The 41,007-nt window shown below is 43.6% G+C and carries 29 protein-coding genes; 10 read left to right on the forward strand and 19 right to left on the reverse strand.

Annotated elements, in window-relative coordinates; genetic code table 11:
- Nucleotides 1–1,028: 1,028 nt before the first annotated feature.
- A complete protein-coding gene (xseA, locus tag K0625_RS22870; RefSeq protein WP_220111718.1) occupies nucleotides 1,029–2,357 on the reverse strand; it encodes an exodeoxyribonuclease VII large subunit in 1,329 nt (442 codons plus the stop codon).
- A gap of 120 nt (nucleotides 2,358–2,477) precedes the next feature.
- Between xseA and guaB the strand changes: the two genes are divergently transcribed.
- From guaB to tadA, 4 genes are all read left to right on the forward strand, one after another.
- Nucleotides 2,478–3,950: an IMP dehydrogenase gene (gene guaB / locus K0625_RS22875; RefSeq protein WP_064791854.1), complete on the forward strand. Its 1,473-nt coding sequence runs from the start codon at nucleotides 2,478–2,480 to the stop codon at nucleotides 3,948–3,950.
- Between the two features lie 110 nt (nucleotides 3,951–4,060).
- Nucleotides 4,061–5,638: a glutamine-hydrolyzing GMP synthase gene (guaA, locus tag K0625_RS22880; protein WP_220111719.1), complete on the forward strand. Its 1,578-nt coding sequence runs from the start codon at nucleotides 4,061–4,063 to the stop codon at nucleotides 5,636–5,638.
- 172 nt (nucleotides 5,639–5,810) lie between these two features.
- The gene (locus K0625_RS22885) at nucleotides 5,811–7,742 is read left to right on the forward strand and encodes an acyltransferase family protein (protein ID WP_220111720.1); all 1,932 of its coding nucleotides are present in this window, start codon (nucleotides 5,811–5,813) and stop codon (nucleotides 7,740–7,742) included.
- A 118-nt stretch (nucleotides 7,743–7,860) separates the two neighbouring features.
- Nucleotides 7,861–8,370: a tRNA adenosine(34) deaminase TadA gene (gene tadA, locus K0625_RS22890; protein WP_220111721.1), complete on the forward strand. Its 510-nt coding sequence runs from the start codon at nucleotides 7,861–7,863 to the stop codon at nucleotides 8,368–8,370.
- Nucleotides 8,371–8,579: 209 nt separating this feature from the next.
- Here the strand turns inward: tadA and mltF are convergent, their stop codons facing one another.
- Complete coding sequence (gene mltF / locus K0625_RS22895) at nucleotides 8,580–10,022, reverse strand: membrane-bound lytic murein transglycosylase MltF (RefSeq protein ID WP_220111722.1); 1,443 nt, start codon at nucleotides 10,020–10,022, stop codon at nucleotides 8,580–8,582.
- A gap of 425 nt (nucleotides 10,023–10,447) precedes the next feature.
- On the opposite strand from mltF, the gene purL reads away from it, so the two are divergent.
- The 4 genes from purL to cydX all read left to right on the forward strand — a co-directional run bounded on the left by purL (nucleotide 10,448) and on the right by cydX (nucleotide 18,512).
- Nucleotides 10,448–14,329, forward strand: coding sequence for a phosphoribosylformylglycinamidine synthase (gene purL / locus K0625_RS22900; RefSeq protein ID WP_220111742.1), 3,882 nt, complete (start codon nucleotides 10,448–10,450; stop codon nucleotides 14,327–14,329).
- Nucleotides 14,330–15,668: 1,339 nt separating this feature from the next.
- On the forward strand, nucleotides 15,669–17,225 hold the full coding sequence (locus K0625_RS22905; RefSeq protein WP_012324197.1) for a cytochrome ubiquinol oxidase subunit I: 1,557 nt from the start codon (nucleotides 15,669–15,671) through the stop codon (nucleotides 17,223–17,225).
- Between the two features lie 15 nt (nucleotides 17,226–17,240).
- Nucleotides 17,241–18,380 carry a cytochrome d ubiquinol oxidase subunit II gene (gene cydB / locus K0625_RS22910; RefSeq protein ID WP_220111723.1) on the forward strand — a complete coding sequence of 380 codons (1,140 nt, stop codon included), beginning with the start codon at nucleotides 17,241–17,243 and terminating at the stop codon, nucleotides 18,378–18,380.
- Nucleotides 18,381–18,395: 15 nt separating this feature from the next.
- On the forward strand, nucleotides 18,396–18,512 hold the full coding sequence (gene cydX / locus K0625_RS22915; protein ID WP_012324199.1) for a cytochrome bd-I oxidase subunit CydX: 117 nt from the start codon (nucleotides 18,396–18,398) through the stop codon (nucleotides 18,510–18,512).
- A gap of 269 nt (nucleotides 18,513–18,781) precedes the next feature.
- On the opposite strand, the gene K0625_RS22920 is transcribed toward cydX, so the two are convergent.
- Nucleotides 18,782–20,785, reverse strand: a complete 2,004-nt coding sequence (locus K0625_RS22920) for a methyl-accepting chemotaxis protein (RefSeq protein ID WP_220111724.1) — start codon at nucleotides 20,783–20,785, stop codon at nucleotides 18,782–18,784.
- A gap of 99 nt (nucleotides 20,786–20,884) precedes the next feature.
- Here K0625_RS22920 and K0625_RS22925 point away from each other — a divergent pair, with 99 nt between their 5' ends.
- Nucleotides 20,885–21,031 carry a hypothetical protein gene (locus K0625_RS22925; RefSeq protein WP_220111725.1) on the forward strand — a complete coding sequence of 49 codons (147 nt, stop codon included), beginning with the start codon at nucleotides 20,885–20,887 and terminating at the stop codon, nucleotides 21,029–21,031.
- On the opposite strand, the gene K0625_RS22930 is transcribed toward K0625_RS22925, so the two are convergent.
- Complete coding sequence (locus K0625_RS22930) at nucleotides 21,028–24,108, reverse strand: efflux RND transporter permease subunit (RefSeq protein WP_220111726.1); 3,081 nt, start codon at nucleotides 24,106–24,108, stop codon at nucleotides 21,028–21,030. The genes K0625_RS22925 and K0625_RS22930 overlap by 4 nt on opposite strands.
- A gap of 3 nt (nucleotides 24,109–24,111) precedes the next feature.
- The gene (locus K0625_RS22935) at nucleotides 24,112–25,239 is read right to left on the reverse strand and encodes an efflux RND transporter periplasmic adaptor subunit (RefSeq protein WP_220111727.1); all 1,128 of its coding nucleotides are present in this window, start codon (nucleotides 25,237–25,239) and stop codon (nucleotides 24,112–24,114) included.
- A 147-nt stretch (nucleotides 25,240–25,386) separates the two neighbouring features.
- On the opposite strand from K0625_RS22935, the gene K0625_RS22940 reads away from it, so the two are divergent.
- Nucleotides 25,387–26,004, forward strand: coding sequence for a TetR/AcrR family transcriptional regulator (locus K0625_RS22940; RefSeq protein WP_220111728.1), 618 nt, complete (start codon nucleotides 25,387–25,389; stop codon nucleotides 26,002–26,004).
- Between the two features lie 157 nt (nucleotides 26,005–26,161).
- Here the strand turns inward: K0625_RS22940 and K0625_RS22945 are convergent, their stop codons facing one another.
- From K0625_RS22945 to K0625_RS23010, 14 genes are all read right to left on the reverse strand, one after another.
- Entirely contained in the window at nucleotides 26,162–26,731 is a 570-nt protein-coding gene (locus K0625_RS22945; protein WP_220111729.1) for a chalcone isomerase family protein, read from the reverse strand.
- Nucleotides 26,732–26,785: 54 nt separating this feature from the next.
- Nucleotides 26,786–27,265, reverse strand: a complete 480-nt coding sequence (locus tag K0625_RS22950) for a DUF2947 domain-containing protein (protein WP_064791843.1) — start codon at nucleotides 27,263–27,265, stop codon at nucleotides 26,786–26,788.
- Nucleotides 27,266–27,426: 161 nt separating this feature from the next.
- Entirely contained in the window at nucleotides 27,427–29,925 is a 2,499-nt protein-coding gene (locus K0625_RS22955) for a motility associated factor glycosyltransferase family protein (RefSeq protein WP_220111730.1), read from the reverse strand.
- A 120-nt stretch (nucleotides 29,926–30,045) separates the two neighbouring features.
- Nucleotides 30,046–30,369 carry an acyltransferase gene (locus K0625_RS24645; protein WP_232847252.1) on the reverse strand — a complete coding sequence of 108 codons (324 nt, stop codon included), beginning with the start codon at nucleotides 30,367–30,369 and terminating at the stop codon, nucleotides 30,046–30,048.
- Between the two features lie 219 nt (nucleotides 30,370–30,588).
- The gene (locus tag K0625_RS22965; RefSeq protein ID WP_220111732.1) at nucleotides 30,589–31,347 is read right to left on the reverse strand and encodes an oxidoreductase; all 759 of its coding nucleotides are present in this window, start codon (nucleotides 31,345–31,347) and stop codon (nucleotides 30,589–30,591) included.
- Nucleotides 31,341–32,039 carry an acylneuraminate cytidylyltransferase family protein gene (locus K0625_RS22970; RefSeq protein ID WP_220111733.1) on the reverse strand — a complete coding sequence of 233 codons (699 nt, stop codon included), beginning with the start codon at nucleotides 32,037–32,039 and terminating at the stop codon, nucleotides 31,341–31,343. Before K0625_RS22970 ends, K0625_RS22965 begins: the two co-directional genes overlap by 7 nt.
- Complete coding sequence (locus K0625_RS22975) at nucleotides 32,036–33,016, reverse strand: Gfo/Idh/MocA family protein (protein ID WP_220111734.1); 981 nt, start codon at nucleotides 33,014–33,016, stop codon at nucleotides 32,036–32,038. The genes K0625_RS22970 and K0625_RS22975 overlap by 4 nt, the downstream gene beginning before the upstream one ends.
- Complete coding sequence (locus tag K0625_RS22980) at nucleotides 33,013–34,071, reverse strand: nucleotidyltransferase family protein (RefSeq protein ID WP_220111735.1); 1,059 nt, start codon at nucleotides 34,069–34,071, stop codon at nucleotides 33,013–33,015. The genes K0625_RS22975 and K0625_RS22980 overlap by 4 nt, the downstream gene beginning before the upstream one ends.
- A gap of 1 nt (nucleotide 34,072) precedes the next feature.
- A complete protein-coding gene (locus K0625_RS22985) occupies nucleotides 34,073–34,711 on the reverse strand; it encodes an acetyltransferase (RefSeq protein ID WP_220111736.1) in 639 nt (212 codons plus the stop codon).
- Entirely contained in the window at nucleotides 34,704–35,777 is a 1,074-nt protein-coding gene (gene neuB, locus K0625_RS22990; RefSeq protein WP_220111737.1) for an N-acetylneuraminate synthase, read from the reverse strand. The genes K0625_RS22985 and neuB overlap by 8 nt, the downstream gene beginning before the upstream one ends.
- A gap of 1 nt (nucleotide 35,778) precedes the next feature.
- A complete protein-coding gene (gene neuC / locus K0625_RS22995) occupies nucleotides 35,779–36,942 on the reverse strand; it encodes a UDP-N-acetylglucosamine 2-epimerase (RefSeq protein WP_220111738.1) in 1,164 nt (387 codons plus the stop codon).
- Entirely contained in the window at nucleotides 36,935–38,092 is a 1,158-nt protein-coding gene (locus K0625_RS23000; RefSeq protein ID WP_220111739.1) for a LegC family aminotransferase, read from the reverse strand. The genes neuC and K0625_RS23000 overlap by 8 nt, the downstream gene beginning before the upstream one ends.
- A gap of 29 nt (nucleotides 38,093–38,121) precedes the next feature.
- Complete coding sequence (locus tag K0625_RS23005) at nucleotides 38,122–39,312, reverse strand: UDP-N-acetylglucosamine 4,6-dehydratase (RefSeq protein ID WP_220111740.1); 1,191 nt, start codon at nucleotides 39,310–39,312, stop codon at nucleotides 38,122–38,124.
- 737 nt (nucleotides 39,313–40,049) lie between these two features.
- Entirely contained in the window at nucleotides 40,050–40,880 is an 831-nt protein-coding gene (locus K0625_RS23010) for a molybdopterin-binding domain-containing protein (RefSeq protein ID WP_220111741.1), read from the reverse strand.
- Between the last annotated feature and the right edge of the window lie 127 nt (nucleotides 40,881–41,007).

Genomic DNA, 41,007 nt, shown 5'->3' on the forward strand with positions numbered 1-41,007 from the left:
TGGCACTGTAGAAGTAGGGAAAATGGCTAATCTATTGCTTCTAAAAAACAATCCCTTAGGTTCTATTGAGTCGTGGAACAGTATTGATACCGTTTTTCTGCACGGTAAACCGATATCCAGAGCAGAGTTGGTGGTGAATAAATAACTAGAGGATACGTGGGGATTAGTCAGTGTCAATTTTATTTGATTACCACACATTTCCTAATCCCCCCATTTTTTAGACCCTAAGCACAAACTCTTTTATGTCCAGAAATGAGTAATAACGACAAAGCCTAATTCGAAGAGATAAATACTCAGGTGTAGATGCGGCTGAGGGTATCGAAAACATGGAGGTTTTCGTTAAGCGGCCAGGGATGGCTTTACAGCATCCCTCAGAAGTATCTGCACATCAGCTTGCTGCAAGCAATAAACACCAATTTAGCTACGGTATTAGTTAAATCACACAAGTACCAAACCAGCCCAATGAAACCAATTCCGGAAAAGATATTTGAAACTTGCTATCAGGCAAGTCAGCAAACTTTTGTCCATTTATGGCTTAGAGTAACCGCTCTAAGCCATATGTTCACCAAGGGACTTTGTTGTTTCAATCATTAGAAGTTGAATCGAAGAGATAAACAATCGGGTGTGAATGCGGCTGTGGGCGTTGCTGGCAAGGATGCCACCGTCGAGCGTATAGGGCAGAAAATGTTCCAGACATTTTTTCTGCATTTCCTCCATCCCTGGAGGTCAGACATATTCATAGCGTCCCGCAGAAGCATTCACACATTCAGGTCGTTCCTAGGCATCCTGCCTTCACGACATTGATACATCTGACCCATAGGGATATGGGAAATGTCTTATGAATGTAGGGAACATTCAAGACCTTGCATGGCACATGCTGCAAGCAATAAACACCAACTCAGTTATGGTATCCAGCAAACCAACCAAACATTAAGCCTGCCCAATGAAACCACATGATACTTGGGAGCTTATTATCCGATAAGCAACTAAACCACATGATACTTGGAAACTTATTATCCGATAAGTGACTAAACCACTTTAGAGCGCAGCTCTCCCTCAAGTAGTCTTGTGGTTAACAAGTCGCCTGCTTTTGCATCTTTTGCATTGAGTAGCACTTTTCCTGACTCATCTTGGGTAATACTGTAGCCGCGGCTAAGTGTGGCTAAGGGGCTGACTGTTTGTAGTTGATGAGTACTGTTTTTAAGGCTTAGCTCTACATCATGTAGTTTATCCTTAATGCCCTCGTTTAAACGGGTGGCGAGGTAATCTAGACGCTTGGATTCTAGGATTAGTCTGTGCTCAGGGGATTGCTGGCTCAGCCTGTGACTTAAGTTTTGCTGCTTTAGTGCCAGTTTATGCATTCTGCTATTGAGGGCGGCGTTAAGGCGTAACTGCATCTCATCGAAGCTCTGCTCAAACTGCTCAAGTCGGCGTTTGGGATCTTGTCGCTGCAGGCGATTTTCAAGGGCTGTCGCTTTCTGAACCGTTTTAAGTTGGTAATGTTGCCAGCTTTGCTTTAAGCGAGAGAGGCCAGCTATTAACTTGTGGGCTTTATCGTCAGCATCTTTGGAAAGTAGCTCCGCACCAGCTGATGGTGTGGGAGCCCTGACATCGGCGACATAGTCACTGATGCTGGTATCCACTTCATGGCCAACGGCAGAGATGACTGGCAGGGCGCTGTTGTAGATGCAATGGGCTAAGTCTTCGCTGTTAAAGCACCATAAATCTTCTAGAGAGCCACCACCACGGGTCAGCAGTAACACATCTACCTCCTGTCTGGCATTGGCAAGTTCGATAGCGCGGCAGATAAGTTTGGCAGCGTTATCACCCTGAACTTGAGTGGGATAAACCACCACTTCAATGGAGGGGTCGCGCCTTGCTAACACATGAAGCACATCTTTAAGCGCTGCACCTGTTGCTGAAGTGATAACCCCTATTTTATTGATATTTGTCGGGAGCGGGCGTTTAGTGTCGGTGGCAAAAAGTCCTTCGGCTGCGAGCTTCATCTTTAAGGCTTCATACTGCTGAGCTAGTATACCGTCACCCGCTGGTAGCATGGACTCAATGATGAGCTGATAATCACCTCTGGGTTCATAGACACTGATTGAACCTTTGACCAGAACCTGCTGACCGTTGGCTGGTCTAAAAGTGACTGTGCGGTTTTTGCCCTTGAACATGGCGCAGCGAATTTGCGCGAAGTGATCTTTAAGTGTTAGGTACCAATGGCCGGAGCTGGGAGAGGAGAAGTTCGATATTTCGGCGTTAAGCCAGACTCTCCCCAGCTCGCCCTCAAGAAGCTGGCGCACTTCACCATTGAGCTGTGAGACGGTATAAACATTATTTTTTGGCATTTTCATAGAAAATTCACGCTTAATGGTACTTTTTTACTATTTTCCATTTACCAGACCTAATATGCAAGGTATAATCCCGCCGCAATATTTTCACCTTTATTTTCTAATCTCTTGGGGAGATGTTGCATGTTAAGATTAAAAAAAGAAGCCCTAACTTTTGATGATGTGTTGCTGGTTCCAGCTCACTCTACCGTTCTCCCTAATACCGCCGTACTCAAGACTCGTCTGACTAATACAATAGAACTGAACACTCCAATCGTGTCTGCAGCCATGGATACCGTGACTGAAGCTCGCCTAGCGATCGCCATCGCTCAGGAAGGTGGATTAGGTTTTATTCATAAGAATATGACCATTGAGCAGCAGGCCGAAGAAGTGCGTAAGGTTAAAATTTACGAAGCAGGTATTGTTCAGCAGCCAGTGACAGTAAAGCCGACAACGACACTTGATGAGCTTAAAGTTCTGACAGAGAAAAACGGTTTTGCCGGTTACCCTGTCGTCAATGATGCGAATGAGCTTGTTGGTATTATTACTGGTCGTGATGTGCGTTTTATCACTGACTGGAGCCGTACTGTCGATAAAGTGATGACCCCTAAAGATCGTTTGGTCACAGTACCTGAAGGCACTAAGCTTGATGAAGTTCAAACCTTGATGCACTCTCACCGTGTTGAGAAAGTATTAGTGGTTGATGCTAACTTCAAGCTAAAAGGTCTAATCACAGTAAAAGATTTCCAAAAAGCTGAGCGTAAGCCTAATGCATGTAAAGATGAGTTAGGTCGTCTACGTGTTGGCGCTGCTGTTGGAGCAGGCCCTGGTAACGAAGAGCGTGTTGACGCACTTGTTGCTGCTGGTGTTGATATCTTACTTATTGACTCTTCACACGGTCACTCTGAAGGCGTACTACAGCGCATCCGTGACACTCGCACTAAGTACCCAGATCTACAGATCGTTGGTGGTAACGTGGCAACAGCAGAAGGTGCATTAGCGCTAGTTGATGCTGGTGTTAACGCCGTTAAGGTGGGTATTGGCCCAGGTTCTATCTGTACTACTCGTATCGTTACTGGTGTGGGCGTACCGCAAATTACTGCTGTTTCTGATGCCGCTGAAGCGGTTAAGCATCTTAATATTCCTGTTATCGCCGATGGCGGTATCCGTTTCTCTGGCGATTTGGCAAAAGCTTTAGCCGCTGGTGCATCATGCATCATGGCGGGTTCTATGTTTGCTGGAACTGACGAAGCGCCAGGCGAAACTGAACTTTATAATGGCCGTGCTTATAAGTCATACCGCGGTATGGGCTCATTAGGTGCGATGACACAGACCCAAGGCTCTTCAGATCGTTACTTCCAAAGTGACAATGCTGCTGACAAGTTAGTGCCTGAAGGTATTGAAGGTCGCGTGGCTTATAAAGGTAAGCTTAAAGAGATCATTCACCAGCACATGGGCGGCCTTCGTTCATGCATGGGATTGACAGGTTGCGGCACGATTAAAGAGCTTAATGAGAAAGCGGAGTTTGTGAAAATCACTTCAGCTGGCATGGGCGAATCTCATGTTCACGATGTGACTATCAGCAAAGAAGCACCGAACTACAGTTCAGGTTCATAACTGATTGATGTGTAATTGCGGCGGGCTCTGTCCGCCTGCAACTTCTGTGTTATGCCAAGCCAGATGCTATCTGGCTTGATACCGGCAAATTAAATAGATAAAGGTTTCCCATGAACAACATTCATGATCATAAGATACTGATCTTAGATTTTGGCTCTCAGTACACTCAACTTATCGCTCGTCGTATCCGTGAGATCGGCGTGTATTGTGAACTTTGGGCTTGGGATGTATCCGAAGAACAGATTAAAGAGTTTGCACCAAACGGCATCATCTTAGCGGGCGGCCCAGAAAGTGTCACTGCAAAGGGTTCACCTCGCGCTCCTGAATACGTTTTCAATGCCGGTGTTCCGGTACTTGGGATCTGTTACGGCATGCAGACCATGTCTGAACAGCTTGGCGGTAAGGTTATTCAAGGTGTCGGTGAAGGCGAGTTTGGTTACGCACAAGTTGAACTTCAGACTCAATCTGAGCTGTTTAAAAGCATCGAAGATGCGATCAGTGACTCAGGTAAGCCTCTGTTAGATGTATGGATGAGTCATGGTGATAAGGTTTCTGAGATCCCAGAAGGTTTTGTAACCGTTGCTAATACAGAAACTTGCCCATATGCCGCGATGGCTAACGAAGAGAAAAAATTCTACGGTGTTCAGTTCCACCCAGAGGTGACGCATACTCGTCAGGGTAAGCGTATGCTTGAGCATTTTGCTCTGGATATCTGTCAGTGTGATGCTAACTGGAAGCCAGCGTCTATTATCGAAGATGCTATCGAAAGATTGAAGCAGCAGATCGGTGATGATGAAGTTATCTTAGGTCTTTCTGGTGGTGTTGATTCATCTGTGGTGGCTATGCTGCTTCACCGCGCAATTGGCGACAAGTTAACTTGCGTGTTTGTTGATAACGGTTTACTACGTCTTAATGAAGCGCAGCAAGTGATGGATATGTTTGGCGATCACTTTGGATTGAATATTGTCCATGTTGACGCTGAAAACCGTTTCCTTGATGCGATGGCGGGTGAAGCCGATCCTGAAGCTAAACGTAAAATTATTGGCCATGTCTTTGTTGATATTTTCGATGAAGAGTCTAAGAAATGCGTGAATGCTAAATGGTTAGCGCAGGGTACTATCTATCCAGATGTGATTGAGTCAGCGGGTAGCGCAACAGGCAAAGCCCATGTGATTAAATCACACCATAATGTTGGCGGTCTGCCAGATGATATGGAGATGGGGCTTGTTGAGCCACTTCGTGAACTGTTTAAAGATGAAGTACGTAAGATAGGTCTTGAACTAGGTCTTCCTTATGACATGCTTTACCGTCACCCTTTCCCTGGACCTGGTTTAGGTGTACGTGTTCTGGGTGAAGTGAAGAAAGAGTACTGTGATCTACTTCGTCTAGCCGATGCTATCTTTATCGAAGAGCTGCACAAAGCCGACCTTTATAACAAAGTGAGTCAAGCATTTACTGTTTTCCTACCAGTACGCTCTGTGGGGGTGATGGGTGATGGTCGTAAATATGATTGGGTTGTTTCACTGCGCGCCGTTGAGACAATTGATTTCATGACTGCACACTGGGCACATCTACCGTATGACTTCTTAGGTCGCGTATCTAATCGTATCATCAATGAGATCGACGGTATCTCACGTGTAGTTTACGATATTTCAGGTAAGCCACCTGCGACGATTGAGTGGGAATAACTCTATAAGTGAAGTATCACTGTTAGTTATTTAATCAAGGGCCAGCGTATTTGATACGTTGGCCCTTTTTTTGTTCTTTTTACGCTTTTCTAGCTTAATAAATCTTCAAAGCCTAAAACCTTTCATATACTTATACTTATCTTAAGATCAACTGATTAGGGTGGATGCGCTTTTGAAATATCGTCCAGAAATTGATGGTTTACGTGCCCTTGCTGTGGTTCCAGTGATCTTGTTCCATGCAGGTTTCCATCACTTTAGTGGTGGCTTTGTTGGTGTTGATGTCTTTTTCGTGATCAGTGGTTACCTCATCACCAGTATCATTCTGGTAGAGATGGAGCAGGGCAGGTTTAGCTTAGTTAACTTCTATGAGCGAAGAGCTAGGCGAATTTTACCAGTGCTCTTTTTTGTTATGGCGGCCTGCTTTCCTTTTGCTTGGCTCTATCTGATGCCAGTGGATATGAAGGATTTTATTCAAAGTATTTTGGCAGTCTCCACCTTTTCATCAAATATTCTGTTTTGGCTTGAGAGTGATTACTTTGATACTGCCGCCGAGCTTAAACCTCTGCTTCACACATGGAGTTTAGCGGTTGAGGAGCAGTACTATATCTTCTTCCCGCTGTTTTTGATGTTCAGTTGGAAAATGGGCAAAAGCTGGGTTGTAACGGTGCTGTTTCTGATTTTTTTAGCCAGTTTAGCCCTAGGTCATTGGGGGGCTTATAATATGCCAACGGCCTCCTTTTATCTGTTGCCAACTCGAGGTTGGGAGTTACTCCTTGGTGTCTTTGCCGCTTTTTACTTGAGTCGACACACCCCTCAGCTTCCCTATCGCTGGCTTAACAATCTGCTGAGTTTATTAGGATTTGTATTAATCTGTTTTGCGACGTTTGCTTATGATGAAACTGTGCCCTTTCCAAGTATGTATGCATTGGTTCCCACCTTAGGCACCTTGCTTATTATTGTATTTGCCCAAGAGGGAACCCTAGTCAATCGACTGCTTAGCGTTAAGCTCTTTGTCGGTATCGGTTTGATCAGCTATAGCGCTTATCTCTGGCATCAACCCATTTTTGCATTTGTGAAATATCGCAGCTTTACTGAGCCATCGACACTGTTGATGTCTGGGCTGTGTCTCGCTGTTGTGCTATTAGCCTACTTAAGCTGGCGCTTTGTGGAGAAGCCATTTAGGAACAAGACAGCTTATAGTCGCCGATCTATTTTTACCTTCGCAGGTCTAGCTACCAGTGCCTTTATTCTTGTGGGCAGCGTGCTAAATTTGAGTGATGGTTTTAAGTCTCGTGAGATCTATGCCGATTTAATGGTGGGGGGCTACCAGCCCGATAATCGCGAGTTAGGCGCTAATAGTTGGAGTCAGCTGCGGACACTCAGTGGTGATGAAAACTATGGTGTAGATAAAAACCCATTCGATAAGGGTTTATGGTTTGATGAGCACGATCCCAGAGGGCGCTTATTGTTGGTAGGCAATTCTCACTCTAAAGATATGTTCAATGTACTAACGAGCAGCGAGCAGGCGATGAAGCAGTATCAGGTGGCACGCTTTGGCACTGAAATTTACAATATTGATGATGATTTTTTTGCATCTCCAAATTATCGACTCGCAGATGTGATCATGTTCGCCTCTCAGTATAAACCTATGGATATTGAACGTTTTTCAGCCGTGATAGAGAGAGTCATGGCTGATGGGAAACGGGTGGCTTTAGTTAAGAATATCTACGAGTTCGAAGAGTTTGGGCATCGCACTTACGCTGATTTTCTATTTAATCTACTGCTGCAAAATGAAGGTCCAGAGAATATATCGCTCAGCGATATTGATAAAATCAACCAAAAGCACTTTCAGCAATTTCAACGCAGAGAGCCTGCTCAATTTAGAAAGCAGCTCAACAGAAAAATTGATGATATTGCACTCAGGTATCAAGAGATGGTCGTGCTAGATAGGATGGATTATGTGTGCGACCGAACTAAAGAGGTGTGTTATGCCATTACTGAGAACTATCAGAAACTGTTTTATGACTATGGTCACCATACATTAGCGGGAGCTAAGTTTTTTGGCGCGCGTATCGATAGGGTTAACTGGTTGATGGCTTTATAGCTAACCAGTCGAATACTTTTGTTTGTGAACAGGTATAATAGCTGCCAAAGTTAACTGAGTTTTGGTAAATCTTAATCAGTGTAACCAGATCAGTGTAAAGAGTATTTAGAGGTGCAGCTTGTCACAAACAGAACGCGATATCCATTATATGAAGATGGCGATGGATATGGCCGCAAAAGCAGAAGAGAAAGGTGAGGTGCCTGTTGGTGCCATTTTAGTGAAGAATGACGAAGTGATAAGTGCAGGGTTTAACTTCTGCATTGGCTTACACGACCCTTCCGCCCACGCTGAGATGCAATGTTTGCGTCAGGCGGGGAAGGTGATAGAGAACTATCGGCTGCTAGATACCACCTTGTATGTGACATTAGAGCCTTGTGCTATGTGCGCTGGCGCTATGGTTCACTCCCGAGTATCACGTTTAGTGTTTGGAGCAAGCGATGCTAAAACAGGTGCTGCCGGCACTGTGATTGACTTGGTGCGACACTCTGCATTTAATCATCAACTTGAGGTGACTCAGGGGGTGTTAGAGCTAGAGTGCGCAGAGCAGTTAAGTCAATTTTTTAGACGTCGCCGCAAAGAGAAAAAAGCCCTTAAGCAGCAACAGAAGCTGAGTGCTAGCCCCGAGTGATTGGCTTATGCTGATTGGTATTAGATTAACTGCGTGAAAGTGCAGTTAACCTTGAGATTAAGCGTAATTTTTTAACTAGAGGGTTGAAGAAACACAAAAAACTGCTTTTGTCTGTTCAATGTTCTTTGATGTTTTAACTTAAGTTGTGCTCTGCGTCGTGCGGATACATTGTTGATTGCTCTTTTTTTCATCGGCTACCTCTCTTAGTATTATTCTGGTTGCGCGCCTGTGATCGCTTTCTCTCCAATTCCGATCTGATCGGCAAGTTGAGACTCCTCTATCAAGGCTTGATTCTCTTCTAATAACTTATTCTGATTGTCGATCCAGACCAAGGTATCATAGTAGCGCCTGATATTATCAACATAGTGCACGGCCTCATTTCCGCGAGCATAACCGTAACGTGTCTGTTTATAATATTTTCGCTTCTGTAATAAAGGTAGCACCTCTTTCAGATCCCGCCAAGCACTTGGATTTAAACCCATCGACTCTGCTAATTTTCGGGCATCTTCAACATGGCCGTAACCAATATTGTACGAGGCTAAGGCAAACCACATACGCTGGTTATCGGGAATAGAGTCAGGTAATCGATTAAGAATGCCTCTGAGGTATTTCGCTCCCCCTTTAATGCTCTGCTCTGCGTCGAGGCGATTTTCAATACCCATCTGTTTGGCGGTTGGCAGTGTTAGCATCATCAAGCCTCTCACACCGGTCGGTGAGCGTGCATTGGGGTTCCAATGTGATTCTTGATAGGCAGTAGCGGCTAGCTTTCTCCAATCGAGATCGCCTGCGTAATATTGAAAGCGTTCCTTATATTTAGGAAGCTTGTTGTCTATGGCTCTGAGAAATGCACGGGTATCGACATAATCGAAGCGTTTGACGTGAGCAAAATATTTCTCGTCGAGGTGAGCTAAGGTGCCGTTGAGCTTTTCGCCATGCCAAAAAGTGAGCAGTTCACTCATAAGCTTGTCGCTGTTTTGTGCTGGTAGTAGCCAAACAATTGCTTGTTTCTCTTTTAGCGTCAGACCCGCTCTTAGTTCCGGCATATAACGACGACTAATCTCAAAGGTGGTTGAGTCAGCGATGGTGTAGCTGATCTCTCCTCTGGCTATCATGGCTAGCAGCTCTTCGCTGTCTTTATCCTGCTCTTGATCCCACACCAGTTCAGGGTAGATCTTCTGTAGCTGAGATAGAGTGTCAACGAATGAGGAGTCAGTGATCACTGTTATCTCATCTTTAAGCTGAGAGATATCTTTAGGTTGAGGTGTCCCTTGTTTGTAGACCAGTACCTGATTAACCCGATATAGAGGTGGGCCAAGCCTGAAGTTTTCTCTACGTGTGGGGGTGTCGGCAAGTCCTGCAGCAATCAGATCGATTTCACCACTGTTGAGGGCTTGGTAAAGATCTTTAATATTAGAGTAGGGCTTCATCGCCAGCTCTAACTCTAGATGATCAGCAAAACGGCTGGCCATCTCGTAATCAAAACCTGCTTCCCCTTGACCTGTGGTGACATAGATTTGGGAGCCATAGATGGTGCCCACTTTCAGCACGGTTTTCTCAACGGCTGGTGGTATTAATTTTGTTTCCTCCACAGCGACTCTCTGGCAGCCAGCCAGGAGTGTTAGTGTCAGTAAAGTAAGCAAAATTCTATTCATAAATACCAATTATCGCGACATTTTCGTCAAGCAAGCAGGCGATTATATCATATGTCGTGTTAAACCAAATTTTCAATCAGAATTAAGAGAGCGAAGTGGAGAGCAAGATGAGCCATCTTCTCTATTATGGTCCAATTTTTCATCGGAAAAGGTCTGTGAATTATGATTATTACACTTTTTCATAAAATAGAGCCAGCGCTTCTTAAAGTCGTTATTTTAGGTAAGTGAAAGATAGTTTGATAAATGACCAATTTTGCTCTGTTTATCTTAATTCTCTCCATTTATGAGTCGATATTCCTGTTTGTTTGTATTTGTCAGGAAACACTGTTTTCGACAAAATACTAGGAGTGATTTGTCGGGAACATTTCCCTATAATAGCGCCAGATCTGACCCTGCAATTATAATTTATAAGGTGAAATGACGTGATGGAGATCATCCGCGGAGCCCCTGCTTTATCAGCGTTTAGAGTTCAAAAACTAATGGAAGCTTTTGATAATGAATCACTTCCTGTTAGTGGCATTTACGCCGAGTATATCCATTTAGCCGATTTGTCTGAATCTCTTGATAAGAGTGAAACAGAACAACTTGCCAAACTCCTCACCTACGGTCCTGCTATTGAAGCACATGCACCAGAAGGTTCACTTCATTTTGTGACTCCACGTCCAGGGACTATCTCTCCTTGGTCATCTAAGGCTACTGATATTGCCCATAACTGTGGCCTTAACAAGGTTAACCGTTTAGAGCGTGGTGTGGCTTACTATGTGGAGTCAGATGCACTTAACAGTGAGCAACAAAAAACACTTAACAGCATCATTCACGACCGCATGGTGGAAGTGATCCTCCCAAGTTTTGATAACGCCGAGATCCTATTCGCTCATACAGAGCCAAAAGAGGTGGCGAGTGTCGATATCTTAGGTAAGGGCCGTGCTGCACTGGAAAAAGCGAATAACGATTTAGGCTTGGCATTAGCCAATGACGAGATTGATTACCTCGTTGAGAACTTCATCAAGCTTGGACGTAACCCTAATGATGTTGAGCTGATGATGTTTGCCCAAGCGAACTCAGAGCATTGCCGTCATAAAATATTTAATGCAGATTGGACAATCGATGGCGAAGTGCAGCCAAAGTCATTGTTCAAAATGATCAAAAATACCTTTGAGAAGACGCCTGATGGCGTGTTGTCTGCCTATAAAGATAATGCTGCGGTTATGGAAGGTTATGAAGCAGGCCGCTTCTTCCCTGAAGATAATGGTGTTTACGGTTATCACACCGAGCCTATGCATATCTTGATGAAAGTTGAGACCCATAACCATCCGACTGCGATCAGCCCATACCCTGGCGCTGCAACAGGTTCTGGTGGTGAGATCCGTGATGAAGGTGCAACCGGACGTGGCTCTAAGCCTAAAGCGGGCCTGACTGGCTTTAGCGTTTCAAATTTAAAAATTCCTGGATTTGTTCAACCTTGGGAAGCTGATTACGGTAAGCCTGAACGTATTGTAACGGCACTGGATATCATGACCGAAGGGCCGTTAGGCGGCGCTGCATTTAATAATGAATTTGGTCGTCCAGCTCTATTGGGGTATTTCCGTACCTATGAGCAGGAGGTTTCTAGCCATAATGGCGTAGAGGTTCGTGGTTATCATAAGCCAATCATGCTCGCAGGTGGCCTTGGAAATATCCGTGGTGAGCATGTTCAAAAAGGTGAGATCACAGTCGGTGCTAAGCTAATTGTCCTCGGTGGCCCTGCAATGAATATCGGCCTAGGTGGCGGGGCAGCCTCCTCAATGGCGTCAGGTGAGTCCAGCGAAGATCTTGACTTTGCTTCTGTGCAACGTGAAAACCCAGAGATGGAGCGCCGCTGTCAAGAGGTGATCGATCGCTGCTGGCAGATGGGTGACAGAAACCCGATACAGTTTATTCATGACGTGGGAGCGGGGGGATTATCGAACGCTTTTCCTGAGCTGGTTAACGATGGCGATCGTGGTGGCAAGTTTGAGTTAAGAAATGTGCCTTCAGATGAGCCTGGCATGAGCCCTCTTGAAATTTGGTGTAATGAGTCACAAGAGCGCTATGTGATGTCAGTTGCACCTGAAAATCTTGAGGTGTTTACCGCCATTTGTGAACGTGAGCGTGCGCCATTTTCTGTGGTAGGTGTGGCAACCGAGGAACGTCACTTATCTCTGAGCGATGAGCACTTTAACGATAAGCCTATCGATCTGCCGCTAGAGGTGTTGTTAGGTAAAGCACCTAAGATGAGCCGCGATGTTGTGACCGCTAAAGCTGTCTCTCCTGAGCTAAATCAAGAGAAGATAGAGATTAAAGAGGCTGCTCACCGAATTCTACGTCTGCCAACAGTTGCCGAGAAAACTTTCCTTATTACCATAGGTGATAGAAGTGTTACCGGCCTTGTGAACCGAGATCAGATGGTGGGTCCATGGCAGATCCCTGTTGCCGATTGTGCGGTAACGGCGTCAAGTTATGACTCATATACCGGTGAAGCTATGTCACTGGGTGAACGAACGCCATTAGCTCTTTTGGACTTTGGTGCATCGGCGCGTATGGCCGTGGCCGAATCCATTATGAACATTGCGGGGACCGATATCGGCTCGCTAAAGCGTATCAAACTCTCTGCAAACTGGATGTCAGCTGCAGGTCACCCTGGTGAAGATGCTGGTCTGTATGAAGCGGTAAAAGCGATCGGTGAAGAGTTATGTCCTGAACTGGACTTGACCATTCCCGTGGGTAAAGACTCGATGTCGATGAAGACAGCTTGGGAAGATAACGGTGTAGAGAAAGCCGTGACTTCACCTATGTCTTTGGTTATCACAGCCTTTGGTTCGGTACAGGACATTCGTAACACAGTAACGCCACAGCTTCGCACCGATAAAGGTGAGACGGAGCTATTACTGGTCGACTTAAGTGCGGGTCATAATCGCCTCGGTGGTTCATGTCTTGCTCAAGTCTACGGAGAGCTGGGTGATACTGCGCCAGATCTTGAAAATGCTAGCTTACTGCGTGGCTTCTTTGAAGTGATGCAACCGCTTGTCAATGAGCGTGCTGTTATCGCATATCATGACCGCAGTGATGGCGGTTTATTTACCACGTTAGTTGAGATGGCATTTGCCGGTCATACAGGATTGAAGATTGATCTTGCATCTGTTTCTGGTAGCGATATCGAGCGACTATATAACGAAGAGTTAGGTGGCGTGTTGCAGGTAAGCCGCGCTCAGAGCGAAGCGATTAAAGCTAAATTTATCGCTGCAGGTGTTGCTTGTCACGCTATCGGTACTTTGACAAGTGAAGACAGCATCACTATCTGTGATGGTGAACGTGAACTGTTTACTGAATCTCGCACTGCATTGAGAACGATTTGGGCTGAAACAACCCACCAGATGCAGTCACTGCGTGATAATCCTGAGTCAGCGAATGAAGAGTTTGCTTTAAAGCAAGATGCAGAAGATCTTGGTTTAACGGTCGATCTTAAGTTTGACCCAAGTGAAGATGTTGCAGCACCATATATTTTAAAAGGCGCTGCACCTAAGATGGCTATCTTGCGTGAGCAAGGTGTTAACTCTCACTTAGAGATGGCGGCTGCCTTTAATCGTGCAGGCTTTGAAAGCATTGATGTCCATATGAGTGATATTCTCAGCGGGCGAGTGACATTAGAGGGATTCCAGGGCTTAGCGGCTTGTGGTGGTTTCTCCTACGGTGATGTACTGGGCGCGGGTGAGGGCTGGGCTAAGTCTATTCTGTTTAATGCTCGTGCTCGTGAGCAGTTCAGTCAGTTCTTTGAACGTGGTGATAGCTTGTCTCTGGGTGTGTGTAATGGCTGTCAGATGTTATCGACGCTAAAAGATATTATTCCTGGTACTGAGCACTGGCCTAGATTTGTACGTAACAGCTCTGAGCGTTTTGAAGCGCGCTTTAGTTTAGTTGAAGTGCAGAAGAGTCCATCACTATTCCTACAGGGAATGGAAGGCTCACGTATGCCAATTGCTGTGTCTCATGGTGAAGGTCGTGCTGAGTTTAGCTCACCCGAAGCACTTGTTGCCGCTGAAGCATCGGCGACCATCGCATTGAGATATGTCAATGGTCGAGGTGAGATCGCAACACAATATCCTCAAAATCCAAATGGCTCGCCTAATGCGCTCTCTGGGATCACTAGCAGTGATGGCCGTGTGACTATTATGATGCCACACCCTGAGCGAGTATTTAGAACCGTTGCAAACTCTTGGCATCCTGATGAGTGGGGCGAAGATAGCCCTTGGATGAGAATGTTCAGAAACGCTCGGGTTGAGCTTGGTTAATCAATAAGGATGCCTTCATTGGCAACCTTTAACCATGATCAATGGGGCGAAGATAGCCCTTGGATGAGAATGTTCAGAAACGCTCGAGTTGAGCTTGGTTAAGAGAGTCTAAATTAACCAGCACTAAAGCTAAAAGTAAAAAAAGAGCTTCGAATTTTTCGAGGCTCTTTTTTTTGCTTTGCTTATGGAGAATAAATTACCAATTAACAATATGTTATATAACGGTTCTAGCATCAGTAGATGCTTAATCATTGATATATGAACGCTTGGACAGAATTGCGTTGATAAGTGTAAAAAGCGGAGAAAAAGTGAGATGAAATTGCAGCGATAGTATATAAGTGATGACTAAATAAGGTGGGGGAATTTAGTTTACTTGATGTAAAATAGCAAAAAGCCACCTAACTCTAAGAGATAGGTGGCCGTTTTGCGCTAACAAAACTTCAAGTAAAACTGGGTTGCTAAAAAGCTATTTTATAGCTCTCTTGCAGTATAAAGTTCAACAAAAACACGCTTGTAGTTGTTTACTAGACGATCGAATAAGTTTTTCATTTGGCTATCTCCACACAGTAATTTAGATGATGTGAGCGGAGTTTGGTTGTGCCGGGCTGCTTCACCGGATTAACGAACCGTCTCCTTAACACAGGACGAATAATATGCTTAAAGTTTGGATTGCTCAAACGAGAAAAATTGTATTTTATCATTATAAAAACTAATCCTTTGGTATGTATTTTCATGTTTTAAAATTGTTGATTATTTGTTTTTGTGTATATTTAACTGTGACTTATGGTGTTTTTGCTTGTTATTGTTGAGGTAATAAAATTGATACATGTAACACTTATATTGTATTTTTTACCATGAGGGTAGTTGTGGTTGGGGTAAATTGATTAAAAGTATGTATAACCACTATTTCTTACGTCTCCTAACATGACGTTTTTTTTGAGTCAAGGTTATTGCACGTTGAACTGTGCCCTCAAGCACAAAACCCGTTTTCTGCGGAGTGTTTGATTGATTTGAATCAATTTTGAATGGTATAAAATAGGGGCGAAAGCTAAGTGAAATCGAGTTAAGTTGCTGAATATAAGTCTCTAGCTAGTTTTTTGCTGTCTTTTCTGTGCATTTGTCACAATTTTTTATTTTTTGTGAGATCGGTCGGAAAGTGTGGGGCGAGCAGTAGGTGATAGTCTGAAAACTCGGCCAAATAAATAAAAATATGCAGTTTAGTCATAGATAGCGCCTCAAGGTGTTAAATAGGGCTAAAACTAAATTCCTAAATAGGCATTAACTATGAATGATGGGGATCTACTCATGGTTAATGGATGCACCACCTAAGGAGTCACTAATGATTTTAGAAGAGGTTGTTGAGTTATCGCGCTTTCAATTTGCGATGACGGCTATGTATCACTTCTTGTTTGTTCCCTTAACTTTGGGCTTGGCCTTTCTGCTTGCGATTATGGAATCACTCTATGTGATGACTGACAAGCAGATTTATAAAGACATGACTAAATTTTGGGGTAAGTTGTTCGGTATTAACTTTGCTCTTGGTGTGGCCACTGGTCTCGCAATGGAGTTTCAGTTCGGTACAAACTGGTCCTATTACTCTCACTATGTCGGTGATATTTTCGGGGCACCTCTTGCTATTGAAGGGTTAATGGCCTTCTTCCTTGAATCAACCTTAGTTGGTATGTTCTTCTTCGGATGGGATAGATTCAGTAAACGTCAACATCTTGCTGTGACTTGGTTAGTGGCATTGGGCTCGAATATGTCAGCCTTGTGGATCTTAGTCGCAAACGGCTGGATGCAACACCCAGTTGGCTCAGTATTCAACTACGAAACCATGCGTATGGAGATGACAAGCTTCGCTGAAGTGCTGTTCAATCCAGTTGCTCAGGTTAAGTTTGTTCACACAGTGGCATCTGGTTATGTTGCCGGCGCCATGTTTGTACTGGCTATCAGCTCTTACTACATTCTTAAGAAGCGTGACCTGCCTTTTGCTCGCCGTTCATTTGCGATTGCAGCAAGTTTTGGTATGGCATCAATTCTGTCGGTTATCGTACTGGGTGATGAATCTGGTTATAAAGTGGGTGAGGCGCAACGCGTTAAGCTTGCGGCTATTGAAGCTGAGTGGCACACAGAGCCTGCACCAGCAGCCTTTACTGCGGTAGGCTTCCCAAACCAAGAAACCATGGAAACTGATTATGCAATTAAGATCCCATATGCAATGGGGATTATTGCGACGCGCTCGCTTGATGAGCAAGTAACAGGTATTCATGATCTTATTGATGAGCATGAAGTTCGTATCCGTAATGGCATGAAAGCTTATGCTATGTTGACTGAGCTTCGTGCGGGTAATGAAACACCTGAACTGCGCGCGGCATTTGAAGAAGCTAAAGTCGATCTTGGTTATGGCCTGCTGCTTAAGCGTTATACCGATAATGTGGTTGATGCAACTGAGGAGCAGATTGTCGCTGCTGCTAAGGACTCTATTCCAAGCGTCGCGCCTATGTTCTGGTCATTCCGTATCATGGTTGGTGCCGGTATTATCATGCTGTTTGTGTTCGCTGCAGCCTTCTGGCAAAGCACGCGTCATCAAATAGAGGAAAAGCCTTGGGTATTGAAAGCTGCATTATACAGCTTGCCACTGCCTTGGATTGCAATTGAGTGTGGTTGGTTTGTGGCTGAATATGGCCGTCAACCTTGGACCATCTCTGAAGTGCTACCGACCTTCATGTCAGCATCGAGTCTGTCTGCAAGTGATCTTTGGTTTAGTATTATCTCCATTTCTTTGTTCTACACTGTGTTGCTGATTATCGAAGCTTACTTAATGATTAAGTTTGCACGTAAGGGCCCAAGTAGTTTGAAGACTGGTCGTTATCACTTTGAAAACCTTGATGCCTAAACGGGAGATCTGATTATGTTTGATTATGAAATGTTAAGATTGATCTGGTGGGCGCTGATTGGCGTGCTCTTTATTGGTTTCGCTGTGACAGATGGTTTCGATATGGGGGTGGGTGCACTTTTACCAATTATTGGTAAAGATGACACAGAGCGCCGTATCATGATCAACTCGATAGCACCTCATTGGGATGGCAACCAAGTTTGGTTAATCACAGCTGGTGGTGCTCTGTTCGCTGCTTGGCCTATGGTGTACGGCGTCTCCTTTTCTGGATTCTACGTCGCCATGATGTTGGTGCTATTTGCCCTATTTTTACGTCCTGTAGGCTTCGATTACCGCTCTAAAATTGAAGATCCAAGATGGCGTAAGTCATGGGATTGGGCGCTATTTGTTGGTGGGTTCGTTCCGCCGCTAATCATAGGTGTTGCTTTTGGTAACTTGTTGCAAGGTGTGCCATTCAATTTCGATGAATACTTGCGTGCAACATACCATGGCGGTTTCTTTGGACTGCTAAACCCATTCGGTCTGCTTGCGGGTATCGTCTGTGTCAGCATGTTTATGATGCAAGGTGCAACCTGGTTACAGATGAAAACTGAAGGTGAGTTAAGAGTACGTGCTGCTAATGCATCTCAAATCTTATCGATAGTTCTGTTTATCTGTTTCGCCGCTGCGGGTGTGTGGTTGGTTAATGGTATCGACGGTTATGTTATTACGTCGACGATTGATACCTACGGGATCTCAGATCCGACCTTGAAAACGGTAGCGGTTGAAGCGGGCGCTTGGTTAACAAACTATGACAAATACCCAATCACCATGTTGTTCCCTGTTTTAGGCTTGGTGATGCCGATTCTGGTCTTGTTCTCAAGCCGTCTCAATCGCAGTGGTTTTGCCTTCCTGTTTAGCTCACTAGCGATAGCTGCAGTGATCTTAACTTGTGGCGCAGCTATGTTCCCATTTGTTATGCCATCTTCACTTGAGCCAAACGTGAGTTTGACCATGTGGGATTCGACAGCAAGTGAAGTCTCTCTTACTGTGATGACTTGGGCTGCTATCATCTTTGTACCTATTGTACTTAGCTACACTGTGTACACCTATTTGAAGATGTTTGGCCGCTTGTCTCGTAGCTTTATTGATAACAATAAGACGTCACTATACTAATAAGGAGCCGACATTATGTGGTACTTTGCTTGGATACTAGGTGTATTGCTGGCGTGTTCATTTGGTATTATCAACGCGTTATGGCTTGAGAATACCGAAAACATGGACAGAGACACCGAAAATAAAGATTAGTCACTTACCGATAAAGTAAGTCGATAAAAAAGCCCCGCCCTTGAGAAAGGTGCGGGGCTTTTTGTTTTTAAAGAAGGTAAAGGAGCAGGTCCTAGGAAGAGCAGGCGCTAGGAAAAGCTAAGATGAGCGCTCTGCAGCCTTACGGAACGTTCGCAGACTCACTCACGGAAGATAAAGCCTACCAATTAACACTGGTAGGCAGTGTTATGCATAAAAAAGGCAACAGTGAAAACTGTTGCCTTATAAACTAACCGAGTTTAGGTTAAAGGTTAGGCTTTAAACACGCTGATCTGCTGTTTTATCTCTAGGGCTAAATCAGTTAAGCCTTGAGCTACATCGACATTCTCCCCAGCTCTCTGCTCTCCCTCTCTGGCAAGCTCAGTGATCTGATGTAGATTACGGGTTATCTCCTCTGCGACGGCGCTCTGCTGCTCAGTAGCACTGGCGATGCTGCTAGAAGCGATAGCGAGCTCGCCTATGCTTTCGGTTATCTGATTGAGCTGGCTGCTTGCTTGTTCACCTTGAGTTGCAGAAGCTTGGCCTAGTTGATGGCTCTGACCCATCTGCTTGGCTGTATTCTTTACCTGAGACTGCAGCTGCCCTATGGTGTGGCTAATCTCTGCAATTGAGGTTTGTGTGCGCTGAGCTAAAGTACGCACCTCATCGGCGACGACAGCAAAGCCTCGACCTTGCTCCCCTGCACGGGCAGCTTCGATAGCGGCATTGAGTGCCAGTAGATTGGTTTGCTCAGCTATACCATTAATCACCTCGGTGACCTTGCTGATGGCTTGGCTCTCTTTAGTGACATTTTCAACACTGACATGGCTAGTGTTAAGTTGATCACTGAGTTCAGCTAAACCTTTTACCACTAGGCTAAGTTGATTATGTCCCTCTCTGGAAGCGTTATCGACCTGTTGACTCTTATGAGCTCCTTCGCTGGCATGGGTTGCTACATCACGTATGGAGGTGGACATCTCCTCGATGGCGGTGGCAATTTGATCGGTTTGTGCCATCAAGGAGAGGGCCTCTTCACCATTAAGCTTTGCCGTCTCTTGGGCGTGGGCGGCTTGTACCTCTAAGGTACTGACCGATTGCTGTAGCGCTGTAATAAGTAGCCGTAAGCTTTCAGCCATTGAAGAGGTGCTGATGGTGATCCTATCGACTTCGTTATTACTGTTGGAACTTGGTGTATCAAACTCTTGTGACAGATCGCCTTTACCCAGTTTATCGAGCTGTAGTTGAAGTTCCTTTAAAGGACGCAGTGTCTTAACTAGAACAAAAAAGAGTAAAACCGTGATGGCTATGATCCCCAGAATACTGACGATGGCATTAATGCTGAGGAGTTTAAGGCTCTCCTCATTTAATTCACTGGTTTTAGCTATACCAATTAATGCCCAGTTCCAACCTGGAATCATGACCGTATAGGCATACATATCTTCATTGTTACGGTTGTTATAACGCCATGAACCTTTGTCTGTCAGCGCCTGAGATACACTAAGCCCATCTAATTTTTGGGCATCCAATTTGGTGTCGACGGCATAGCTTGGGTGGGCGACAACAGCTTGGTCGTTTTCACGTATGATAAGGAAATGCCCTGACTCCTCAATTGTTAACTTGTTCATCGCTTGCTGCAGCTGAACTAAGGACTCGGTGATATCAAAGCCTATGTATAAGATCCCAATAATATCGCCCTCTATGCTCATAATGGGGCGGTATACCGTCATATAGTCTTTGCCGAATAACTTGGCATAACCTTCATAGGTCTCTCCCTTCATCAAGGTGGCATAGCCTGGATGGCTCTTGCCTAAATAGGTACCTAGTGCTCGTTTACCGTTGGCTTTTTTGAGTGAGGTCGAGATCCGCAGGAAGTCATCACCATCACGAACAAAGAGGGTTGCGGTGCCGCCAGTGAGATTAGAGAAGCGATCGACCTTACTTTTAGAGGCATTGATCTGTTCTCTTTCATGGGCAAGGGCTGGGGTAACTTTTCCCAATACTTTGACCGTTTTATCGGGTTTTCTAAACTGACCGGGGTACATAGCACGCAGGACATCGGCGCTGCGCCTAGCGAGCATCAATAGGCTAGTATATTGGACTTCGATAAGGTCGGCTGTTCCCTGCATCTGAGCCTGCATGGCAGCAACGGCTTTCTCCTCCAGTACCTGTGATGAGGTGAAGTAGGTAATACTGCCTATCAAGCTGAAGATAATGATAGTCAGAATTAGGGCTAAGGTGCCTATCTGTTTCGCAATTGGCCAGTTTTTATAATTCATGGGTAGATCCACTCTTATTATGGTAAGTGGTAATGTAAAACACATTATCTTTCAATGAATTGATATAGGTCTAAAAGCGATACTTATTTAAGCAATTTTATGAGCTTATTTGTTTTTATGTTGATCTTGTTCACATTTGTAATGAGTGTAACTCGAGAGGCGGTATTGGGAGTTAAGGCGGGTCATGCCGAAGCACTTAACTGCAGTGCTTCGGCTGAGATTGATACAGATACTGATTGGTATTAGCTCTCTAAGGGGAGCTGTTTCGTTAAGTTGGCACAGTGTTTTCTTGGTGTCATAAACAGCTGATACATGGTGGGAACCCAAACAAGAGAGAGTAAGGTTGTTAACAGTGTACCGCCAGCAATCGCGATAGCAAAAGGAGGCCAGAAACCACCACCTGCTATGATGAGCGGCAAAAAGCCGCCTATGGTAGTAATGGTGGTTGAGCCAATATGACGGCCACAACTTGATACAACACTGACTACGTTGGAGATATTTCCCCCTCTTGCGTCATCTTGATCTTCAAGCTCCGCCAAGATAACAATGGCAGCATTAATGGCAAGCCCCATTAGACCTAGTAAGCCGATAATCACGGTAAACCCAAAAGGGTAGCCAAACAGATAGACGGCGAGTAACCCAAGCCCCGCAGATTGAAGGGCACTAAAGAGAATAATGGCCGTTAATCTGAATGAATTAAATGAGAGCACAACGGTTGCCAGAAGCAGCGTGACCACGAGCACGACATTTGACAGTAAATTACCCACGGCCTCATTACGCTTGGCACTTTCACCACCGACCTCAATACGGTAGCCCGCAGGCAGTGATATTGCATCAATGCGGGTTTTGGCATCGTCCAGTACCTGCTGTGGCAGAACGCCGCTAACAATATAGGCTTCTATGGTGTTAACTCTCTGGCCATCTCTTCGTGGAATTGCCCCTCTGCTCACCTCTATTTTATCACTGGCCAGTGCCGAGAGTGGAATACCTGTGCCAGAAGGGGAGACGAGATTTATCTCCGAAAGCTTGGTTTGTTGCTCGCGAGTGCTGTCTTGTAACCTTACCCTGATGGGAAGAGACTCTGTTTGCTCAAGTAAGCTGCCTCCATTGATCCCTGTGGTCGCCATCTGGATCTGCTTGGCGATATCGGTAAGGTTTAGCCCGCTCATTAAACTGGCATCTTCATTGATCTGAAACCACACCTTAGGCGCACCAGCACTAAGGGTTGCTCGAGTGTGAATAACATCTGGAGTGTTGCTTAAAACCCGCCTAACTTCATCACCTATCACCCTTAATTGATCTAGGTTAGGGCCAAATACTCTTAATTCAACAGGGGCGTTGAATGGTGGGCCTTGTTCCAGTTTTCGTACTAAAACTTGCGCTGCTGGGAAGCTTGAATCTAAGTTCTGTTGAAGTTTAGGGATCAACGCATTTGCAGTGGCAAAGTCAGTGACTTTCACCATAGCTTGGGCATAGTTGCTGGCCCCTTGTTGACGCTGCAAAAGGTTGTAGTAGAAAGAGGGGGTATTACCGCCAACGACCCAGTCGATTCGGGTTATCCCGTCGGTTGTGCGAAGGTGAGAGTCCATTTTTTCAATATAGGCTCGGGTGCTGTTTACACTGGCTTGGGGAGGCAGGTAAACCTCTATCTGAAACATATCTCTGTCTGAAGGGGGAAAGAACTGCTCTGTCATCTTGCCAGCTGCGATAAATCCGAGCACTGGGATAATGCCAATCAACAGCGCCGAGATAATAGGGCGTTTTAGCGCTACGGTGAGCGTTGTATGAAATAACCGACTGACAAAGGGGAGGGAGATCCCCCTCTGATACCACTGCTGCTCGCTGCCACTCACACCAAATCGCCCCGCAAGACCAGCAATTAAGGTGTGGGAGATAAGATAGGAGCCTACTAGAGCGAACATGACTGAGATAGCGATACCGCCAACAAACTCCCCTGCTGCACCAGGCATTAGGACGATAGGCGCAAATGCAAGCATGGTGGTGATGGTTGAACCAGCAAGGGGAAGCCAGAGGTGATGCAGTGTTTTACTGACCGCCTCTAGTCTTGATAAACCTTGTTGTCTTCTCTGGGCGATAGCATCGACGATAACAATGGCATTATCCACCATGATCCCCAGTGCCACCACTAAACCTGTGACTGACATCTGATGGATCGGCAGGCCGATGTACTTCATGCAGGCTAAGGTGAACAGGGCTGTTAATGGCAGAGAGAGGGAGACAATCAATGCATTGCGCAGTCCAAGGGTTAACATCAATACAACTAAGATGATGATAAAACCCAGTAATAGGCTGCCAACTAAACCGCCGAGTCGCTCAGTGGTGTAACCCTCTTGATCAAATAGCCACTGGATCTCAATATTGGCAGGAATACTCGTTTGTAGCTCATCGACTGACGCTCTGACTCTCTCTAACCAGAGGTCGACACGGGTATTGTTAAGCATGCGGGCCGAGACCATGACCCCTTGCTCCTGCTCAATGAGTGCGATGGAGTTGGCTGGAGTTTTAGCTTGCCTTTTGATGGTTGCAATATCGCCTAAGCGAATGATCTGTCCCAGTTCATCCACTTTCAATGGCACTTGGCGAACACGGGTGACTGAATCGAGCTCACCAGAGACTTCGATAAGTGCACGAAAGTTATTGTTATTTATCTCACCCGCGGAGACTTTTGTGTCTGCATTTTCAAGAATTTGTGCTATCGCAGCAGGGGTAAGCTTGAGTTGGTTGGCCTTATTGCCATCGAGTTCGACTAAGATCTCTTCGGTAGGAGCACCATAGAGTATCACGAAATCTGTACCGCTAACTAAACGCAAGCGGCTCTGTAACTCCTTGGCGTATCGGTTAAGCATGTCGGTGCGAACCTCTCCACCCCCTTTCCACACAAGTCCTAAAATCGCTGTGCTGGCATAGCCTATTTGATCGTCTAAAGTGGGGCTAAGTGCCGCTGAAGGAAGGAGTGATTTGGCATCTGCAACCAGATCTCTGGCTCTGGACCACACAGGATCGGTATCGATAACCTCATCTTTAAGTTCCAGTTGAATGACCGAGATCCCAGGTCTTGAGGTGGACTGAACCAGTTTTATCTCTTCGAGCCGGCGAAGCTGGTTTTCGAGTACTTCGGTGACCAAGGCTTCGACACGCTCGGCAGAGGCTCCGGGGTAGTGAGTGATCACTGATGAGAAACGGTTGGTTATATCGGGATCTTCCATGCGAGGTAAGCTAGATATAGCGCCAAAACCCGCCACTATCAGCAAGGCAATGAACAGACTCGCCAGCCTACCGTTTTCGACAAAAGCTTTGATCATGGATCACCTCGCTGCTACGTTTGTGTTGCGCTTGACCTGCTGACCAACAACGAGTTTATGCAGTCCTTGGGTGATATAATCTTCATTAACCTTGAGAGCGCCTTGAATGTAAGCCATATCTTCCTTGGTATAGAGGATCTCAATATCCCGTCGTTCGATATTAAAAGTGCCTTTATCGGCCCCTGAATCGCTATTTGAGGTGATCACATAGAGGTTCCACAAGCCTCTTATTCCGTCGGTAAGCGCCGAAATGGGCACCCAATAACCGTTTTGGTAGATATCTGTTTTATAGATTAAATAGGCGATTTCACCATTGATCACCTGAGCATCAATTGGCAGGGATAACCTTAATGGTACGGTACGTGTAACTGGGTTAACTTCTGCGCCTTTTCCCTCAATTTGGGCTGTGTAGCTGTTATTGCCAACCTTGAGTAATACGTCTTGCTTGGTGTTGAGCTGCTGAGCAAGTTTGACGGGGACCCCCACAAAGGCTTGAGGGTTTCTGTTTTGAACAAGGGTAAATATAGGCGTTCCTAATGCAACGACTTCGCCCAGATTACTGTTTCGCTTGCTTATTACGCCACTAAAAGGCGCAAGCAGTGATGACTTCTCTATTCGTAATGCATTGGCAAGCTTTGAAGCGACGAGTCTCTTCTTAGCTGCTAATAGGCTGTTTAATTGACCTTTAAGTTCATCAAGTTGCTGCTCTGACGTGTAACCCTGTTTTTGTAGCTCAAGACTACGATTTAAGGTATTTCTGGCAAGGGTGAGATCGGCGCTGTTTTGTGACAAGCTGGCGTCAATCTCTGCTCTTTCTGCTTCGAGTAAACGTGTGTCTAGCTGTGCCAATAACTGACCTTTTTCGACACTGTCACCACTGTCTACGGCGAGTGATTTTAGCTTTCCTGACAGCTCAAAGCCTATTCCTGTGGTATTTCCGGCTCTAATTGTGCCGGTAAACTCCTGTGTATGTTGATAGGAGTTCGATAGCGTTAGGCTCTCTGTTGTCACGGTTTGTAATTGAGCTTGTGTACTGTGAGTGGTCACTTCTCCCTGACAAGCGCTCAGAAGGCCGCTAACTAGCATAGCCATTATGATTTTGTTCTGGAATATATCGGTTATAATATTCATCCTGATCCGCTGTCCTGGTTAATGTGGGGTAGCAAACTTGTTAAACTAGACTGTCTAGTCTATTTTGAAAGAACTAGACTGTCCAGTCTAGTTTGTGATTAAATGTGTCCAAACTATAAAAACCTTGTTAATTAAGAGGTGTTGTTAATGACTCCAACTGCTAATCTAAGCCGCAGTGAACAGAAGCGAGTACAAATTCTTGAAGCTGCAATCGATCTGTTTTGTGGGCAGGGCTTCCCTAATACCAGTATGGATGAAGTTGCTAAAAAGGCAGGTGTTTCTAAGCAAACGGTTTACTCTCATTTTGGCTGTAAAGACGATCTCTTTGTGGCATCAATTGAATCTAAATGTGTGGTACATAAATTAACGGAAGAGCTTTTTGCCGATCCTCACCACCCAGAAAAAGCCTTGGCAAGTTTTGGTGCATATTTCAGTGAGATGATTGTGAGCCCTGAGGCGATAAAGGTCTTCACCGCATGCGTGGCTCAGGCTGAAACTCACCCTGAGATCTCCGAGCTCTTCTTTAATGCTGGCCCTGAGCACTTGCTTAACTTAATGGCAGACTATTTGACCTTAGTTGAGCAAGCCGGCGTTTATCAATTTGGTAACACAAGAAGTTGTTCTGTGCGTCTTTGCTTGATGATGTTTGGTGAGATGCGGATGAAACTGGAACTGGGGCTAGGAGTTGAGGATCTTGTTGAAGGGCGTGAGGTCTATATCCAAGAGTGCGTGGATATGTTTTTAAGGGCGTATAAGCTTAAATGATTGCTAGTTAAAGTGATCTGTTTTGGTGTAGATGAGGTATTAAAGAGTGATTTAATTTTAAGTGCCGCTCAAGGAGCATTGGCTATCGCAGCCCAATACCGATTTTAACTGAGGGGCTAATCGTTATCTAGCCCCTTTACGCTTTCTTATACTGGTATTACTTGCCTAACATAGCCTTTTTCAGGCTGCTTTGAGCAGGCTCATCACCTAACCAAATTTTCAATAATGCTTGCCTGAATGCTTCACCTTCAATAGTGGCTTGGGCAATATTGTTTTTATAAGCTGTGACGCCAGATGCCTTGCTGGTGGCCAGAGTAAACTGGTCTCCCTCTTTAATCTCTTCACTAAACAGTGCCATAAAGGCGTCTATTTGCGGTTGGATCTCAGCTGTTTTCCCCTCGGTTGCATCATCGAAACCTTCAGTAATGGCATCGCGCATTTTGTCAGCTGTGATCATACCTGATGTGATATTAAGGCGAATGGCCGATTGAGCTGCATTGATAATTTGGGCGGCATCTGAGTTGGCAGCTGTTAGGTATAAACTGCCAACATAGAGATCAATAAAAAATTTACTGCGAACACCTGCGCCATTGAGTTGCAACTCAGTGTGGGCAAGGGTTATCTGTTCAGGTAGCTGAACGCCGGAGATCTCCATTGCCGAAGTACTCGAAGCGAATAGTAGCGAGCCAATCAGGCTCAGCTTAGTGATAGAGTGGGTGAGGGACATCAAAAACCTCTTAATTGTTTATATTATTGAATAATACTGCTGTCGAGTGACGAGCTAGCCGCGGTTACCCAGTTGGTATTGTCCATTTTGGTGGATAAATACCGCTTGTTTCTGTTTGGGGGAGATAAGCAGTGGACCATCATCAAAAAACAGGAAACATTTCCAGTTACGTACAAACACATCCCAGCGAGTTTCGATCACCTGATATTTCTCATAACAGAAATAAACAACCTCACTCTCTTTCCATTCAATATAGTTAGCAAACATCTCTGGAAGGGCGGGATCTTCACTGTCCCATGCACTTTGCCAGTGATCAGTCTCTAGCCAGGCATTTCCCTTCGCAGGCCAATCACCTTTGCCAAACTGCTCAGCATTGCTACTGCGATTACTGATCCACTTGTTCCACACTTCCATTGACCCCTTCTGATCAAGCGGCTTGATAAAAGCTTTGTCTTCATCGGTAACGGGGAGATCTTTATGGTTAAAAATCCATTTACGTTTGTACTGCTCAAGTGGGATATAGTTATGTGACAAGCGGGGACTCCGGAATATATGTAGTGTAGGAAAACACTGATAGCTTACAAATTCTGTAACTTTATGGCGTGTATTATACTTACTTGCTGCCTTGTTTGAAATAAAAGCCAGCGCTTAACTGGCGTTTATCGAGTGTCTTGTAAAATCGAATTTAAAGAAGGCTAGCTCAGCTTTTTCAGGTAACTTTGAGCTGTCTGGTTGTTTGGGTCAGCTTGTAGTGCATGGTAGAATGCTGTTTTCGCACTTTCTAGCTCTTTGACTTCAATCATAAATAGTCCAAGTTTTAGCCAAGTGGTTACATCTTCCGGATACTTATTTAAATAGTCTAAATAAGCATTAATAGACTCTTCAAACCTGCCTAGCAGCTTTAAAACGTGAGCGTGTTGTGGAATATAATCTTCAGAACACTTGGTTAACTGTGTTAATGCATACTCAGCGACATCTATTTGACCTGTTTTTAGGGCCAGTAAACTAATCTGTTTTAGCTCAATTTCAGTTTGTAACTTCCTATCTAAATTTAACAAAACCTGCAATGCTTCTGTTTCGTTTTTTTCCAGTTGTAATTGATGGCAATAGGTGAGGTGGTAAAGTCGTTTTGCTTCATCACTATTATCAGATAATTTTTGCAGGTTTTTGGACATTTTGACTAAAGCTGTATGATCATTGTCCCTAATGAGTACGATGATTTTCTCAAAAACATTTTCCATTGATGCTGACTCTTTGACAGTCTCTATATACTCTTTAGGTGTGATAGCTAATTGTTCTATATACTCATTTGCAATACTTTTAATCAGTTGAGTATTTTTCTCTACTAAGTCAGCATTATCTTTATATTCATCACCCTGTTGCCAGTTTTTGTGTGCGGAAAGCCAAATGTTAACACGGCCATGTTGCAGATCTTTTCTCCAAAATTCAGTCAGTGTAGAAAAGTCGGGCATGCTAGATAACTCATCAATTCTATGATCCAACCTTATTTGAGTGTCATGAGCAAGTTCCAGTAACTGTTCAGCAACGACAATAAAAGCTTGGTAATAGTGATCAGTCATCTGATGTACATGATTTTTATTCCATTCATCAGTTTTCTTTGTTGTTAGAAAATCTGAGAACTCAGCCAAACCGTAAGTTTTGATTAACTTTGCGACACTTGAATAACCTTGATTTATTCTTTCATCTAAAAGATCAATTTCAGCAGTATTTTCTGAGCGTTGCTTAACTGTGATATTTTCATCTTTAAGTTTTGTATTCAATTTTAGCGCTTTTTCTGATAAATCTATGATGTCTATCAATGTATCAGATAACCTACTGAACTCTTTTTTAGAGGTTAAATTACTCTGCTTTCTTTCTTGAATGGTTAAGTTTGGAATCGACTCTAGAAATTCTGTAGGAGTTATATTGTTATGTTGAAGCTGAATTTCATTAGTGTTTTTATAGGATATACCTTTAACTTTTGCAGCCTTTAGAGATAGATTCAAGTACTCTATTTTGGGATTTTGTGACGCTTCATTTGCTAAAGACTCCATAGCCAGTTTTAGCTGTGTAACTGTTTCAGCTTTTCTACCTTCATAGGTTTCTATCCATTCACCCATAATGCCTAAATTAGGGCCAATTTTTGCCTCGACAGAGCCTTTAGTATGAGTAAAACCATCATCTGTGAAACATAGGTCAACACCTGTCAAGATGATACGAGAAAACCCCATTTTAGTTGCTAAATGAACTGAAGCATTAGTTACTGTTGGTCCTAATGTCTCTATATTACCTTTACTTTCAAGCTGCCAAGGATATTGACAGTCCATAAATAAACTTTTCCCCTCCCATTGGCCTAGAAGTCTAGAGCTTACGTGGAATGAGTTAACAAATAAGCTAGATTCTGCAAGTGCCATCATATCCCTGTTGACTTCGAAGCTAAAGTCATAGGGGTCTACTGACACTATAATGTGAGGGGTAATACCCTCAGAAGCTAATTTTCCAGCTACTCGAGAGACGGCAATAATAAATAGTTTTTGATGATTAGATTTTATCCAATTGAGGTTTTCATCTAATGACGGTCCTCCTGCCACAACTAAACAGCTTTTATCTTTAAACTTGTCAGCCAATAGAGAAGCCGGCAACATATTTTCAGAGACATTCTTAAACTGTTGCTCAAAGTATTTCTTTTGGGATGAACTGAGCATCTGTTCTAAATGTTCAGCCTCTAACATTTTTACTACTTGTGTATTGAGTATGCTGTATTCAGGGAGATGGCTAGATGTTGCTGCTAAGCTTCTATAATGTTTGAAGTTATTTTTTAATAGGTAAATACCATAAGATGTTGATGGAAAATTGGATTGAAAATCCTCCAAACTATAAATATATAGTTTATCGATTAACTCTTTTGGGATATCAATGTTCAACAGGCTCAGTACAGAATTGAGCTCAATAAAGATAAATATACTTCCATCAGGTATGCCTTGCTCTAGTAGGTAGTTGACTAATAGGCCTGAATCCATGCCAACGATAATCTGCAGCATATCTTCTTTAGAAAAATGACTTTTGAATTTTTTGTTATATTGAGTTTTAGAGTCGATGGTATCGAACATCTTTCTATTGACACTCGGTAGGTAATATTCATCAAATGGACTGATTGAAAAAGTATTTTTTATGTTTGATTCAGCTAAATACATTTGATTCCTATTAAACTTTGCTGGTTAATGTCAATAAAGTAGTGTGTACGACAGTTTTCAGACTATACATATTTATATGCTAGTCTTAGGCCAATTTTAATGTGAAGCAGGATAATATGACTATTTTAGCTGTTTTATTATTTTTGCTGGTTGGCCAGCTACAACGCTGAAGGGAGGGACATCTTTAGTCACCACACTGCCAGCTCCAATGACACTGTTTTGGCCAACGGTGACACCTGGTAAAATAATGGCATTAGCGCCTATCCAAGCGCCTTTGCATACGTTCACAGGTTGGGGGGCTTGATGTCCTTGGGAAAAAATAGGCTGCAGAGGATCGCTAAACTCATGGTTTGCGGTATAGATATGAACTCCTGAGCCGATTAAGACTAAGTCCTCGATAGTAATATTTATAGATTTATCACCATGTCCTGATCCAAATAACATAGTTCCAGGCCGAATGACGACATCATTACCAATACTAATGTGGTCACAACAGATCGCATAGCTTCCTGGTCTCATCGCGCTGTTGTGGCCAAATTTAGCAAACTTTTTCCGACACAACCAAGTGCCAAGCCGTTTGGAGTGCAGCAGGAGGTGAGTCAGAGGTATGTCTGGACCAATTCGCTTAACCTTGAACCAATAGCTTAGTTTCTTGAACATAATTTATAGTGTAAACCCATCATCAATGACTATGTTTTGGCCTGTAATATACTTCGATTGTTGAGAAAGTAAAAAGATGATTGAACCCGTTAAATCTTCGGGTGAAAGCATTCCATGGCCGTTAGTTGAACTCTTATATGCGTTAAGAAACGCAGTGGGCTGGTTATCTAAAATGCCACCGGGGCTGATACTATTGACTCTAAACCGGCTGTCTTTTACAAATGTTGTCACATATTTATTTAGATGGAGTAGGGCTGATTTTATGGCTGCATACTCAACTGGCATCGTCATTGGAGTACCGTCATAGATGGAAAAATCAGGGGCGACAACACCGTAAATAGATGAAATATTAACGACGGACATCGGGGATTGCTGCTTGAGAAATTGGGTAGCACATTGCTGCATAAAGAGGAACGATGAGCCTAAATGCAAAGACAGGTTCTCATTAAAGCTTGCTAAAGAGACATCTAAAAATGAGGTGCCGTACTGTTTATTGCGTGGGTAAGTACAATTAACGGCGCCAGAAATTTCGACTTGGGTTGAGAAAAAATGTTTTACTGCTTCTTCATCACTTGAGTCAAGCTCTACCAAAGTTAACGAATCAGACTCAACTGTTTTGATTTCGCTAAGCCTTGAAGTCATTGCAGAAATTGATAAGTCTGTGGCTATCACTGTTGCGCCTTGATCCAGTATAGCGCGGGTTACCTGTGAGCCTAGTAAGCCAGCAGCACCAGTGATAAGGATTGTTTTCCCTTTTAGCATACTTGTCCTTTACAGCTTAAAATAGCTTCAGCGAATTTAAAATCATAGATATCGTCAATATCAACAGCTCTCTCTTTAGGTATTACAGTGTGAGCAACTTTTCCTGCAAAAAGGCCTGTTTCATTGAGGATATACTGTGGTGTTGATACGTAAACTACGGTGGTAATGTCGTAAACAAGAGGTGCATCTTGACGCCGGCATACCTCTTTTGATTCGGCATTAACCAGTTCAACATGGCCAGATTCAGTCTCTTTTATCATGTTAAAATAGGGACTTCGATTAGCAGGTGTTGTGGAGATACAGATATCTGCACGGCTTGTTTGAAGCTTATGCATAGCCGATTCAACATCTTCAACACTTCTTAATGGGCTAGTGGCGGGTAAACTAATAAACCCTTCAAATTCACCATATTCACTCGTTACCCAGTTCACCGCATGTTGCCAAGAGAGCCATTCTGGAGAGTTATCGGTAGCTAAGTGGGCAGGTCTTGGGATTATTTCTGCACCAGATGCTAAACCGATAGTGGCAATTTCATCATCATCTGTTGAGATAAACACCTTATCTATGTTGGTGACATTGAGTGCGGTTTCGATGGAGTACACGATAAGCGGTTTACCGAGTAAGTTTTTGACATTCTTTCTCGGGAGCCCTTTTGAGCCTCCACGTGCAAAAATAAAGGCGTACTGTTTCATTGGGTGACTCCCCAGATCGCCTGCTGTTTAATTTGAGCAATCAAGTTGACTGTTTGACAGGCATCTTCTAACGATGCTGTTGTACACTCTCCGCGTTGAATATTGCAGATAAAGTCAGTGACCATGTTGATGTACATTTGGTTCTTATCCCATTCAGGAGCTGAGTAGAGTAACTTGGCTCCTTCATGATTGTAGTGAGTGATAGTATTGGCTAATAAATCCCAATGCAGCCGACCTGTTGAGCCGATAAAAGTACACTCTCGTTGTGCTTGTTTTTGAACAAAATCCATATGAAGCGAGCAAACGCATCCTGCAGCATTTGTTAATACTAGATCAGCAATCTCCTCAACGTCTAATGCCAACTCTTTGGTATTTCTAAGTTGTGCATAGCTGAGTGTTAAAGGACCGAGTAACCAATGTAAGTAATCCAGTTCATGGCTTAATTCAAGGAGGGCACCTCCGCCGAGCGACTTGTTCGCGGAGACTGAATGCGTATAATGCTTATTAGGTCGCCAATCGGGCAAATATTGTCCCACGCTAGCCCGACAGTTATATATCTCACCGATAACATTATGAGATAAAAGGCGCTTAACCTCGATGGCAGAGCTGAGGTATCTCAGGCAGTACCCGACTATCACTTGTCCTGAGTGTTGTTGAGTTAGCGCTAGAATATGGTCGGCGCTTTCTGGCTCTGAAGCCAAAGGCTTTTCTATCAAAACAGGGATGTTATGTTGAATTAACGCGCTTGCATGAGTCTCATGATAAGGGCTAGGTGAAGCGACAATCACCAACTCAGGTTGATTGTCGATGAGCATTTCAATACTTGAGAGCTGAAGGTCGGCAAACTCTATCTCTTCGTCAGCGATTCTGCCACTGGCAGAAAGAGCCATAACCTTTGCATTTGGATAGATTAATTTCAGGTTTTGTCTATGACGCCTAGCGATGTTACCTAGGCCGATGACCGCGACGGTTTTCATTGTTCAAAACCAATAGCGCAGATATCAGCCTGAGCTTGTTTGAAGTCATCCATTTGGCCAATATCTAGCCAATATTCATGGATTGGGAACATAAGAACATGGCCGTCATCAGCAATTTTTTGCTCTAGCAGTGTTGGCATATCGATATATGTATTAGCGGCAACACTTTTTATAATCTCTTGATTAATGACATAAATACCTGCGTTGACAAAAAAACGTTGTATCGGTTTTTCTATCATGCCTGTAATGCGACTTCCGGTACCACTTATCACACCGTAAGGTATTTGATAGTCATACTCTCTGACACACATTGTGGCGTCAGCATTATTGTCATCATGAAACTTGAGCAGCAGTTGAAAATCCACTTTGGTTAGAATGTCACCATTCATAACAATAGTGGGTAACTGAGGAATACTCTTAGGCAATAGGCCGACGGCGCCCCCTGTTCCTAATGGCGTATCTTCATGAACATAAGTGATGTTGATGTTCCACTGACTACCATCGCCAAAATGCTGTTGAATCTGCTCAGGCATGTAATGAGTTGAAATATAGAAATTGGTGAAGCCTGCTTGAATAAAATTGAACAGGGCAATCTCAAGTAGGGGTTTGTCTCCTACTTTTAACATAGGTTTAGGGCATCTATCTGTAAGCGGTTTTAGGCGCGTACCAAAACCGCCAGCCATTATCAGTACCGGGTTAGCATAATGAGTTTGCTGTTGAGCACTTTTTAAGGTCTCTAACCCCACGAGGATATTATCTTTGACTAATGGGATTGATAAAATGCTGTGTTGCTGCATAAGTTGAAGTAGTTTTTTCTTCGATGTCGAAGGAGCAGCTGTTCTAGGGTTAGTATTCATCACTTGAGTGACGATAGCGTCGAGTGATAAATTATTGAGTAAACCACGACGAATATCACCATCAGTGATCACCCCTAAAAGGTGTTGATTATGATCGATGACTAATGCTACCTGTAGCGCTTGAGAGTTGATGAGCTCTAAAGCATCGCGGAGCGTCTTATCTGGAGATATTGTGACTTTACTCAATATTGGGCTCATATTATGACCTTTTCTCTATCTGACTGCGATAACCATAAGCGATGGAATTATCAGGCATATCTTTAGTAACCGTAGCACCTGCAGCAACGATGCAGTGTTTTCCAATCGAGACGCCTTGTATGATATTCGCACCAGTGGCTACATGAGTGTGTTCACCAATGTGAACGTCTCCGCAGATTGTCGCTCCAGGGGCAATATGACAGTGCATGCCGATATGGCAATCATGCTCAACAATGGCGCCTGAATTAATGATTGTGCTCTCACCAATCACTGCGCCAGTTTGTATTATCGCGCCCATGAAAATTTGCGAGCCTGTGCCAATCGTGGAATAGGGTGATAACATTGCATTTTGGGATATCACAGTTTCAAATTGATAGTTAGATTGCGTAAAATAATCAAAGAGTTCATGACGTAAACTTTGGCCAGGTAAGGAGCCCAAGCCATTTACTAATTTAACCTTATCAGGGGAGAATTGTAAAACATCTTTATCTGAATCAAAGTGTTGTATCTCATTAAAAACAGAGCGAGCACTTTTACTGTGGCTGATCACCGCTAAAATTGTATGATTATTTTGCAATAAGATATCAGCGAGTACACTCGCATGACCTCCTGAGCCGAGTAAAATGACAGGCTTAGTCAAAAATCACCTCTCCGATAGCGTAATCTTTATCAGCTTTAGTGCCGAGCCGTTGCCAATATAGGTAGGGGCTTGCGCCAGTACCGGGTCGCTTAACTGCTAGATTCTCAGTTGAGAAAATGTCACCTTTTCGAATGGGGTTAACTGTCACTAAGCTTTTTCTGGCAACGTTAATATTTTTTAATTCACTGACTTGAGGCGTTTTAACCCCATCTCCCATTGCCGCCTCTACAGTGCGAATCGCTGTAACCATGGCCGTTAGTTCATCAGGTTCCAGTGATGCCTTATGATCTGGACCCGACATTTCGTTATCTAAGGTAAAGTGCTTTTCAATGATGCTGGCTCCGCGAGCTGCTGCAGCTATGGGGATGGTGATCCCTTGACTATGATCTGAGTAACCTACCTGTAGTGAAAAAAACGATGCTAAGGTGTCCATTGCCTTGAGGTTTATCTCATTAAACGGTGCAGGGTATTCGGTAGTGCAGTGCAATAACCTGACCTTTACTTTTAGGACTTTTTGCCCCTCTGGCGACATATAAGCTGCTGTAAACGCCTCTATACTTGGCGTTGAATCGTTTGATGTTGTCAGACCGAATGCGATAACACCTAGTGCTGATTCAATCTCGGCTAAGGTCGACATACCTGTAGATAGAATGAGATCGCAGCCTGTACGAGCATGCTCAAGTATAAAGGGAGCATTGGTGATCTCACCTGAGGCAATTTTTAATGTCTTGAGCTGAAGTGTGTGAACTAAAAAATATAAACTTTCAGAGTCAAACGCCGTAGAAAGAAACTGTATACCAAGTTTGTTGCAGTAATTAATTAGGCGTTGATGAGCGTCGTGTGACAGCTCCAAGCGGCTTAACATTGTAAGTTGAGATTCGACTTTTTTTGTATTGCTGATCTGATATTCAGCCTGCTTGGCTGTGTCTGTCACTAAACTTTTAGCATTAAAAGTTTGAAATTTAACGGCATCAGCTCCTGCTTTATGGGCGACATTGATGAGTTCGATGGCTAAATTCTCATCGCCATTATGATTAACGCCCGCTTCGGCAATGATTAAGGTCATATTATTGCCCTACCTCAATATCATAAAAAGATTTTATAGGATCAGTGTCCATGGTGATTAAAATGTCTCTAATGTCATGGCTGGCAAGCCCTTGCCCATAAGGGTTAGTCACCGGTGAGACTTTCAGTGCTTCGGTTGTGATGACAGCTTGCTCTATTGCATCAACGATTGCGTCGAATGTTGGCTTGGTATTAATAACACTGCTTGCAGCAAGTCGACCTTTTTGACGGTCACCAATATTGACGCTAGCGACGTTAAAAGCGGGGACTTCGATAACTCCACTTGATGAGTTACCAATTACAGCTGCTGCATGTTTGACAGCGCTGAGATAACGAGTTTGCCCTAAAGAGGGGATAGCCAATACCCGTCCATTTGATTGCGCTGCATAGGCTTGCAGTTGTGAGATAAGGCCGCGTCCACCATTATCAGCATTGGGATAAGTTAAAATAACTTGGTGTGAGGGGAATTGCGTAAGTGCATCCAATAACGCACTAAAAGTCTCTTTTGCTGGCTCTTTAGCTAATGTCACGGGATGGTAAGTCACCACAAAGTAGGGCTTTGTTAACAAAAAATCTAGCGATGTCGATAGTGCCTCCAAACTCATCAATTGGCTGCGGTTGATATGGTCTAAGCCGATTGCACCAACATTATGGACTTTATCAGGATGCTCACCCATTTGGATAACACGTTGTCGGTAGGTTTCAGTTGATGTGCAATGAACTTGACTTAGTTTCGTTATCGCATGTCGTATTGCATCATCATAAGCTCCTTCGGTAACCTCACCACCGTGGATATGCAATATTGTAATGCCGAGAATCGTTGCTGTTTGCGCTATTGCCAATGCCTCAAACCGATCACCCAATACGACCAACACATCGGGTTTTAATCTATCAAGTACTTCAGAATAACCAATAATACCTAAGCCTATACTCTTGGCTGTGCCAACCGCTGAATTTGAAGAGAGTAACATTTCAATTCTTTCATCAATATGAAAGCCATCTTTCTCTATCTGTTCAAATGTATTGCCAAATTCAGGTGATAGATGACTACCGGAAACAATCAGTTGAAGAGTAAGATCTTTTGAGGCTCGAATATCTGATATTAACCAATATAGTAATCCATAATCTGCTCTGGTTCCGGTGAACACTGCAATTTTTTTAGGCATGAGTTAATCCTATTGCTGCTGGAGAGCTAGGTAGATTAATAAGACAAGACTCCATTAACTCTGAATGGGTCAACGGGCCATGCAACGCATCTTTAAACATGGGAAGACGATGCATCAGTTGCCAGACTGGTCGAGTCATCACACCATTATCGTTGGTTAATTTGAGCAGTTTGTCACGACTATGAAGATTGGGACAGATAACCGCATTGAGCCAATAGTTCGATTTTGCGTAACTAGGCTCTTGGACAAAAAGCAACTCGCCGCCATTAAAGAAGCTGTTGTAATGCATTGCTAGGGCTCGTTTTTGTTCGATAAATTGAGGCAAATTCTCCATTTGAGCACAACCAAGTGCAGCATTTAAGTTAGGCATTCGGTAATTAAAGCCTGCTTCATCATGATAAAACTCGTAAGAGTGGGGCACCTTTGCGGTTGTTGTTATGTGTTTTGCTCGTATGCCATTGGCTTGGTTATTCGTGAGCAACATTCCACCGCCACCGGTGGTGATTATCTTATTGCCGTTGAAACTAAGCGCGGCGAATTCACCTAATGTCCCCGTATGTTTTTCTTTATAACGTGACCCTAAACTTTCGGCGGCATCTTCAATTAAAACGAGATTCCATTGCTGGCAAATGAGCACTAATTCATCCAGTTCAACGGGGTGACCAAAAGTATGCATAGGCATCACAGCTTTGATAGTTTGCTTCGTCTCTTTGTGAATACATAAGCCCTCTTCATTAAGCTTCCCATACTCCTCGAGGTAAGCTTGCACGGCTTGTGGGCTTAATCCTAAGCTCACGGTAGAAATATCGACAAAAATAGGTGCTGCGCCCATGTGATACAAGGCATTGCAAGTGGCCACAAATGTCAGGGCTTGAGTGATCACCAGATCGCCACTTTGTACCCCTGCCATGTATAACGCGGTGTGCAAGGCACTGGAACCGCTCGAAGTCGCAATGGCTTTAGGAGACTGAGTAAAAGTTTCAATTTTTTGCTCGAAATCAGTGACAAACTTGCCAACACTAGAGACAAAAGTACTGGTTATTGTTTCAGCTACATAAGCCTGTTCGTTGCCTGCAAACGTTGGAGCATGCAAAGGAATAAACTCATTGGTTTGATAGGTTTCTCGAATAAACTTAACTAATGACGACATAGCAATGAAGCCCTTTTAGCGTGGTTAGTTTACATTTTCTCATCAAGAGACCTTCCTGTTTCTTTATGGCCGAACTCAGGCAACATAAGATGAAAAAGCTGGACTACTTGTTCTTTACTCCATGATTTGGCTAACTTCATTGATTCGATTTCTTGTTCGAATAACTCGAGTAGTTTTGGGTCGTATTTGAGTTTACTCTTGATGATCCCCAGCTCTGAAAATCTAGCCATATCCAGGGTTTCTTGTTCGGTAAAAAACTCCTCAATGTCTTTCTCACCAGTTGTATCACTAACACTGAAGTAGCATGGCCAAATGCCTTTAGTTGGCAGTGTGGCAGCTAATTGCCGTGCCTCATCTTCGCTTTGGCAAATATGGGCTTGATAGCCTCTAGATGAAAGATACCTTACAGCGATGTCTGCAAAGGATATAAGGTGCAGGTTTTCATCAAGTTTAGGGAAGAAAATATCTCTGTTTTCACCAAAAATACAAGACATTAAACAGAGCTCGCCAGATTCTTGGGCGGTGACAAAATAACGCTTAATATCTGTAGGGGCTACAATAGGTTGTTGCTTTAAAATGCGCTGATTAAAACTGTGTAGCAATGATCCATCAGAAAACGCCACGTTGGCAAAACGTGCGGTTGATATTGTCATTTCTTCACTGCGACGCATCAGGAACATCTCCATGATACGTTTTGATGCACCCATCATATTGATTGGGTTGGCGGCTTTATCGGTTGATACACAGAAGTACTTCTTCACACCAGATGCTATCGATTGCTCAATTGTTTTATCTGTGTTGAAAATATTGACATTTATCATCCGCATCAAGGTGAAGGGATCTTTTTCGCTTCTGACATGCTTAAGTGCTGATAGGTTGAGTACATAATCATACTGACCATCTTGAGCTATAAACGCGTCATATTCTATCGAGTCGATATCGAGCGCGAAGGTTTGAAAGTCCCCTTTGATGTACCCAAAAGAGCTGCGTATATCTCTGACTAGCTCAGCTAAGTTATTCTCACTGATATCGACAACATGTAACTTCAATGGAACACGCTTAAAAATCTCTTTTACCACAGCCTGACCAATAGAGCCTGCACCACCTAGAACGAGAAAACGAGACTGGCTAACCTCATCGATTAACTGAGCCTTGTAATGCTCAATATCTTGAGTAAACAGTTCTCTCTCTCTTCCAATTAGCTTTAAGGTGTCTGTCATTGTGCTACCGATGGTTTGATGCATTCAACTTATAGATAAGTCAGCTATTACAAGTGAATCTAGTGATAACTAAAGTCTATCTTATTTTTTACTAAAAATATTTTTAATACACCGAGATTTAATGCAAAAAATGAACCAAATCACTAACATCCCCTTTCTAGGTACCATAATGAGCTGACTTTCGGCAACCTTTGACAATAAATTGGCGCTTGTTTGGAAGGTTTCAGATAGACATAAATAAATAGCGTGCTTTTAGTTATCTTTGAAGAAAGCAGAAAGCAGGAACAGAAAGAGTCGGCACGATACCAATAGAAGGAGCGAAAACCCATTCTAGCGCATCAAACTGGCGATTTCACAGGAAAGGGCGAGCTTGGGAGCATCAGGACAGAGCTGATGGGGTTGAATGTGGCGGAATGGAAAGGGGGGAAATTACTGATTGTGTCAGTGCTCGGGTAAAAGTAGATACAACAGCTCTCATTAATTTCGGATGAACTCAGATGAGGATAAGCATCTGAGTTCATCCGAAAGCACTAATTCGCTTCGACCCCTTTATCATATCAGTATCACCGGTAGTACTTATGCTCACTTAGATGTCCAACAGGTCTGGGCAAAATTGGGCATAACTACGGCACAATTGTTTGGGACTGATGTTCCAGAGCCGAAAGTGGACAGGTTAGTGAAAGAGGTAGAACAGCTCTCGAAGGAAGAGAGGCGAGAGCTGTTAGCTAATTTCTAATTTAATAACATATAGAAGTGGTATTGATTCGGCATTGGTTATAGTTAGCTACTAAAGAAACATTTTGTCCAAAAGGAGATAAGGTTTGAACATCAGCCATATTGGTGTTGCAGTCTAAGCCCATTCCGAGATCATGTAAGTTCCACCAATATTCATTTTTATAAAAAAGTTCTTTCTCTACGCCAATAAAGTTAACCGACTGCGTTTTTATTCCTCTGTTATCACCTCCAAGAACGAAATCAGAGAATCTTTTTACCTCCAAAATATTTGCAATTAACCATTGCTCACTTACGTGATCCAGTATTAGTTGGATGTTTAGCTCAAGTTGATCTGCGCCAATTATCCGTATGTAGATTTTGGCGGCTTTGTTTGACAGTCGATTGTCCTTTACTGCTTGAGTAAAAATTTTTGAGTTTGATTTCCAATCGTCTAACATTGAGCTGAGATAGAAATTTTCCTCAGATGAGTCTTCTAATTGGCATCCGAAGAATGGACAGTAGTTATCTTTAGCTTGGTAGTTGAAAGATGGAAAATCATGGATAAAAGTTTGGTATTTATGAAAGTTATCCGAAAATGATTGATATAACCCTGCTATTGATGCACATCTATTTGGCTTATTGCATTTTACTAACAGTTCAGTAAATAGTAGCTTGGGCTGACATTGAAAAGAAGGTCGTTTTTGATTTGCTTCTCGGTTTGGCCTTCCAAGAAACCACTCAGTGATTTTTACTTTATTACCAGTACCTAATGTGAGTTTTCTCTCTAATGAGAAATCACTTTTCCCCTTGTATCTTGGAGAATGTTCATCAGGACATTCATTCGCCAAAGTCACTGGTAAGCCCCTAGAACAGTAGACACTTCATAGAGTTATAATGAACCAAAAATATGAGGTGTTACATGCGCGGAAAACGATATCCCGACGAGTTCAAAATCGAAGCTGTTAAACAGGTCACAGAGCG

The organism is Shewanella nanhaiensis, assembly GCF_019457885.1.
Lineage (GTDB): Bacteria > Pseudomonadota > Gammaproteobacteria > Enterobacterales > Shewanellaceae > Shewanella > Shewanella nanhaiensis.

Coding starts and splice junctions, on each gene's coding strand:
- mltF (WP_220111722.1), bottom strand. CDS start 10,022: ATGAATAGAATTTTGCTTACTTTACTGACACTAACACTCCTGGCTGGC.
- K0625_RS22980 (WP_220111735.1), bottom strand. CDS start 34,071: ATGAGCCCAATATTGAGTAAAGTCACAATATCTCCAGATAAGACGCTC.
- neuC (WP_220111738.1), bottom strand. CDS start 36,942: ATGCCTAAAAAAATTGCAGTGTTCACCGGAACCAGAGCAGATTATGGA.
- xseA (WP_220111718.1), bottom strand. CDS start 2,357: ATGAAAATGCCAAAAAATAATGTTTATACCGTCTCACAGCTCAATGGT.
- K0625_RS22940 (WP_220111728.1), top strand. CDS start 25,387: ATGACTCCAACTGCTAATCTAAGCCGCAGTGAACAGAAGCGAGTACAA.
- K0625_RS22925 (WP_220111725.1), top strand. CDS start 20,885: ATGAGCTTATTTGTTTTTATGTTGATCTTGTTCACATTTGTAATGAGT.
- K0625_RS22905 (WP_012324197.1), top strand. CDS start 15,669: ATGATTTTAGAAGAGGTTGTTGAGTTATCGCGCTTTCAATTTGCGATG.
- cydX (WP_012324199.1), top strand. CDS start 18,396: ATGTGGTACTTTGCTTGGATACTAGGTGTATTGCTGGCGTGTTCATTT.
- K0625_RS22955 (WP_220111730.1), bottom strand. CDS start 29,925: ATGTATTTAGCTGAATCAAACATAAAAAATACTTTTTCAATCAGTCCA.
- K0625_RS22975 (WP_220111734.1), bottom strand. CDS start 33,016: ATGAAAACCGTCGCGGTCATCGGCCTAGGTAACATCGCTAGGCGTCAT.
- neuB (WP_220111737.1), bottom strand. CDS start 35,777: ATGACCTTAATCATTGCCGAAGCGGGCGTTAATCATAATGGCGATGAG.
- K0625_RS23005 (WP_220111740.1), bottom strand. CDS start 39,312: ATGACAGACACCTTAAAGCTAATTGGAAGAGAGAGAGAACTGTTTACT.
- K0625_RS22930 (WP_220111726.1), bottom strand. CDS start 24,108: ATGATCAAAGCTTTTGTCGAAAACGGTAGGCTGGCGAGTCTGTTCATT.
- K0625_RS22970 (WP_220111733.1), bottom strand. CDS start 32,039: ATGAAACAGTACGCCTTTATTTTTGCACGTGGAGGCTCAAAAGGGCTC.
- K0625_RS22965 (WP_220111732.1), bottom strand. CDS start 31,347: ATGCTAAAAGGGAAAACAATCCTTATCACTGGTGCTGCTGGCTTACTA.
- guaA (WP_220111719.1), top strand. CDS start 4,061: ATGAACAACATTCATGATCATAAGATACTGATCTTAGATTTTGGCTCT.
- cydB (WP_220111723.1), top strand. CDS start 17,241: ATGTTTGATTATGAAATGTTAAGATTGATCTGGTGGGCGCTGATTGGC.
- K0625_RS22920 (WP_220111724.1), bottom strand. CDS start 20,785: ATGAATTATAAAAACTGGCCAATTGCGAAACAGATAGGCACCTTAGCC.
- K0625_RS24645 (WP_232847252.1), bottom strand. CDS start 30,369: ATGTTATTTGGATCAGGACATGGTGATAAATCTATAAATATTACTATC.
- K0625_RS22935 (WP_220111727.1), bottom strand. CDS start 25,239: ATGAATATTATAACCGATATATTCCAGAACAAAATCATAATGGCTATG.
- K0625_RS23000 (WP_220111739.1), bottom strand. CDS start 38,092: ATGTCGTCATTAGTTAAGTTTATTCGAGAAACCTATCAAACCAATGAG.
- guaB (WP_064791854.1), top strand. CDS start 2,478: ATGTTAAGATTAAAAAAAGAAGCCCTAACTTTTGATGATGTGTTGCTG.
- purL (WP_220111742.1), top strand. CDS start 10,448: ATGGAGATCATCCGCGGAGCCCCTGCTTTATCAGCGTTTAGAGTTCAA.
- K0625_RS22945 (WP_220111729.1), bottom strand. CDS start 26,731: ATGTCCCTCACCCACTCTATCACTAAGCTGAGCCTGATTGGCTCGCTA.